Source organism: Brachybacterium hainanense, from assembly GCF_042434575.1.
Lineage (GTDB): Bacteria > Actinomycetota > Actinomycetes > Actinomycetales > Dermabacteraceae > Brachybacterium > Brachybacterium hainanense.
This window is the reverse complement of the sequence record NZ_JBHLSV010000020.1, coordinates 1-53,826: the sequence shown is the minus strand read 5'-3', so window position 1 is coordinate 53,826 and position 53,826 is coordinate 1. Positions and strand designations below refer to the sequence as shown.

The window sequence follows — 53,826 nt, the reverse complement described above, 5'->3', positions numbered from 1 at the left end:
GCCGACGCCCTGCGTGCCGATCTCGAGGCCGCCGCCCGCAGGCACGGCGTGACCCTCGAGCTGAGCACGGGCGGCGCAGCGGATCTCGAGGCGGTGCTGCTGGACGTGATGGACGAGCCCGCCCCGGCGACGAGCCCGAGGGAGGATGTCCGATGAGCACGCTCTCCGCTCGTTCCGCCGACGGGTCCGCACCCGCGCCCCTCTCCCCCGGCCCGGCCCCGCTGCTCGCGCGGGTCGCCCGCCACGCCCTGTTCGAGGCGCGGATCCTGCTCAGCAACGGCGAGCAGCTGATGGTCGCCATCCTGCTCCCCGTCGGGGTGCTCGTCGGCCTGGTCCTGCTGCCGATCGGCCGGATCGACGGGGTGAGCGGCATCGACTCCGCGGTCGCCGCGACCGCCGCGACCGCCCTCGTGTCGACCTGCTTCACCTCCCAGGCGATCCAGACCGGCTTCGACCGGCGGGGAGGCGTGCTGCGGTGGGTCGCGACGACCCCGCTGGGACGCTCGGGCTACCTCGCCGGGAAGATCCTCGCGACCCTGCTGGTGCACCTCGTGCAGGTCCTGGTGATCGGCGGCGTCGCCCTGGCCCTGGGCTGGCGCCCCGAGGTCCTGGGGCTGCTGGCCGCGCTGCCCGTCTGGCTGCTGGGCACGGTCACCTTCGGCGCGCTGGGGCTTCTCCTGGCCGGCACCCTGCGCACCGAGGCGGTGCTCGCGCTGTCCAACATCGTGTTCGTCGTGCTCGTCGCGGCGGGCGGCATCGCCGTGCCCGCGACCTCGTACCCGCCGCTGCTGCGGGCGATCGTGGAGCTGCTGCCCTCGAGCGCCCTCGGCGAGCTGCTGCGCGCGAGCCTCGCCGGCACCCCGCTCGTCCCGAGCGCCCTGGTCGTCCTGCCGATCTGGGCGATCGCCGGGGTCCTGCTGGTCTCCCGGTCCTTCCGCTGGACCTCGAGCTGAGAAGGCCGCTGTGAGACCCGTCGCGCACGCCGCCGTCCCCGCCGCGGCCGCTGCGGATCTCCAGAGAGGCTGAGTACGATCGCAGCCATGACCGCGCCCTCCCCCGCAGACCCTGCCCCGGCATCCGGTTCCGACACCTCGCCGGAGGGAGCCGTCGAGGTCGCCGGCGGCGTGAGCACCCAGGCCGCCTCCGTGCTCACGGGGCTCGGCGCGGCGGCGCGCTCCCGCATCGCGAAGGTGGTGTTCTGGGGAAATCTCCTGTGCCAGATGGGGATCATCGTCACCGGCGGGGTCGTCCGCCTGACGGGCAGCGGCCTGGGGTGCTCGACATGGCCGAACTGCGAGCCGGGCACCTTCACGCCGGAGCTCACCATGGCCGCCGGCATCCATCCGTTCATCGAGTTCGGGAACCGCGCGCTCACCGGGGTCCTGAGCGTCTTCTCCTTCGCGCTGCTGCTGGTCGCGTTCCTGTGGCTGCGGCACAAGGGCAGCGGCTTCCTCGCCCTCGCGGCCGTGCCCCTGATCGGGACGGGTGTGCAGGCCATCGTCGGGGCGGTCGTGGTGTGGATGGACCTGCACCCCGGCATGGTCAGCCCGCACTTCCTCATCTCGCCGATCCTCGTGGCCCTGTCCGCGGTGCTCGTGGTGCGCCTCTACGGCGGCGACGGGGAGCGGCATTCCCTGGTTCCCGCGGCACTGCGCTGGATGGTCGCGGCGATGGCCGCGCTCGGCTTCCTCGTCCTCGTGCTCGGCACCCTCGTGACCGGGTCCGGTCCCCATGCCGGGGACCCGGACTCCCCGCGCCTGCCCCTCGACCCGCGCACCATCTCCTGGCTCCATGCCGATGCGGTCATGCTGTTCTGCGGCCTGCTCGTGGGCCTGCTGATCGCGCTGCATCTCATCCGCACGGCCCGCCCCGCCCGCCACGCGGCCTGGGGGCTCGTGATCGTGACGCTCCTGCAGGCCGGTATCGGCTACCTCCAGTACTTCACCGGACTCCCGGAGATCCTGGTGGGGGCGCACATGCTGGGCGCCGCACTGTTCGCCGCCGCGATCGCCTGGTGCGGCGCGGCCCTGTACAGCTGGCGGCCGGCCGCCCCGGACGAGTCCGCGGTGATCGCCCTGGACGCGGACGGCACCCCGATCACCGCACAGGACGGCCCCCGATGATCTTCTCCCGCCGCCGCCCGCAGCAGACCCGCGAGCTGCCGACCGCCGAGCAGGCCCGGCCGGCCGGCGAGTTCGTCGCCTCCGTGCTCGCCCAGCTGCGCCGCACCGTCTCCGTGGGCGACAACCTCCTCGACATCGATGCGGAGGTGCACCGGCTGATCCGCGAGGCCGGCGCCACCAGCTGCTATCTCGACTACCATCCCCGCTTCGGCAGGGACGCCTTCGGCAAGGTCATCTGCACCTCCGTCAACGAGGCCGTCCTGCACGGCCGGCCCTACGACCGGACGCTCGAGGACGGCGACCTCGTCTCTCTCGACTTCGCGGTCGAGCTCGAGGGCTGGGTCGCGGATTCCTCGGTCTCCGTCATCGTCGGCGCCCCGCGACCCGAGGACCTGCAGCTGATCCGGGACACGGAGGCGGTCATGTGGGCGGGGATCGACCAGGTCCGGGCGGGGGCGCATGTGGGAGACATCGGAGCCGCCGTCGAGCGGGCCGCGCACCAGCGCGGCTACACCATCAACCACACCTACGGCGGGCACGGCGTGGGCCGGACGATGCACGAGCCGCCCTTCGTCCCCAACCACGGCGTGCCCGGCTCCGGGGCGGAGCTGCTGCCCGGCATGCTCCTGACCGTCGAGCCCTTCCTCATGCACACGACCTCGGACATGCTCACCGACGAGCGGGACGGCTGGACGGTCCTGTCCGCGGACGGCTCCCGCGGAGCTCACGCCGAGCACACCCTGCAGGTGACGGACGGCGAACCGCTCGTCCTCACCGCCCGTGCGAGCGATCCCGCGACTCGTTCCTCCCTGGTCTGAGACGGGAGCCCCGGAAGCCGCCCGCATGGGAGGATCGCTCCCATGGCGAGCTTCCCGGTCCCTCCGGCTCCTCCACCCGAGCTGCGGGATTGGCGGCCGATCACGGGTGGCGAATCCGGCGATCTCGTCCTCCGCTCCCCCGACGGCGGGCGCATCGCAAAGGTCGCCTCCCCCGCGCGCGGCGACGAGCTCGCCGGCGAGCGCGATCGCCTCCTCTGGCTGCACGGGACGGCGATCCCGTCCCCCGCCGTGCTCGGCTGGGGCACGGACGTGAACGGGGCGATGCTCCTCATCGAGGCGCTGCCGGGCGTCCCGGCCGATGAGCTCGGTCCCGTCGGCCTCGAACGTGCCTGGCCGTCGGTCCTCGCGCTCGTGCGCTCCCTGCATCGGCTCCCCGCGAGCTCCTGCCCCTTCGTGCACGGCATCGCGGACATGCTTGCCGCCGCCCGGGCCACGGTGGCCGGGGGCCGGGTGCGCACCGAGTTCCTGCCCGAGGAGCTCCAGGACGCACCACCCGTCGAGATCCTCGAGAGCCTCGAGGTGGAGGCGCCGCTGCGCCTGTCCCAGGAGGCTGCGCAGACCGTGGTCTGCCACGGCGACCTGTGCCTGCCGAACATCCTCGTGGACCCGCACACGTGCCAGGTCACCGGGCTCGTCGATGCGGGGCGGCTGGGGCGCGGCGATCCGTATCTCGACCTCGCCCTCCTCCTCGCGACCGCGCGCGAGGTCTGGGCGGACGGCGATGCCGCCGCCCATGCCGAGCGCCTGCTCGAACAGGCTCTCGGCCTCGTCCTCGACCGGCCCCGCCGGGATTTCGTCCTGCGCCTGGATCCCCTGACTTGGTGAGGGGAGCGGGAGCTTGGACACGAGCCGATGCGTGCGCATCGGAGGTGGCTCATCCGAAGGGGCGGATGCCCGTGCTCCCGGTCGCGGTGAAGATGGCCATCGCGCCGATCGCCGTTCCCAGCCCGTCGCTGAGGACCAGGAGCCGGCCGGCGACATGCCGGGTGGTGCCATCGGCGCAGCGGACCGGGAGATCTGCCGCGAGGTCCCTGATCTCAGGATTCGCCATGGCGCGGAAGAAGCCCCTCCAGTGCGCGTCCCGCAGCTCCTCGGGGACGATGAGGTCCAGGCTCTCGCCGAGCGCCCGGGACGCGGGGTACCCGAACAGCGTCTCTGCTGCGCTGTTCCACCGGGTGATGTGCCCGGTCGTGTCCGCGATGATGATGGCGTGGTCGCTCATCGCTGCGATCCTGGCACACGTCCTCGCCCGTGGACAAGCACCGCTGTGCCGCCTCTCTGCGACGCCCGGTCAGCGGGAGGTCGCGCCGGCACCGCCCGGCAGCACCGTGCCGGTGCGCTCGGCGAGGATCGCGCGCAGCTGCTCCTGGAACCGCGCCTGACGAAGAGCTTGCTGTCGGAGTAGGTGGCCGCGGCGCCGCTCCCGTCGATGCGGGAGAGGTCGGCGCGCCCGCCGCGGTGCATGCTGCTGGAGAGGTAGATCAGCCGGGAGGCCGGGACGTGCGCGGTGAGCACATAGGGCGCGAGGACGTTGACCTGGAGCATGTCCGGTCCGTCGATGACCCCGGCGTTGTGGATCACCGCGTCGACGGGGCCGATCCCGTGCGCCTGCTCCGCGATGCCCTCGACCTCCGCGGGATCGGCGAGGTCGCCGACGACGGCCCGTGCGCCGCGGGCGGTGAGGTCCTCGATCGCGGCAAGCCGCTGGAGGCTGCGGGCGTGGACGACGACGTCGTGGTCCTCGTCCAGGAGTGCGGCTGCCGTCGCCCGGCCGACGCCGTCGGTCGAGCCGGTGACCAGGATGCGTGACATACGGTTCCTCTCGTCAGGTCAGAGGTCCAGCCGCAGGACGCGGTCGTCCTCGGGGCCCGGGTCGCCGCGGCCGTCGGTGTTGCCGGTGAGGATGCGCAGCGAGCCGTCAGGGGCGAGGACGACATCGCGCAGCCGGCCGTGCTCCCCCACCAGGTGCTCGGTCGATGAGGACAGGTCCCCCAGCGGGACCTCTCGGAGCCGCTCGCCGCGCAGGTTCGCGATCCAGATCGATCCGCCAGCGACCGCGATACCGCTGGGACTGGCCTTCTGCGGAGCCCACTGCTGCACGGGGTCGACGAAGCGGTCATCACCCGCGATACCCTCGACCTCCGGCCAGCCGTAGTTCCGACCGGGCTCGATGATGTTGAGCTCATCCCAGGTGTCCTGGCCGAACTCGGAGGCATACATCGTCCCGTCCTCGCCCCAGGCCAGACCCTGCGGGTTGCGATGGCCGTAGCTGTAGACCGGCGAGCCATCGAACGGGTTGTCGTCCGGGACGTCCCCGTCCGGGGTCACACGCAGGATCTTGCCCGACAGCGAGCCGGGGTCCTGGGCATCCTGGCCATTCCCGGCGTCGCCGACGGTCACGTACAGCATGCCGTCGGGGCCGACGGCGATCCGGCCGCCGTTGTGGTAGCTCGCGGAGGTGATCCCGTCCAGGATCGTCTCCGGCTCCCCCAGGCCGAGCGCGCCCGGCCCACCGGTCAGCGGGAACCGCTCCACGCGGTTCTCGTCGGAGGCCGTGTAAAAGGCGTAGAGATGGTCCCCGTGGACCGCGATGCCGAGCAGGCCGCCCTCGCCACTCGGCACGACGCCGTCGATGATGCCGACCTCACGGGCGGCGCCGTCGTCGGCGAGCTCGAGGATCCGGCCGGAGTCCCGCTCGCTGAGCACGGCTGTCTGCTCGTGGAAGGCGATCGACCAGGGCACGTCCAGCCCGGACGCGATCGTCCCGACGCCCGTGCTCACCGAGATCCCTCGGGGGTCGCCGGGCCCGGACGGCGAGCTCTCGAGGCCGCTCGTGCAGCCGGTCAGCACCGCCGCGACGAGCAGCGGCGCGAGCAGCACGACCGCCGGCCGGGCCGGGCCGGCGGTGCTCATGAGCTCGCGTCGCCGACGAAGGAGCGGAACGGGCCGCGGCCCCGATGCAGGGAGACGATGCGCTCGGCCAGGGCGTCGGGCTCGTGATCGGGCTCGCCGCCGCCGATGCCGCGGGGGATGATGAGCTGCGCGACATGGATGCCCTCCGGGGCGAGGGCGTCGTGGAGCATCGGCCCGTAGGCGGATTCGCCGGCGAAGGCGATCGAGGTGCCGGCCACGTTCCCGTTCGGGGTCACCGCGCTGCCACCGTTGATGAGCAGGATCGTCCCGCGACCCAGCGCCCGCATGCCGGGCAGGACCTGCTGGACGGCGGCGACCGGTCCGTAGACCGACTGCTCGATGGGGCCGACGAGGTCCTCGGCGGTCGTCTCCAGGACCGGCGTCATGAACTCCTTCGCCGGGACCGGGCTGTACTGCAGCACCTCGATCCGGCCCAGCTCGCGAGCGGCGGCGTCCAGCGCGGCACGCAGCCGCTGCGGGTCCCGGACGTCCGCCGCGTAGCCCCGGGCCGTGATCCCCTCGGCGGCGAGCTCGCCGGCGAGGCGGTCGACGTTCTCCCGAGTGCGGGAGATCAGGGCGACGGAGAAACCCTCCAGGCCGAAGCGGCGAGCTGCCGCCTGCCCCAGCCCGGGACCGGCTCCGATGATCGCGATCGTGGTCATGAGGGATCCTTCCATCGGCGGTTCGAGTCCGTGGACCATCGCCGTCCACGCCTCCACGCTAGGCCGCCGACGACGCCGGTGGGAGGCCCTCGGAGGACACCCCTCAGCCCTCGTACGTCGCCGGGTGCGGCCCGACGCGCCCCTCCGGGCCGCGGTCGAGGGCGTCGATGGCCGCCATCTCGGCCTCGCTCAGCGCGAAGTCGAAGACCGAGATGTTCTCCGCCATCCGCTCGGGCCGCGAGGACTTGGGGATGGAGACGTCGCCGAGCTGCATGTGCCAGCGCAGGATGACCTGCGCCGGGGTCCTCCCGTGCTCGGCCGCGATCCTCGCGATCACCGGGTCGGACAGCGGCTCACGGTTGTGCCCGAGCGGGCTGTGGGTCTGCACCGTGATCCCGAGGCGGGCGCAGGCCTCCCGCGAGGGCGTGTTCCGGAAGTACGGGTGGGACTCGAACTGGTCCACCACGGGCACGATGCCGGTCTCCCCGACGATGCGGTCCAGGTGCTCGGGAAGGAAGTTCGACACACCGGCGCTGCGCAGCCGACCGTCCTCGACCAGAGCGGCGACGGCCTTCCAGGTGGACACGAGATCCCCGCCGTGGAGGGTCGGCAGCGGCCAGTGGATCAGGAACAGGTCCAGGTGATCCAGGCCGAGGTGCGCGAGGGTCTGGTCGAAGGACCGGCGCACGTCGTCCGGGGCGTGGTGGGGGTTCGCGAGCTTGCTGGTCACGTACAGCTCCCCGCGCCGGATCCCCGATTCCGCGATCGCGCGGCCCACTCCGCGCTCGGTGCCGTAGGACTGGGCGGAGTCAAGGTGACGGTATCCGACCGTCAGCGCCTCGCCGACGACGCCTGCGGTGAGCTCCGCGTTGGCGTCGCTGTTCTCGCGGTCGGGCTGGACGGCGAGCGTGCCGTAGCCGATCTGCGGGATCGTGCTCCCGTCGCGGAGGGAGATCATCGGGACGGTCGGGCGGTCGTGGTTCATGGTGCTCGTGCCTCTCTGGGCGTCGGGGGGGGGGAGAGCCCGGGGTCGTTCAATCCACGTGCGGCGCATGGTCGACGCGCACGGTGGCGGCACGAGGCGGTGCCATGGTAGGCGCGCACGTACACGTCGCCGTCGACGACGACCGACCAGATCCGGGGGTGCCGGGCGTGGTGCCGTCACCGCGGTACGGAGAGATGTGGAAGTCGTCAATGGCGCGGATCGCGTCGATCTGCTCAGGGGTCCAGGTGGTCACGTCTGCCTCCTCTGCTGTCCTCATCGGGCGTCGCGGTCTCGGCGAGCCGCGGCCCAGGACCAAGCCTGGTCGGCGATCCGGTCGGGTGCCAGACCCTGCCAGGGACCCCTAGGCGTGGCGCCCTGCGATGAGCGTCGGCCCGTGGATGACCGAGCCGGACCCCGGATACAGCGCCCGGGGCCCGCTCACCGCGGCATTCCGCCCCTCACCGGCCGAACGTCGCGGAAGGAGAGCGTTCGAGTCACTTCCCGCTGAAGACCGGGAAGACGCTGGAGTCGCCGTGGTCCTGGGCCCTGAGGTCCTCCAGTGCGGCCATGTCGTCGTCGGAGATGGCGAAGTCGACCCGAGCGTCGGAGCGCATGTGCTGCGGGTCGGCGGTCTTCGGCAGCGAGACCGTGGCCGGCTGCAGGGTGTAGCGGATGCACAGCTGCGGGACGCTCACGCGCTCTCTCCGTTCCTCGGCAACTGGCCGTACCCCTCCGGTGACCGGCTCGAGCCATTCGTTGCTGACGCCCTCTCCCGGCGTGATGAAGGCGAGGTGGGAGAACCACGAGCCGACCTTCGCGCCGTGCCAGTGCTTCGTTCCGGCGGGGACGCGGACCGCCGTGCCCGGCACCATGCTGATCGGTGGCGGGCCGATTAGTGGGTGACCAGCCGAGTGAACGACATCGACCCGAGGCTCCACGCGTCGTCGCGGCGGACGTAGACCTCGGTGACGGCGAAGGGATTGCTGACCTCCTTGCCGTCGACGACCGAGCCGAGCACCAGGGTGGTCAGGACGATGCCGGTGCCCTCGACGATGCGGACGGAGACGTCCTCGATGTCGACGTCTCGGTAGTGGATGCGGCCGGTCCGGATGACGTCGAGCTCCTCCACCTTGCTGAAGGTCGCTCCCATGTGCACGAAGACAGCCTCGTCGTGGAAGAGCTCATCGAGGTCCTCGACAGCCTTCGCGGACATCCAGTCCCACTTCTGCCGCGAGAGCTCGACCAGCTCCTCCCCGACGCTCACTCCCCCACCTCGGCGAGGACGTTCACGGCGCTCATACCGGCTGGCCACCCGGCGTAGAAGGCCAGGTGCGTGGCGACCTCGGCGAGCTCCTCGCGGCTGACGCCGTTCTGCAGCGCCCGGCCCATGTGGCCCTTCAGCTGCGCGTCGCGACCGAGCGCGATCAGAGCGGCCACGGTGATCAGGCTCCGCTCGCGCGGGGAGAGCTCGCTCCGCTCCCAGACGTCTGCGAAGAGCACGTCGTCGGTGAGGTCGGCGAGCTTGGGCGCGTGCTCCCGGACGAGGTCGGGGGCGACGCGCGGATTGGTGCCGGTCATGGAGGGCTCCTTCGAGTCGTGGCGGCGATGCTGTCTCCTCCAACGCTAGGCCGGTCGGCCCCCGGGAGGGAGGCACTGGCAGTACGCCGTACATCCGCGGCGGGACGCTTAGCCTCGAACGAACCACACAAGAAGGAGATGAAGCATGGAGAAGCGCACGATCGGCAACGGCCTGGAGGCGGCCGCCATCGGATTCGGATGCATGGGGCTCAGCCACGGGTACGGGAAGAGGGTCGAGGACGAGCACGGCATCGAGGTGATCCGCCGGGCGGTCGACCTCGGGGTGACGTTCTTCGACACCGCCCAGGTCTACGGCCCGTTCGTCAACGAGGAACTGGTCGGCAAGGCCCTCGCCCCGGTCCGGGACCAGGTCGCGATCGCCACGAAGTTCGGCTTCGACTTCGAGGGCACCCGCGAGTCGGGCTTGAACAGCACGCCGGAGTACATCCGCCAGACCGTGGACGCCTCCCTGCAGCGGCTCGGCGTGGAGAAGATCGACCTGCTCTACCAGCACCGCGTCGACCCCGACGTGCCGATCGAGGACGTCGCCGGGACCGTGAAGGAGCTGATCGAAGCCGGAAAGGTGGGCCACTTCGGCCTCTCGGAGGCGGGAGTGGCGACCATCAGGCGCGCCCACGCCGTGCAGCCCGTGGCTGCACTGCAGAGCGAGTACTCGCTCTGGTGGCGCGAACCGGAGACGGAGATCCTGCCGACCCTGGAGGAGCTCGGCATCGGACTGGTCCCCTTCAGCCCGCTCGGGAAGGGCCTGCTCACCGGCACCGTCGACGGCTCCACGTCGTTCGCCGAGGGCGACGTCCGCGCCACCCTGCCGCGCTACAGCGAGCAGAGCCGCCAGGCCGGCGCGCAGCTGGTCGACCTCGTCGCCGCCATCGCCGAGCGCAAGGAGGCCACGCCGGCCCAGGTCGCGCTGGCCTGGCTGCTCGCCCAGCAGCCGTGGATCGTTCCCATCCCCGGGACGACGAAGATCCACCGGCTGGAGGAGAACGTCGGCGCGGCCGCAGTGGAGCTGAGCGCAGAGGAGCTGGCCCAGCTGGGCGAGGTGTCGGCACGGATCGACACGACCTGTCCGCGGTACCCGGAGAAGATGCAGAAGTGGATCGACCGCTGATCCGCAGGCCGAGCCGCCCTGCCTGGCACAGGCGGCGGATACGAGGGAGCGCCCCGAGATCATCGCGATCACGGGGCGCTCTTTCGTGCATCAGGCCTCGGGGATGTCGCGGCCGTACGCTTCGAGGGTGATGCTGTCGGGCTCCGGCCCGCTGCGCATGCCGGTGTCCAGGGCGTCGATCGCCGCGAGCTGGTCGTCGGTCAACTCGAAATCGAAGACGTCGAAGTTCTCCGCGATCCGCTCCGGCGTGACCGACTTCGGGATCGCCGAGCGTCCCTCCTGCAGATGCCAGCGCAGCATCACCTGCGCCGGGGACTTGCCGTGCGCCGCAGCGATCTGGCCGATGACCTCGTTGTCCAGCGTGCTCTTCTGCCCGTCGCGGTAGAAGGTGATGCCGCCGATCGGTGACCATGCCTGGGTGAGGATGCCGTGCTCAGCGTGCAGGGCCTGCAGCTCGGGCTGCTGGAAGTACGGGTGCACCTCGATCTGGTTCACCGCCGGGACCACCTCGGTCTTGTCCAGCAGGTCCGTGAGGACGTCGGGCATGAAGTTGGACACACCGATGGCGTGGACCTTCCCGTCGACGTAGAGCTTCTCCAGCGCCCGGTAGGCGTCGAGGGTCAGGTCGAACCGACTCGTGAGCGGCTGGTGCAGCAGGAGAAGATCGATCTTCTCGACCCCGAGCTTGCCTGCCGACTTCTCGAAGCCATGCAGCGCGGTCTCGTAGCCGTAGTCGGAGATCCACAGCTTGGTCTCGACGAAGACTTCGGATCGGTCCAGCGCCGAGTCGCGGAGGGCGTCGCCGACGCCGCGCTCGTTGGCGTACGCGGCGGCGGTGTCGATGTGCCGGTAGCCGACCCGCAGGGCCTCCGCCACTGCAGCCTGGGTCTCCTCGGGCGGGGTCTGGAAGACGCCGAAGCCCAGGGCGGGCATCTCGACGCCGTTGTTCAAGGTGATGGTCATGTGCGCTCCTCATGGTGGATGTTCTGGGGGCTGGCGGCGAGGCTGCCCAGCAGCTTCAGCCGGTCCTCGCTGGGGCTCCCGGGCTCGGCGGTGTAGCCGAACATGAACCACTCGGGCTCGGCCGGGAAGTCCATCGCCTCGTACACCAGCTCGAGGTCGCCGACCTCGGGGTGGTGGATGCGCTTGACGCCGGTGCGGTGGTGACGCACGTCGTGCGCGGCCCAGCGCACCCGGAAGTCGTCGCTGCGGCACACCAGCTCGCCGATCAGGTCGGTCAAGCGCTTGTCTCGCGGGTTCTGCCCGGCGTAGGTGCGCAGCGAGGCCACGATGTTGGCGGCGCTCTCCTCCCAGTCCGGGAAGAAGACACGAGACGCGGGGCTGAAGAACACGAACCGGGCGGTGTTGCCGTGGCTCGCCGGGTCCTCCAGCAGCGGTGCGTACAGGACGCGTCCCATCGGATTGCCGGCGACGAAGTCCATCCGGCAGTCCCGCACCCACACGGGCATCGCGATCGCGTCGATGAACCGCTGCAGGCTCGGCCGGAACGGCTGCTCAGTCTTCTTCTTCCGGCGCGCGGGCTGCGGGCCGGCGGCCTCGGCCAGGGCGTGCAGGTGGTCGGTCTCGGCCTCGTCCAGCCGCAGCGTCCGGGCGAGGCTGTCGAGGACCTCGGACGAGACGCCGCGCAGGTCCCCCCTCTCCATCCGGGCGTAGTACTCGACGCTGACGCCGGCCAGCATCGCGACCTCCTCACGGCGCAGCCCCGGCACCCGGCGTCGTCCGCCGGGGAGGATGCCCGCCTGCTCGGGCGTGATCCGGTTCCGCCTGGTGCGCAGGAAGTCGCCTGTCGTGTCTCGCTGGTTCATGCCCTCCACGCTACGGATCTGGGCCGCGCTCAGGGAGGGACTGGCGGTACACCGAATTGCTGCGGCCTTCATGCGTGGTTCTCGTGACCGCTGCCGCGCGCCCCGGCGACCGTCAGGCGCGCGGAGCGCTCGTCGATCTCGGCGACCTCCTCCGCCGTCAGGACGACGCCCGCGGCGGCGTTGTTCTCCGTCACCCGCTCGGGCCGGCGGCTGCCGGGGATCGGCACGATGCCCGGGCCCTTGGCCAGCAGCCAGGCCAGGGCGATCTGCCCGGGCGTGACCTGTTTCCGTGCGGCGACCTCGACCACCAGGTCGGCCACCGGCTGGTTGGCCGCCAGCGCCTCCGGGGTGAACCGCGGGAACCGCGAGCGGATGTCGTTGGCCGCGAAGGTCTCGCCGCGGCCCACGGTGCCGGTGAGGAATCCCTGTCCCAGCGGCGACCACGGAACCAGCCCGATACCCAGCTCCACGCAGACGGGCAGCACCTCCGCCTCGACGTCGCGGGCCCAGATCGAGTACTCGTTCTGCACCGCGGCCACCGGCAGCACGGCATGCGCCCGGCGGATCGTCGCGGCGCTGGCCTCCGACAGCCCGAAGTGCACGACCTTTCCCTCGGCCACGAGCTCCTGGACGGTCCCGGCGACCTCCTCGATCGGCACCTGCGGATCGACCCGATGCTGGTAGTACAGGTCGATCCGGTCGGTCCGCAGCCGCTGCAGCGACCCTTCGACCGCGCGGCGGATGTTCTCCGGCCGGCTGTCCAGCCCCGTACGGGCGGTGCCGTCGTAGCCGAACCCGAACTTCGTGGCGATCACGACCTGGTCGCGGATCGGCTCCAGCGCCTCGCCGACCAGGGCCTCGTTGGCGAACGGGCCGTAGGCCTCGGCGGTGTCGAAGAACGTCACCCCTTGCTCGTGGGCACCGCGGATCAGGCCGATCCCGTGAGCGGTGTCGACCGGTTCACCATAGTTGGCGCTGAGGCCCATGCAGCCCAGCCCGATCGCGGAGACCTCCAGGGGCCCCAGACGACGCTTCTCCATGCGATGACCATCCTTCTTCTCTCGACTGGCCATCACGTTAGGCGCGAGCACCAGTGGGAGGGAGGGACTGCCAGTGCACCGATAGACAGTCCCCTCCTCGCATCCCTGAGCGATGGTGCTGTGGGAGCGTGATCGAGATCAGCCGAAGGTCCCTCATGGGCGCGACCGGGATCGCCGCCCTCGCGGCCCTGGCCGGCTGCGCGCCCCAGGACCAGCCCGCCAGCAGGTCGAAGCGTGGCTGCACGCGAACGGCCTGATGCAGAGCCTGTCCGCCGGGAAGGTGGAACTGGCAGTACCTTCCTTGACAGCGCCGCGGTGATGCGATGAGAGGACCGGTTCGAACACCATCGAAGGAGACCAGAGCATGAGCAGCGGACAGACCACCGGCCGCGTCGCCGTCGTCACCGGAGCATCCTCCGGGAGACGATGCTCCTCGGCCCCTTCTCCTCCGAGCAGCACGCCGACTACCGGGCCATGATCGAGACGAACCTGCTGGGCGCGATCACCGCGACCGAGGTCTTCCTCGACCAGCTCCGGGTCAAGGGAGCCGGGGATCTGGTCAACATCTCCTCTGTCGCCGGGCGCACCGCTCGAGCGACCAACGGCGTCTACGCCGCCACCACGTGGGGGATGAACGGCTGGTCGGAGTCCCTGCGCCAGGAGCTTCTGCCCAGCGTCCGTGTCTCCCTCATCGAGCCCGGTGTCGTCGACACCGAGCTGCCCACCCACATCACCCAAGAGGCCACACGCGAGGCCGTGCAGAAGGGCTATGACGCCGCCACCGTCAAGCCCGAAGAGGTCGCCGAGGTGATCGCTTTCGTCCTCGCGCGGCCGCGCCACCTGGCCATCAACGAGGTCCTCCTGCGCCCCGCCGATCAGCTCGGCTGACCCCGGGCCTCGCCACCAACCGCACCCCCTCTCCTCCAACCCCGCCTCGGAGCACCCTCGACCGTGACCTCGCGCCTTCTCGTGCCCTCTTCTGCCCTGCTGTGGGGCCTCCATTCCTCTCTGCTGAGCCCGGCGCTGGCGATCATCCTCGCCACGCTCTATGACGCGTCCACCGCTGACATCGGCTGGACCCTCGCCGTCTACAACGCCGGCGGCTTCGTCGCCTCCCTGGCCATCCCTGCCTGGGCCGACAGGCGCCGCTCCTACCTGCAGGTCATGCTCGGCTGCGGCGCGCTGACCATCGCCCTGGCCTGCGTCCTCGCAGCGGTCACCTCGCTGCCGCTGGCGACGACCGCTCTGGTCGTGCTCGGGGGCCCCGCCGGGCTCGGCAGCACCATGCTCTTCGCCCACCTCCGCGACGCCGGCGCGAGCACCTCCAGCATCGTCAACATCCGCGCCATCATCTCCGTCGCATGGATGGGAGGACCGCCGCTTGCGACCGGCATCTCCCACCTCACGCTGGTGGCCGTCGGCGCCATCGCCGGCATCGTCTACTACCTCGGGCTCGCCGCGGTCACCGGGCCCATCCTCCTGCTCGCCCTGCAGCTGCTGAACGCCGTCAGCTTCGCCGCGATCTCCCGCATCGGACTCGCCCTGTTCCAGGACCTCATCCCCGGTGCAGGGCTGTCCACAGGGCTCTACATGAACACCCGGCGCGTCGGCTCCATCGTCTCCGGCCCGATCATCGCCCTCGGCGCGCTCCCCCTCCTCGGACAGCGCGGCATCTTCCTCGCCTGCGCGGTCCTCACCGTCGCCGGGCTCGGGCTCGTCCACGCCGCACGGAAGGCCGCCAGGAACGCTGTTCCCGGACCAGCGACCGCCGAGGACGTGCACGCGGCCTGAAGCCATCGACCACGGGCCGATCCGTCAGGTCCGGTCGGCTGATCTGCCTTCACGGATGATGCTGGTCGACGCCTGGCTCAATCGAGCAGCGGGAACCCTTCGAGGATCTGCTGGAGGCGCATGACCTGCCGCGGGACGAACTCCGCGATGGTGAGGGCGACGACGTCTGCGGTGCGGCTGGCGTCGGTGACCACGCGCCGGGCCTGGGCACTCGTCAGCCCGCCCACATCGGCGCCGAGCCCGAGGCGGACCTCGTCCGCGTCGACGGTGTCGACGTCGAAGTGGATCGCGACCCTGGAGGCCCCGGTCCTGCGCAGCCAGTCCAGCACCGGCGCGCTGTTCTCGCGCAGGGCGTCGGGGCCGAGGACCGTCAGCCCCCATTCCTCGGCGATCGCCGGATACGAGTCGTCCGTCCAGTCGTGCATCCCGACCAGAGCGATCCGCTCCGCCGGCACCGTCGCGGGCAGGAGCTCGAGCACATCAGGGTCACCGCGCCCGGTCAGCGCCGCGACCACCATGGCGTGGTGTCCCGGGTACGAGGACTCCGGGGTGCCCATGTCCGGGTGGGAGTCGATCCACAGGACCGCGAGGTCGCCGCCGTAGGCCTCGGCCAGTGCCGAGAACGGGGCAAGGCTGACCGAGCACTCCCCGCCCAGCGTGGTGATGCGCTCCGGCCGGTGCTCGCGGATGAGGCGAAGGGCCGCTCCGAGCTGCCTCAGCACAGCCGCCTTCGCCTCGACGCCGTCGCGCTCCTCGAGACCGGCGTCGCTCATGTCGACCGGGACGACTGCGGTCGGACCGTCATGCTCAGGCAGCACGGCCTGCAGGACCCTCGACCCGACCGCGTAGCCGCGCCGGGCGACGTCGAAGGGGAGCTCCGGCGCGAGCTCGCGCACACTCGAGGTCCCTGCCCCCTGCCACTGAGGCCACACCAGCCGGAGGTGGCGCTCGCTCCTCTCGTCGCCCATCGTCGACCCTCCTTCATGAGAAGCACACCGGTCTTCCATGCTCTCACCCGTCGCCCTTCAGCGATCCCATGAACGTGCAGCGACCCTTGGGACTGTTCTCCATCTTCGGCCCACGATCTCGTGCCGCACGGCGACGGGTCCGTGACCGACGGCTCCCTCGACCACGGGACCCCGCGTATCGCGGACGAACGGGAGGTCGAGCCCGTGCTCGCCCCGACGCTCGCCTGACGCAGCAGCGGTCCTGGCCGCGGCGAGGACGGTCGCCTCACCCGCGACGGAGGGCCAGCAGGCGAGGATGCTGCCGACATCGCATCGTCGCTGCACCTACGAGAGCAGCTGGGGTCCCGAGGCCGCGCCCGTTCGTGCGCAGACCATGAGGAGCGTCCCGTCCGGGTCCCGGAACTGCACGAACGCGACGCTTCCGATGTCGACGACATCCGAGGCGAGCTCGACGTCCAGTTCTCGAAGATGCGTCACGACCGCGTCGAGGTCGTCGGCCCACCAGAAGAACCGGGGTGGGCCATCGGGCGTGTACGGCGCATTCGCGTCCAGCGCCAGGCGGGGGCCGCTGTCCATGGGGATCTCGACGATGCTGTCCCCGTGCGAGGGTTCAGAGACCTCCGCGTCGAGGAGGCGGCCGTACCAGGCGGCAGCGCGGCGGATGTCGCGAACAGGGATGAAGACCTGGCCGATCTCACGGCGGATGGGAGCAGTCATCGGGCGATCCTACGGCGGGGGCGCTCGTGCACCCGCCTCCCGACCTGCCGAGATCGAGCGGTCCGGCCCGGCCCTGCTCATCTGGATCCGGCCGACCGAGGCGGTCATCGAGGTCCCCGTCGCCTGCATGCGCGGCTCGGATCCCGTCCATGGCCCGATGCCGACGCGCCAGGAGGACGTGAACTCACACCAAGCTTCCGCTGCCCGGGGGTGAACAGCCGGAACAGGACCTGCCGGACCGCGGCCCGGCAGGCACGTCCCCGAATGCGACGTGGGCGTGAGGCTGTGTGTCGTTGGCCGGTGAAACGCCGAACAACCAGCCAGGACGCACGCTCGCCCGAGCACAACCCGGAACCGAGGAGACCAGACATGACCCTGAACCATGTCTTCACCGGCAAGGTCGCTCAGGTCACCGGTGCCGGCGCCGGGATGGGCCTGCCCGCCGCCCAGGCCTTCGCCGCCGCGGGCGCATCGACCCCCTCCTCGACACGAACGCCGACGCAGCACGGGCCGCGGCCGACGAGCTGGTCACAGCCCCTCAACAGCTCCTCCAACGCCGGGCCGGAGCCCGGCCCGACCCGCTCGGCCCACGTCGCGGCCAAGCACGCCGTCACCGCCCTCGCGACGTCCGCGGCGCTCGGTGAGGGCCACCACGGCATCCGGGTCAACGCCGTCTGCCCGAGCATCATCCAGGCCCCGATGGTCGAGCGCATGGTTGCCGCCGGGGAGCTCGACAAGGACGCGATGGCGCAGGGCACGGCGATCGGTCGCATCGGACTCGCCTCCGAGGTCACCGATGCCGTGCTGTGGCTGAGCAGACCCGCCCCCGCCTCCGTCACCGGCGTCGCACTCCCCGTCGACGGCGGGCTCGCCGCCGGCTGACGCGGCCGCGCCGCACGTAGCTCGGGGCAGGGCCCGACGAGCCGTGGTCTGACAGGCCCTGGCTCGTGCCGGGCACAGGACCTAGCGTCGAGGAGAAGGAGCTTCCTGCGAGAGGAAGACCCCCTAGCAGAGCACAGAACACGAGAGATGGAAGACACCCCGATGACGAACTCCCCCGCCTACGACTTCACCGGCAAGGTCGCGCTCGTGACCGGAGCCGCCTCCGGCATGGGCCTGGCGGCTGCCCGCGGCTTCGCGCGGAACGGAGCCGCGGTCGCGCTCCTGGACCGCAGCGCCGACGAGGTCCGCAAGGCCGCGCAGGACCTCGGTGACGCCGGCCACCAGGCGATCGGCATCGCCTGCGACGTCACCGACGAGAACCAGGTCGCCGCGGCCCTCGACCGGGTCGCCTCGACCTTCGGCCGCCTCGACATGGCCTTCAACAACGCCGGCATCCAGGCCCCGCCGTCGGACGCCGCCGAGGAGACCGCGGAGAACTTCGACCACGTCAACGCCGTGAACCTCCGCGGAATCTGGGCCGCGCAGAAGCACGAGCTGCGCCACATGCGCGCCCAGGGCTCCGGCGCGATCGTGAACAACTCCTCGCTCGGCGGCCTCGTCGGCCTCCCCGAACGCGCCGCCTACCACGCCTCCAAGCACGGCGTGATCGGTCTGACCAAGTCCGCCGCCGTCGAGTACGCACCCCGCGGGATCCGCATCAACGCGATCTGCCCCGGCGTGATCGAGACGCCGATGGTCGCGGGGATGCTCGAGGGCCAGGCCGAGGCCATGGCCGCGATCATGCAGGACCAGCCCATCGGCCGCCTCGGCACCGCCGAGGAGATCGCCGCCGCGGTCCTGTGGCTGTGCAGCGACGCGTCGAGCTTCGTCCTCGGCGTGGCCCTGCCGGTCGACGGCGGATTCACCACCCACTGACGCCACCACGGCACCGAAGGAGCCCGGTTCGCATGGACGGTCGGTCACAGATCAGCAGCTTCCTCACCTCCCGGCGGGCCCGGCTCTCCCCGGAGGACGCTGGCGTGCCCCTCCACGGCGGGGCGCGCCGGGTTCCGGGCCTGCGCCGCGAGGAGGTCGCGCACCTCGCCGGCGTCAGCGCCGACTACTACGCCCGCCTCGAACGCGGCAGGATCTCCGGTGCGTCCCGCGAGGTCCTCGAGGCCGTGGCCCGTGCCCTGCAGCTCGACGAGGACGAGCGGCGGCACCTCTTCGACCTGGTGAAGATCACCCAGCGCCGAGCCCCGCGGAGGAAGACCTCGACCCGCAGGACCGTGCGACCCGGGATCCAGCAGGTCCTCGACTCCATCGAGGCCCCTGCCCTGGTGCAGAACGCCCGGCTGGACCGCCTCGCCTTCAACAAGATCGGGCGCGCGCTGCACTCGCTGCCGACCGACGGGTCCGGGGATCAGTACAACTACGCGACCTGGCTGTTTCTCGACCCCGCCGCGATGCGCTTCCACCGCGACGCCGACATCGCCAAGCACGACGTCGTCGCCATGCTCCGCGCCGCATCCGCGCAGGACCCCTATGACCGCGAGCTCATCGAGATCGTCGGCACCCTCACCACGCAGAGCGAGGAGTTCAGCACCCTGTGGAACACCCACGACGTACTCCGGCACCGCTCTGGAGCCAAGCTGCTCACGCATCCCGAAGTCGGTGACCTCGAGTTCGGCTACGAGTCCCTCGAGCTGTCCGCCGAACCGGGTCTCGTCATGCTCGTCTTCACCATCGAGGCAGGCTCCCGCACCGCGGAGGCCATGCGACTGCTCGCCAGCCTGACGGCCCCAGCGCCCCGCGCAGGGAGAACACCATCGGAACAGATCGACGAAGGACGACGACCATGACCATCCTCCACGAGACCTACGCCCTGTCGAACGGCGTCGAGATCCCCAAGCTGGGGCTCGGCACCTGGTTCATCGACGACGACAAAGCCGCCGACGCCGTGCGCGCGGCCGTCGAGATCGGCTACCGCAACATCGACACCGCCCGGGCCTACGGCAACGAGCGCGGCGTCGGCGAAGGCGTGCGCACCGCGGCCGTGCCGCGCGACGAGCTGTTCGTCGCCACCAAGCTCGCCGCCGAGGCCAAGGACTACGACAGCGCCGTCGCCTCGATCGAGCAGTCCCTCGAGGTGATGGGGCTCGACCGCCTCGACCTGATGCTCATCCACGCGCCGCAGCCGTGGGACGACTTCCGCGGCGGCGACTACGCCGACGGTAACCGCGAGGCCTGGCGGGCGCTCGAGGAAGCGCACCGAGCGGGCAAGATCCGCGCCATCGGGGTCTCCAACTTCCTCCAGGCCGACCTGGAGAGCCTGCTGGAGACCGCGGAGATCGTCCCGCACGTGAACCAGCTGCTCGTGCACGCCGGCAACACCCCGTCCGAGCTGCTGGCCTACTGCCAGGACAAGGGCATCCTCGTCGAGGCGTACTCGCCGATCGCCCACGGCGCGATCCTGCACAACTCGGAGGTCCAGGCGATGGCCGAGCGCTACGGAGTATCCGTGCCGCAGCTGTGCATCCGGTACACCCTGCAGCTGAGCACCGTCTCGCTGCCGAAGACCGCGAATCCAGGCCACATGCGCGCCAACGCCGAGGTCGACTTCGAGATCACCGAGGCGGACATGGCCGCGCTGCGGGACCTGCGCGCCCAGGACTACGGCGAACACGCCGTGTTCCCCGTCTTCAGCGGCAAGTGACCGGCCTCTGAAATCCATCGAGAAGCGGCTCGCGAAGGCTCTCGCAATCAGCGATTCCGAGAGCCTTCGCGTTCGAGTGAAAGGACCCACGACATGCCCGCATGGACACCTGAGCAGGTCGAGGCGATCGCCTCCACCGACGACTTCCACATCGCCCCCTACCGCGCCGACGGCGCGACGCCCGGCACCCTCACCTGGATCTGCTCCGTCGTCGTCGACGGCTCCGTCTACGTATGCGCCTACAACGGCGTGAGCGGGCGCTGGTACCGATCCGCCCTCGCACAGCGCGCCGGAAAGATCACCGCCGCAGACGAAGAGCACGAGGTCTCGTTCGCCCCGATCGACGACCAGGAGCTGAACGACCGCATCGACCGGGCCTACGAGGCCAAGTACGCGGGAAGCGCCTACCTGCCTCCCATGGTCGCCGAGCGCACCCGTGCGGCCACCGTGCGCGTTGACCCGAGGTGACCACCGCGATCGCCAGTACCCCTTGCAGAGAGATGGAGAACACGATGACTCAGACGATGAAGGCCCTGATCGGCACGGCCGGCCCGAAGTGGGAACTCGCAGAGGTTCCCCGCCCGGCAGCAGGACCGGGAGAGATCCTGGTCCACGTCCAGGCAGCGGCCACCAACGAGGTCGACCGCCTGCAGCTGCGCGATGACGGCACCGCCGGGCAAGTGGCGGGCTACGAGTTCGTCGGACGCGTCGCCGCCCTCGGCGAAGGCGTCACCGCCTGGCAGACCGAGGACGCGGTAATGGGCACAGCGCCCAGAGCCTTCGCCGAGTACGTCGTCGTCGACGCCGGCCACGTCATCGCCGTCCCCGCCGGCTTGGACCCGGCCATCGCGGCCGCCGTGCCGGTCGGCCTCTCCGCCGAGCTCGGCGCTCTGCGCAAGGCCGGGTTCGCCGCGGGCGACACGGTGCTCATCACGGGCGCGTCCACGGGCATCGGCCTGCTCGGCGCGCAGCTGGCCAAGGCGCTCGGTGCCGCCGCTGTGCTCGGCACGACCCGCTCACCGGGCAAGCGGGACCTCCTCGCCGCGGCCGGCGTCGACACCGTCATCGTCACCGGCCAGGACGATCTCGCCGAGACCGTCCTGGCGGCCACCGGCGGCGAAGGCGTCGACCTGGTCCTCGACCACGTCGCCGGCCAGACGTTCGCTGACTGCCTGCCGCTGACCCGGCGGGACGGACGGGTCGTGAACATCGGACGGCTCGACGGCCCCGCGGCCACGATCGACATCGACGCCCTGTCTTACCGCAACCTCACCGTCTACGGCGTCTCCTTCAGTGCGAGCCGCCCCGACGAGCTCGGGACGATCCTGGCCGCGCTCGAGGAAGAGGCCGTCCCCGCCGTGCTCGACGGCCGAATCCGACCCGTCATCGACCGGACCGCGGACTGGGAAGAGCACGCGGTTGCCGCGGCGCGCCTCGTCAGCTGCGACGCGCGCGGCAAGCTCGTCCTCGCCATTGACGCGTGATCGCCGCAAGCGAGTTCATAGTTGGCGGCCGTGAGCGGAACAAGCTCGCGCAGTGCTCAAGCTCGGTATACGTTGACGTACTGTCTGTCGAGGCAGCGCCACGATCGAGGTCGGCGTGCGAGTGGCGGCTCAGACTAGCGTTTTCGCTGGCAGACCGGGCAGAAGTGGCTCGACCGGTTCATGAACTTCTCCCGCACGATCGGCGTCCCGCAGCGCTTGCAAGGGCGGCCAGCGAGCCCATAGACAGCTCGAAAGAGGCCTGCTGAACCCTGCGTCCCACGATAGATACATTGAAAAACGGTGAGTCCGATAGGGCGGTGTTTCCGCTGGTCAGAGGCCGCTTCGCGGTGAGATGACGTGCGAAGGACGTGCGCTGCCTACGCACCAGAGTCCGACCTCAAGACTTCAACATGCCAACGCCCCGGTCGAAGGGAGAATCGGGCATCCACGACCGTGCGCACAGGACGCCGCCGCCATCGAAGTTGGGCACTACATCGCCTACGACTCAGTCCCGATCTCTCCTTCCCTTCTTCTCCTGGCGTCTTGTTCGAGCAGGTGGTCCGTGAAGACCTTGGCGATGAACGTCGTCTGTTCGCGCGTTAGCGGCGGCGCGGCCGCGCGGATCTTCTGGACGTACTCGGCGTGCGCGGTCAGGCCGAACGCTCGGTCCAGGTCGGAGACCCGGATCAGCGTCTTGATGACCGGGCGTCCGTCGCGTCCGTCCAACTTCTCGGTACGGGCGGAGAGCTTGCCCTGCCAGATGCGCCGCCAGATGCTCTTGATGCTGCAGTCGTGACGCTGTGCCGCGGCTTCGACGTCGAGCCATTCGTCCTCGGCCATCGGGCCTCCTCCGGATCGCTGGGGCGTCCAGGGAAGTACCCTCAAGCTGGGATGTTCCCGAGCGTCCCGACTGGGCGGCTGCTGCGCCGCTGCAGGAGCTGGTCAGAGGAGCGAGTTCGTAGGTAGCCGGCGGATGCCTCGCTATCGTCAGAGCCATCATGATCAGCCCGAGGCCGCGAGGCGCGGGCTGATTTTCGTTCACTCAGCCCAGGGCGGCTCCATCGGCCGTCACGCAGCGCTCCCTCTCCAGCACCTTCTTGTAGGCGAACTCCGTAGATTGATCGCCTCGGTCCGAATCGTGCTGGCTCGGACCGCGGGCCGGTAGGACGATGCTGCATCGCGCACCAAGGCGGGAGCTGAGCTCCCGGGGGTAACGAACCGGCCACGGATCGCGGCGACCGGCGAACCTCGGCTCTTTCGCCGTGTTACCAACAGTCATGACTGCTGCTGTCGCGACGAAGCGGATGACGCTGTACCGGATGCTCGAGGGCACGACTCTCGATACCGCCCTGACCAAGGCCAGACGAGAGCCGAGCGAGCGCTACTCCTCGAGGAGCCTTTCCATCGAAGGGCGTGCTGCCCGTCTGGTGTCAGGTGCTGCCCAGAGCAAGGCCAAGTGGTCATCGGATGTGAAGGCTCTCACCGGCGAGAACGTCGTGCTCCAGAACGAATCGCCCGGGGCTGTTCTTCTGATCCAGGTGACCAACGATGCCGTCTGGGCCCTGACCTGGGGCACCGGGTTCCACTTCCTGGACACCGAGCAGATCGACTTCGGATTCGGAGCGGGGATCGTCGCTCGCTCGGCCCTGCCGGCCGAGGTGAAGTCCCTGACGAAGACCATCCTCGACCACAGGGCCCGCGTGGACCGGAGCTCGATGCCTAACGGCAGCACCATCCGGGACCTGGGCGTTGACGGGTACGGGGAAGTCGTCAGCAGGATTGAGGCCAAGGCCTCAATCCCCGAGCTCGCCGCAGGAGACAGGACCATCCAGCTTCGAGCTGCGGATTCGCTGAACCTGCCGCTCGCGAAGTCACCCGCAGGGCTCGTCGCCGACCTCGAAGCGCTGGACGAGCTGTCTCAGAAGAACGTGCTCCCAGGACTCGAGAGCCTCGAACAGCTCACCGCGCTCAAGCCGCGCGACAGCAGAGTGCCAGCGCTCGAGGCAAAATTAGCCCAGGCGCTGCGCAAGCGGGACACCAGTCGCCTCGGGGTGTCATGGCCCCATGAACGCCTCGACAGCTATGGTCCTTCCAGCAGCGTCAGGATCGTGGGGGTAGGCGATGGCCAACGCCGAGTGCTCGAATACGTCCCGGACATCGACTACTTCGTCGACCTTCTGACCGCCGTGGATCCCGAGCTGATGCTGGACCGCGTGAAGAAGATCAAGATCGAGCTGCACGGCGACGCAGATCCAGATGGCGGCAGCACGCTCGTCGCCGCGCCGGTCGCGCTGCGTCGCTGGCTGGCCTTCGAAGTGGAGGACGGGAGTCAGAGGTACTGCCTGCACGACGGCAACTGGTACCGGATGGACGACCGCTATCTCGCCCGCATCGACGACCGGGTGCGAGAGATCCTCGCCGAACCGGCGTCGATAACGCTCCCGGACTGGGGAGACGAGCCCGAGAAGGACTACAACGAGCACGCTGCGGAGATGCTGTCCGGGTACTGCATGGACAGGAAACTGATCAGGACTCCCCTGCACTCCCGGGGCGGCATCGAGCCCTGCGACGTCTTCGTCCCTCCAGGGACCCTGATCCATGTGAAGCGCGGACGACGATCCTCGGACCTCAGCTACCTGATCGCGCAGGGCCTCGTCTCCGCGGACGCGCTCGCCCGAGACGAGAACGCCCGGACAGCGTGGGGCGACCGCGTGAAGGAGGAGAGCTCCGGCGCGATCGACGACGCAGAGCTGAACGAAGTCATCCTGGCGATCGGGAGCACGAAGCCGATCACCGTCGACACGCTGTTCACGTTCACCAAGGTCAACCTCGTGAAGCAGGTCGACGCTCTCCGCTTCCTGCGCGTGCATGTCGCTGTGGCGACGATCCGATCCCCGGAGTCGGCTCCATGACCCCTTCGAACATCGACGTGATCATCGGCACCGGCAGGGTGCCGATCAGCCACGAGGTCTTCACCGCGTTGCTGGAGAACTCGGTCGTCCATGGACGCGCCCCGTACAGAAAAGCCCTGAAGGCCTCGTCCATCCATTACTCCGAGCTCGTGGCTCTTGCCAGGAAGGCAGAGATCCCGCACCCTCTGTTCTTTGCGCCCCCGGAGCTCGTGCAGGAGCAGATCCGAAAGAAGAACGAGAAGCTGTTGCAGGGCGTCGCGCCTTCGACCTTCACCGTCAGCACCCGGACAGCGGTGGAACTACGCGACGTAGAGCTGATCGTGAAGGACCTCCTCCGGAAGCAGAACCTGGCGAGGAAGCACGCGCCAGGACTCCAGAGGAACAGGATCCTGGGCCTTCTGCGCCAGCCGCGGCGGACCGTGCGAGAGGACGCAGAGGCGCTCCTCGACGCGATCGGCCTCGACCGGCGCGAGATCCGCGAGTCGAAAACGAAGGAAGCGGCACTGGAACTGATCATCAGCCGCCTCGAGGAGAACCAGGTCCTCGTCTCCAGGAGCGTCCGAGGATTCATGCCCCAGCTCATCGAGGTCCGCTTCAGCGGCATGACCGTACGGGATTCGAAGGTGCCGTACATCTTCCTCGCCGGCGGCGACCACCTCGACTTCCAGGAACCGACCGGGCGACAGATCTTCACCCTCGTGCTGATGGCTGTGCTCGTCGGCAGAGGGATCTTCGAACCCGTCAGCTTCGACGCGCAGAGCATCGCCCCCGCACCCGGAAGGGAGTACGACATCGTGGGCGAGGTCCTCATGCCGGAGACGGACCTCCGCGAGATCTCTCTCCGTGACCTCGACGATCTGAAGGCCGTGTCCGACCAGTTCAAGGTCACTCCCAGCGCGATCGCCGTCAGAGCGATGCGCCTCGGACGGCTGAGTCCCGAGGAGACGCGAGGGCACCTCGACGCGCTCGAGACCGAGTTCCGGGCCATCCCCAAGAACGGGCCGCGCCACGGACCGAAACCGGTCAACGCCATCCGCAAGTACAGCGGTCGCTTCCTCGCTTCGAGCATGCTGCGCGCCGTCGACCAGGGGCGGTTGTCGCCAGGGGACTTCTGCCGTGTCGTCTGCCTGAACCGCATCCGACCGCACGACCTCGACGAACTCAGAGCGGCGCTTCGATGAACGACGAGAAGTACCTCCTCGACAACAACACTCTCTCGCACATGACGCGGCAGCAGATCGCCAGCGAGTTCTTCCTCGAACAGTGCCGGATCCCCACCGAAGTGCTCTACGAAGCCAGGCAGCACCCGGAGGCCGCGGCCTTCAATGACATCGAATACCCGACCACCCCGGGTGTCCTCCAGCAGTTGGCACACGTCATGGAGTCCGTGGCGGTCGACGACACCTCCCTCGTCGACCTCTACGCCAACAAGGGAGCAGCGGACCCCCTACTCGTCGCATGTGCGCTCGACGGGACCGTCGACGAAGCGCGCTACCTCTGGGGGACGATCTGGGTAGTCGTGTCCAACGACAAGGCGGTCCGCGCCGCAGCAAGGGCCAATAACCTCGAGTCGTTGACCCGCGAAGAGTTCTTCGCCAAGACCGAGGAGGACTGGATGCGCTGAGTCGCGCAATAGACAGAAGACATTGAGATCCGCGTTACAAAGCACGGGTGCATCAGGGCGGGCGAGCGTGGAAATCCAGATGCGCGCAGCGGGAACCGAACTCGGACGGACGCAGCACCCCCAGTCGGGAGCCGGGGACGCGCCCGGAGAAGACTGTCGCCCCGGGAGTCCGAGCCGAAGAGGCTCGAATGGTCACCGGGGCGCCACGGCTCCGAGACTAGAGGATCCGGGGCCGTGCCCTCAGGCTCGATCCCGACCTCGGACATCTGCGGCACCAGTGCCGCGGTGCTCTCCCACCAGCCGATCGAGCCGTGCCAGACAATTCGTCCGCTCGGCATGCCCAGCACAGTACGTCGTCGGAGACCGCAACCCCTGAGATGTCGGCGCCCATTCCTAATCCTTCAGCACGCGGGCTCAGCTGCCGCCGGACGGCCGTCCTCGAGTCGTCTGACACCAGGAACTCAGAGACGAGGCAGCGACATGACGACGCCAAAGGGCCGCCCAGCCGGGCTGCACCCGGCACTCTCCATACTGCAAGGATCCGCCCTGCTCCAGGAGGCCGAGTCCGTGCGCAACCTGATGCGCGACTCCGTCCGGGCGATCCGGGACATGCGGTTCGTGAGCGCCCACGGCGACGCGGTGTTCACGCTGGGGAGCATCGGCACCGAGAAGGCGATGAAGGTACTGCTCGGGTGCGCGGCCGTCGAGGACGAAGGCAGGTGGCCGACGAAGCAGGAGCTCAAGGACTGGGGCCACGACGTCGAGGAGCTCAGCGCACGCCTGCTTTCCGCGATCGACGCTGGCCTGGGGCGGACAACTGCCAAGGGGTACTCCGCACAGCTCGCGGCGCGCATCCGGCAGAGCACGGTCCTGCCGCTACTCTTCGCGGCGTTCGCCCGGTACGGGCGGTCCGGGCGCTTCCACCACCTCGACATCCTCGCGACGGACGAGCCCGGGAAGCTCGACGAGCCCTCCGACTACTGGGACCGCATCGAGCGGCACATCAGGGAGACCCGGCCTGAGTTCGACGTGGTCCCCTACGGCGACAACGCCGCGTTCGAGGACTACCAGAAGAGAATCCGTGGCTTCATCGCGGACGAGCTGGACGCCTGGTGGTTCTGCGTCCATCGGCTCGGTGCCCAGCGCTGCTTCGGGGAGCTGGGGAGGACGATCAGCGGAGAGATCTGGGAGCAGGGGCGGCCCACACCGAGCGCGGTGAAGGCCTAGCCGATACCCGCAGGCAGCTGGACTTCCCGCTAGGTTCGACCGGGTGCTGCGAGATCGGCCGCACCAACGGCGCCGGCCAGGTTCCCGAGTCGGCCTCTTGTGAGCTGCGGCCGTGATCGCGGCGGCGTGATGGCCTGTCTGGCGTATCGGGTGTGGACGGCGTCGAAGAAGGCCGGGTCCGTGCCAAGCCCGCCGCCGAGGACGACGGTCGAGGGGTCGAGCACCGCGGAGACGACCTCGAGTCCGTCGACGAAGTGAGCGGCGACGGTGTCGAGGAGGTCTCTGGCCACCGGGTCGTCGGCATGGGTCGCGAGGACCCGGTGGGAGGTGTCTTCCCGCCCGAAGCCCCGGTCTCGGGCTGCCCTCCTGAGCGCGGACCCGCTGGAGTAGCGTTCCCAGCAGCCCCGTGATCCGCAGGAGCAGGGCTCGCCTCCGGGGGACAAGAGGGAGGTGGCCGATCTCCGCGCCGGCCCCCGTCGCGCCGACCAGGAGCTTGCCGTCGACGACGATGCCTCCTCCGATGCCGGTGCCGACGGTGATCACGGCGAAGGAGCTGCCGGTCGTGTGTCCGCCGAACCGGTACTCGGCCCAGGCAGCCGCGTTCGCGTCATTCAAGACTTTCAGCGACGCCGCTCCAGGCAGGGCGGGCGCGACAAGGGCACGGAGGTCGACGTGGCTCCATCCGATGTTCGGTTCCGAAACGACGGTGCCCGTGCTCGGTTCGACGCTCCCCGGCACCGCGATCCCGACGCCGTCCAGCTGGTGCTTCGTTGCGGCCTCGTCGGCGAGGGCCCAGATCTGAGCGACGACGGAGGATCCCTGGCCTGCGGTGGGCACGACCTCCTGCTCGATCACGCTCCCGTCGCGGTCGATGACGGCGGCTGCGATCTTCGTCCGGCCAACGTCGAGCCCGAGCCTGGGCCTCACGCGCCGCGTCCTTCCTGGTCCGTCGGAACCAGCCGTCTGCCAGCAACGTCGGTGCACAGGAATCGACGGCGTGGCCAGGGCTGCAGCCTGGAAGCAGGCCCGGGAACAAGGCCTGTCAGCACAATGTTCAGCACGGGCTCTCTCCGTTCCGCTCGATCGCTTCGCGGGCCCGAGCGGCGGTCGATCGCGCGATATCGGCGCTGAGTCCGGAGTACTGCGACGGATCGAGCCAGCGCTCGAGCTCTTCGGGAGTGGCGAGCTCGGCGACGCGCGGGTCGGCGCGCAGGGCGTCGTCGAACGGCCTCCCGTCGTCCTGGCTCCGCTCGGCGATCTCATGGACGAGGTGATGAGCGCGCTGGCGACCGGTCTTCCCCGCGAGTCCGAGCATGAGCGCTTCCGCGACGATGAGCCCGCGGGAGATCTCGAGGTTGCGGGTCATGGCTTCGGTTCGCACCTCCAGCCCCTCGAGCACTTCGGCGACAAGGGTGAGTCCGCGCCCTGTACCCATGATCGCCTGCTCGACGGCTCGCTCGACGATGACAGACCGGGCTCCCTCGACCTCGTGCGAATGCTGCACGCCCTGCAGCGCGAGCGGCACGAGCGCCATGACCTGGGATGCGACGATCGTGATCTCGCCGCACTTTCCGGGATTGCGCTTCTGCGGCATCGTCGAGCTCCCGACCTGGCCGGCGAAGGTCGGTTCGGCGAGCTCGTCGAACTCGTCGGACATCAGCAGCGCAATCTCGTCGCCGATCGCCGTGAGGGAGGCGCAGAGCAGTGCGAGGATGCCGACGTACTCGGCGAATGGATCCTGGAGCGATCGGTTCGGCACCGGCATCGGTCGCAACCCCAGTCGCGCGGCGAACTCGTCCTGCACCGCGGGACCGATCGGGCCCATGCTGGCGAACGTGCCGACGGCTCCTCCGGCCATCGCGGTGAACAGCCGCTTCTCGCACTCGGCCATCCGCTCCTTCGAGCGCAGCAGGGCGTCGATCCAGGCCGAGACCTTGTAGCCGAAGGTGATCGGCAGCGCTTGCCTCCAGTGGGTGCGGCCGGCCATCGTCGTCTCCGCGTGTTCCTCGGCGAGACTAGCGAGCGCTGCGAGCACGCGGCCCAGTCGCGCCAGGAGCTCGACGTGGGCATCGCGGACAGCGAGTACGTGCGCCGTCTGCTCGACGTTCTGCGTCGTGGCACCCCAGTGCACCCACCCGCCGTGCTCATCCCCCACCGCGTCGCTGAGCGCCAGCACGAGGCCCATCATGGTGTGCCCGGTCTCGCTCTGGCGTCTGGTGACCTCGTCGATGTCGACGCTGCCGAGGTTGGCGCACGCCTCGATGCGGTCAGCGGCCTGGGCGGGGATCACGCCATGGGCGGCCTGGGCGCGGCTCAGAGCCGCTTCGACGGCGAGCCACCGCTCCAGGGTGGCCCGCCTCGTGAAAAGTTCAGGCAGGTCGATGTGCGTCGGGGCGGGGGTGGCGCTCATGCGCGGCTCCTCCAAGAGTGGTTCTCGGGCGGGGTCCTGCCCGGGGCGCATTTCGGACGCGCCCCGGGCAGACGGAATGTGCAGCACGACGGCCGTTCAGAGCCAGTCGGTAGATCCCGGGCAGGTCAGGGGGCGATCCAGACCGTGGTCTCTGCCGGGAGCGTCGAATCGATCGGGCCGCTCGCGAGGACGATGCGCTCCTTCGGCAGCGGAACCTCCGCGTTGCCGAAGTTGGTGACGACCTCCCACCCGTTCGGGCGGCGGAAGTGCAGGATGTCGGGGTCGCCCGTTTCGACCCATTCGAGCGTCTCGCCGGCCTGCAGCTCACGGCGCAGCTCGAGGGCCCGCCGGTACATGTTCAGCGTCGAGCCCGGGTCGCGGTCCTCCGCCGCCACCGAATGCTCCGCGTACCAGGAAGGCTGCGGGAGATGTGTCCCGCCAGGACCGAACCCGAGAGAGGGGCCGTCGCTACTCCAGGGCAGCGGCACGCGGCATCCGTCGCGGCCTACCTCGACGCCCTTGTTGCGGAAGAAGGCCGGGTCCTGGCGCGCCTCGTCCGGGATCTCGCCGACCTCGTGCAGCCCGAGCTCCTCGCCCTGGTAGAGGTAGGCCGATCCGGGCAGCCCGAGCTCGAGGAGCGTCGCGGCGCGGGCCCGTCGCAGTCCCCGATCGCGGTCGAGCTCGTCCTCCGGCGCGCCGTGGAGCAGCCAGGCCTTCGCCTTGCCCGGGGTGCTCATGATGGCCGTGCCATCAGCCTTCTCCACGGTGCCGAGGAGGCCGTAGCGGGTCGCGTGGCGGACGACGTCGTGGTTGGAGAACACCCATGTCGTCGAGGAGCCGGACGCAGCGGCGAGGTCCAGGTTGTCGCGGATGATGTCCCTGAACTGCTGGGCGTCGAAGTCCGCCTGGAGCAGGTCGAAGTTGAACGCCTGACCGAGGCCGTCGGCGCTGGCGTAGCGGGGCCGGCGATCTCTGGCGACCCAGGCCTCGGCGACAGCGATGCGGGGCGGCGTGTACTCGTCGAACACGCGACGCCACTCGGAATAGATGTCGTGCACCTCGTCGCGGTCCCAGAGCGGGTGCGCGCCGGGCTCGCCGCTCTTCTGGATCTCGGCCATCTCAGCCTTTGAGGGGAGCACGTCCTCGAGCTTCTTCGCCAGCCCGTGGGCGACGTCGACGCGGAAGCCGTCGACGCCGCGGTCGGACCAGAAGCGAAGGGTCGTCAGGAAGTCCTCGCGCACCTCGGGGTTGTCCCAGTTGAAGTCCGGCTGCTCCGTGGCGAACATGTGGAGGTACCACTGGCCGTCCTCGACCTGCGTCCAAGTGGACCCGCCGAAGATCGAGGTCCAGTCCGACGGCGGAAGCTCGCCGTTCTCGCCCATCCCGTCGCGGAAGATGTAACGGTCGCGGGCTGGGGAGCCCTTCGGCGACCTCAGGGCCTCCTGGAACCAGATGTGACGATCAGAGGAGTGGTTGGGCACGAGGTCGACGATGAGGCGGATGCCGGCGCAGTGCAGCGCTTCGACCATCTCATCGAACTCCTCGAGCGTGCCGATCTTCGGGTCGACGCCCCGGTAGTCGTCGACGTCGTAGCCGCCGTCCGCGAGGGCGGACGGGTAGAAGGGGCTGAGCCAGACGGCGTCGATCCCGAGGTTCTGCAGGTACGGGACGCGGGAGATGATCCCGCGCAGGTCGCCGACTCCGTCGCCGTTCGCGTCGGCGAAGGAGCGGGGGTAGATCTGGTAGACGGCGGCCTGCCGCCACCAGTTCGCGTCGTCGACGAGCAGGGTCTCAGCGGTCTCAGTGAGCGTCATCATTCATTCCTTGTCATACGTTGCTGAGGGGTCTGGAGTTCTGGGGTGTGCTGGAGAGTTCTGGGTGTCGCGCTGTCGGGGCCGCATCGGTGGGCCGGGTCGGCTCAGGCGCTCGGTGCTGCATCCTTTCGTGCGTCGGCCAGATGGTCGGTCCGATGCAGGCCCATGCCAGGCAGCCGTCCGAAGGCGTGCACCGCCACGACGACTCCGAAGATCGGCGCGGACAGGCCGAACGTCATGAGGATCCCCGGCCAGGTCCACCACACCCACGCAGTCGCCAGGAGCAGGGTCGCGATCGCGACCGTGCACACCGGGCGGACCACCACCAGGCGGAGCGAGACGCGGACGATCCAGCCCGCCGTCCCGGCGAGGTGCGCGCGCACGACCCAGGAGACCGCCGCGAACACGCCGTAGGCGACGCCCGCGACCAGGAGGAGGCCGGAGACGGCGATCCCGGTGATGCCTGTGTCGTTCCAGTTGACGACGTAGTACTCCCAGGCCAGGAACAGCCCGACGACCAGCTGCGGCCAGCCGAAGGCGTTCGCCGGTCCCAGATCGTCGCTCCAGGCGCGGTGGAAGACGGTCCAGGTCTGCGCCATGCTCCAGGAGCGATCCTCCGCGAGCACCCAGGTGCGGAAGGTCGAGGTCGTGGCCGCGACCGACGGGAAGAATCCGGCGAGGACCGCGCCCAGGACCATATGGACGAGGAACGCGATCTGGACCACGAAGATCATCAGGACGACGCGGGCGAACCGCTCGTAGCCGAGCGCGATGCCTGTCATGAGCGGGTCAGCCCTTCACCGCGCCGATCATCGCGCCCTTGTTGAAGTAGCGCTGCAGGAGCGGGTAGAGCACGAGCAGCGGGAGGGTCGAGACGATGATGACGCCGAACTTGATCTGGTCCGCGAACTCCTGGGCCGCGCCGGCGGAGACGCCCGCCGACGTGGATCCGCCCTGCTGCGTCTGGTTGGCCAGGAGGATCTGCTGCAGCACATTCTGCAACGGCTGGAGCTCCTGGGATCGAATGTAGATCAGGCCCGTGAAGAAGTTGTTCCAGTGCCCGACGAAGTAGTAGAGACCGATCACCGCGATGATCGCGCCCGACAGCGGCAGAGCGATCTTGAAGAAGTACCCGAAATACGACAGGCCATCGAGCTGAGCGGCCTCGCGAAGCTCCTCCGGGATCGAGTTCTCGAAGAATGTGCGCGCGATGATCATATTGAACACGGAGAACGCGCCGGGGATCAGGAACACCCAGATCGTGTCCAGCATGCCCAGGGACTTGATCAGCAGGAAGCTGGGGATCAGCCCACCGCCGAAGAACATCGTGAACGCGAACAAGAACATGATGATCCGGCGCGGGCGGAACTCCGGCCGAGACATCGCGAACGCCGCAGGCAGCGTCACGGCGAGGTTGATCGCCGTGCCCGCGAACGCGTACAGGAGTGTGTTGCGGTACCCGGTCCAGATCCGCGAGTCGCTGAGGATCAGCCCGTACCCGTCGAAGCTGAAGCCGACAGGGAGGAAGGTGACCTGACCGCCGGCGACGGCTTTCGGATCCGAGACGGAGGAGATGACGATCCACCACAGCGGATAGATCACCGCCGCCAGCACGAGCGCGATCATGATCCCGATCGCGACGTCCACCGCCCAGTCGGCCGGGGTGCGCTTCTGGACCCGTCGACGACGGCTCCTCGGGACGCCGAGCACGGCGACGTCGTCGAGCTTGGGGGCCGGGGACCCCCCGGGGATTCTCGTGTTGCTCATGGTCGGCTGCTCCTAGAAGATGCTGGTGTTGCTGGCCTTCTTGGCGATCTGGTTCGCCAAGATGAGGAAGGCGAAGTTGACCAGCGCGTTGAACAGGCCGATGGCTGTGGCGTAGGAGAAATGGTTCCCCAGGATGCCGATCCGGTAGGTGTAGGTGGAGATCACCTCGGCCGCAGTGATGTTGAGGTTGTTCTGCATCAGGAAGACCTTCTCGAAGCCGACGCCGAGCACACTGCCCATGTTCAGGATGAGCAGGATCCCAGCGGTGGGCAGGAGCGCGGGGATGTCGACGTGGCGGATGAGCTCGAGGCGCCCTGCTCCGTCGATCTTCGCCGCCTCGTAGAGCGAGACATCGATAGCGGACAGCGCGGCGAGGTAGATGATGCAGTTCCACCCGGTGTGCTGCCAGATGTCGGAGATCCAGTAGATGTGGACGAACGCGCCGGGGTCCCCCATCAGGTTGTCCTCCCCGAGCATCCTGCCGAGCGCGCCGCTCCCCGGAGTGAGGAAGATCTGGATGATCGAGACCATCACCACGATCGAGATGAAGTGCGGCATGTAGGTGATGGTCTGCGTGAGGCCCTTCAGCCGAGGGCTTGCGATCTGGTTGATCAGCAGGGCCAGCATGATGGGGGCGATGAATCCCATGACCAGCGTCCAGAAGCTGATCCAGACCGTGTTGGTCATGATCTGACCGAACAGCGGGTTGGCGAAGAACTGCTCGAAGTACTTGAACCCCACCCATTCGCCGCCGGTGAGCCCCTTGGTGGGGTCGAACTCCCGGAAGGCGAGCTGGATCCCATACATCGGGATGTAGGAGAAGACGACGATGCACGCCATCGCCGGGGCCACCATGACCCACAGCTGCCAGTAGCGGCCGACGTGCCGCGCAAGCCGCCGCGCAGGGCCCGGGCCGCGCGGATCGTGGTCGCGGGCGACCGCGGAGACCACGACGGCCTCCTGCTCGACCTGGCTCATCGAGGTCCCGGATGCGAACGTGTCCGACATGATTCTGCTTTCCTGAGAGCGTGCGTTCGACCCGTGGCGGGACGAACGAGGACGCCGAGGCACAGGCGTCGCCGGAGGCATCCTTCAGCGCCCGGCAACGCCCGCAACCCGACTACTGGGCGAGCGTGGCGGTGCCGTCCGTGTTCTCCGCCCACTGATGCTTCGTGGTGTCGAACTCGGCGTTCAGGTCGACACCGTTGTCGGACAGCACCTGGGTGAACCGGTCGTTGGCCGCCTGGAGGAGCTCGACCTGCTGGCCGAGGTTGTTCCGCTCGAGGTCGGCGACGTAGGCGTCCCACTCGTCCTCGATCCCGCCCTTGGTGACCCACTGCGCGAACTTGCTCATCACGGTCTGCCCGATACCGGTGCTGTTCAGGCTGTACTGGGTCGCCTCGTCCGTCGTGAGCGCGGCTGTCCCGAAGACGAGGTCGCGGTTGAGGTCCATGTTGGCGTAGTTCTCGTCGTAGACGGCGTCGACGTCCCTGACCTCCACCAGCTGTCCGGGCAGTGTGAGCGTCACGCCAGGCTGGGCGACCCAGCCCGGTGCGGCGTCGGCCAGGGAGTTCATGAACTGCCAATCAGCGGAGTTCTTGGACGCGTCGGAGGGCTCGAGGACGGTGTAGTCGTTCTCGCCGTTCTTCTTCACGGCCAGATCGAAGGAGCCATAGCGCATCTGGACGCTCATGTCCGGGGTGTAGATCGCGTCGACGAGCTTGAGGGCGGCGTCCTTGTTCTTCGCGTTGGCGGCGATCGAGATGCGGTTCGCGCCGTAGTCGAGGTTCAGACCGTTGAAGGACCAGACCGGGCTCGCCCCCTGGTCGTCGTCGGGCCGCAGCTGCGGGATCGTGACGTACTGGTCCGCCAGCTCGGTGCCGAAGATGTCCGAGGGAGTCCACATCCACGTCATGCCGGCGGAAGCGGTCGCGCCCTCTCCCTTGGTGCTGGCCGTGTACTGCGACCAGTCCTGGGTGAAGGCCTCCTTGGAGATCAGGCCGTCGGCGTAGAGCCCGTGCAGGTACTCGACCAGCTTCTTGTACGCGGGATCGGTGACATAGCTCTTCACGACACCGTCCCTGGCGTACATCCCGAGCACGCCGTCCGAGACCGAGATGCCGCTCCCTCCCAGGAGCACGTTCGCCTGGAACGATCCCCAGCCGCCGGTGCCGGGCTGAGCGAAGGTCAACGGGATCTCGTCGGCCTCGCCGTTCCCGTTCGGGTCCTTGGTCTTGAACGCCTCGAACGCGGCCCGCAGCTCGCTCCAGGTCGTCGGTACGGGCAGCCCCACCTTGTCCAGCCACGTCTTGTTGATGAACATGTGCGTGCTGGCTCGCGCCATGAGGCCAGCCGCCACGGTGGGCCCGCCGTAGATCTTGTCCTGCCAGGTGGACACGACCCGCGACAGCGGGGCCTCCTTGAAGGTCCGGGACAGGTTCGGCATCTTCTCCAGCTCCGGGGCGAGGTCGAGGAAGAGGCTGCCGTAGCTCCCCCAGTCGCCTGCCCCGTATCCGCCGATGGTCACGTCCGCGACGTCGCCCGCCGCGAGCGATGCCTGCTTCTGGTTGCCCCAGGAATCGTTCGGGGTCTCGATCCATGTGATCGAGCAGCCGGACGCCTCTTCCAGAGCCTTCGTCCACGGCATCTCCTTCATCGGAAGCGCCCGCGCATCCTTGACCACCTGCACGGTGACGATCGGCCGGCCGGAGGCATCGGTCTCCCCCTCACCTCCGCTGCTCGAGCACGCGGGAAGCGCGAGCATCCCGGCCATGCCCGCTGCAGTGCCGCCCACTACCTGCCGACGAGAAAACTTCCTGGTCATCACGACTTCCTCTCACCCTTGAGTTCCGCCGACCCGACGCGGATGACGGCCCGGCTCGCGAGCGCGCCACGCGGACGATGGCCGATCGCGGCTCCGGAGACCTGGCACAGCGCCTTTATCCAGAGTCTTAATCTAGAGTCTTGATTTAGACTCTGGAGGGACAGTACGGCACACTTGTGGGCATGTCAACGGACCAGCCCTCGACCCCCGTCGCGCACATCCGCGGCGTCACGTCCCCGCAGCAGATGCGCACCCGGAACCTGCGCCTGCTGCTCGACGTGTTCTGGTCCCGCCCGACCGAAGTGCTCACCTCCGCGGACCTCATGGGACCCACAGGCCTGACGCGGACCACCGTCCTGGAGATCTGCCGGGATCTGGAGCGGCGGCGATGGATCATGCCGGCACAGCCCGCGCGCGCCACCCTCGGCAGACAGGCGCTCGGCTTCGCGTTCAACCACGCGAGGAAGCACGTCGTGGGCGCTGACGTCGGGCACCGCTCGGTTCGCGCGGTCGTCGCCGACCTCTCGGGCACGATCGTCGGCCGCGCCCAGCGAAGCTACGCGAACGAGGACTGGGACAGCCCTCGTGGCGCAGATCTCGGAGAGACGATCAACCAGGCCCTGGAGGCAGCGGGCGTGCCAGCGGAAGGAGTCGCGGCCGCCTGCGTCGGAGTGGCGGCACCGGTCGACGCCGACGGACGCCCGCCCGAGAGCAACCGGCTCTGGGACTCCGTCCGCGTCACCGCCGACGACTTCCTCACCGACCAGCGGAGCTGGCGAGTCCGGATCGAGAACGATGCGAACCTCGCCGCTCTCGCCGAGCGGGACAGCGGCGATCTGCCGCCGGGAGAAACCTTCATCACTCTGCTCTCCGGCGAACGGCTCGGCTCCGGCATCATCATCGGCGGGCAGCTCCATCGCGGAGATCACGGCACGGCCGGCGAGGTCGACTACCTCCGACGGGTCACCGGCGTCAACGACCTCACCGGCATCGGCCGGCGAGCCGGCACCATCGCCGCCTCCGGGCTGCGCGAGGGACGCTCCTCGACCCTCACCTCCGCGTGGGATGGGAAAGGTGATGTCGTCCCGGCGGAGCTCGTGTTCCAGGCGGCGCAGGCCGGCGATGAGTTCGCGGGCGAGGTCGTCGACGAGCTCGGGGAATCCTTCGCGATCGCGATATCCACGATGAGCAGCTTCGTCGATCCGAGCGCCGTCGTCCTCGCCGGCGGCATCACGCCCTCCAGCCAACCTGTCGTCGACTCCATCAACGCCCATATCCAGGCGATTCTCCCGACCCCGCCCGCAGTGGTCGCTTCCACGCTGGGTAGAGACGGCGTGCTCATCGGCGCCGTCCATGAAGCGATCGACGCGGTGCGTGCCCAGGCGTTGGAGGACTGACGAGGTCCTGCCGACTCGGCAGAGGTATCGGGAACACTCGGACCTGCTCCGCGACGGGGAAGAGTTCTGGTCACATGGGAACAGCGCTGTGTCGAACAGAATCGATCGCCGCGCCAGGACAGCATCAGCGCAGCGGAGCACAGGGCCGCCATCTTCTGCACCATCGCGGCGGCCGGTCCCGAGCTCCGCTGCAGCGGCGTGGGTGACGAAACCGATCGCCGCCCCGTAAAGTGCTCCGCGAGCGCACCCACGCGCCGCCGGAGCCCAGGAGCTGATCGACCACATGCGCCGCGCCGCCACGAGGGATGTCACGAGAGGAAGACATGACCGCTGATACTCCGAAGAGCAGGATCGTCGGCACCGTGGTGTGCCTGCCGGTCCGGGACCTGGACGCCTCGCTGAGCTTCTATCGGAGCGTGTTCGACCTGCCCGAGCTCGGGGCCGACGAGGGCATCATCGTCGTGGAGCTCCCCGGACTCTCGCTGTTCCTGATTGAGGAGCATGCCTTCGGGACCTACACCGGAAAGGTGGGCCGGGGCGTCGCCTATCCGGGATCGGGCAGTGCCGTGATCCTGAGCTGCGCCACCTCGTCACGTCGGACGCTCGACGAGATGCTCCGCAGCGCGGCATCCTCGGGAGGGACGATCGCGAGGCGAGCCGGGGAGGACGAGGACCTCGGGCTCTACCTGGGCTACTTCTTCGATCCCGACGGACACCAGTGGGAGCTCGCCCACGCGGGCAGCGGAGCGTGAGGCATCACCCTCGAGCTCGCCGCCGCCGGTCACGATGCGCCCACGGGCCCCGGGCACCGCTCGGCATCGCTCTCAGCACCGTGCGGAACACGGACACCGGCGCGCCCCGCCAGGCCGAGGCCTGACGGGGCGCACAGGCCGGCCGCTGACACCGGGTCAGCGGCCGGCCTCTCTCGTGCTCGGACCGGGCCGATCAGGCGGCCACGAGGGAGCGCAGCACGTACTGCAGGATGCCGCCGTTGCGGAAGTAGTCCGCCTCGCCGGGGGTGTCGATGCGCACGACCGCGTCGAACTCGACCACGGAGCTGTCGGCCTTGGTCGCGGTGACCTTGACCGTCTTCGGGGTGGGGCCGTCGTTGATCGCCGTGACGCCGGTGATGTCGAAGGTCTCCTCGCCGGTCAGCCCCAGGGATTCCGCGTTCTGGCCCGCCGGGTACTGCAGCGGGAGCACGCCCATCCCGATGAGGTTGGAGCGATGGATGCGCTCGTAGCTCTCGGCGATGACGACCTCGACGCCCAGCAGCTTGGTGCCCTTGGCGGCCCAGTCGCGGGAGGAGCCGGTGCCGTACTCCTTGCCGGCCAGGACGACCAGGGGGATGCCGGCCTCCGCGTAGGCCTGCGCGGCGTCGTAGATGAACTCCTGCTCGCCGGTCAGGAAGTTCTTGGTGTACCCGCCCTCGACGCCGTCCAGCAGCTGGTTCTTGATGCGGATGTTCGCGAAGGTGCCGCGGATCATGACCTCGTGGTTCCCGCGGCGCGAGCCGTAGGAGTTGAAGTCCTTGCGCTCGACGCCGTGCTCGCGCAGGTACTGTCCCGCCGGGGAGTCCGCCTTGATCGAGCCGGCCGGGGAGATGTGGTCGGTCGTCGTGGAGTCGCCGAGCTTGGCGAGCACGCGGGCGCCGGTGACATCGGCCACGGGTTCCGGCGTCGCGCCCATGCCCTCGAAGTACGGGGGCTTGCGGACGTACGTGGACTCGTCGTCCCAGGCGAAGGTCGCACCCTCCGGGGTGTCCAGGGAGCGCCAGCGCTCGTCGCCGGTGAAGACGTCGGCGTAATCGCTCGAGAACATCTCCTGGGTGATGTTCTCTCCGATGACCTGCTCGACCTCGGTCGGGTTCGGCCAGATGTCGCGCAGGAACACGTCGTTGCCGTCCGCATCCTGGCCCAGGGCGTCGTTCTCGAAGTCGAAGTCCATGGTCCCCGCGAGCGCGTAGGCGATGACCAGCGGCGGGGAGGCCAGGTAGTTCATCTTGACGTCGGGGTTGATGCGTCCCTCGAAGTTGCGGTTTCCGGAGAGCACGGCGGTGACGGCGAGGTCGTTCTTCGCGATGGCCTCGGAGATCTCCGCATCGAGCGGGCCCGAGTTGCCGATGCAGGTGGTGCAGCCGTAGCCGACGAGGTGGAAGCCGAGGGCCTCCAGGTCGGGCCAGAGCCCGGCCTTCTGGTAGTAGTTCGTGACGACCTGCGAACCGGGGGCCATGGAGGTCTTGACCCAGGGCTTGGCCTGCAGACCCTTGGCGACGGCGTTGCGGGCCAGCAGGCCGGCGGCCATCATCACCGACGGGTTGGAGGTGTTGGTGCACGAGGTGATCGAGGCGATCGAGACGATGCCGTGGTCGATCGTGAAGTCACGACCTGCGACCTCGGTCGGCGCGGAGGCGCGGCCGTTGCGGGGGGCGTGCACGGGCGCGGAGCCGCCGCTGTCGTTGTCGCTGTCCTGCGCGGCGGGATCGGAGGCCGGGAAGGTGCCGGTGGTGTCGCCGTCCTCGGGCGCCGTCTCGGTCTGCGCCGCGTAGGCCGGGAGCACCTCGCGGAAGGACTCCTTCGCCTCGGTGAGGACGATGCGGTCCTGCGGGCGCTTCGGGCCGGCGATCGAGGGCACGACCGTCGAGAGGTCCAGCTCGAGGTACTCGGAGTACTGCGCCTCCTTCGAGGGGTCGTGCCACAGACCCTGGCGCTTGGCGTAGGCCTCGACCAGCGCCAGCTGCTCCTCGGAGCGGCCGGTCAGGCGCAGGTAGTCGACGGTGACCTCGTCGATCGGGAAGATCGCGCAGGTCGAGCCGAACTCGGGGCTCATGTTGCCGATGGTGGCGCGGTTGGCGAGCGGGACCTGGCCCACGCCCTCGCCGTAGAACTCGACGAACTTGCCGACCGCGCCGTGCTGGCGCAGCATCTCGGTGATCGTGAGGACGACGTCGGTCGCGGTGGCGGCCGGCGGGATCTGGCCGGTCAGCTTGAAGCCCACGACGCGCGGGATGAGCATCGACACGGGCTGGCCGAGCATGGCGGCCTCCGCCTCGATGCCGCCGACGCCCCAGCCCAGCACGCCCAGGCCGTTGACCATGGTCGTGTGCGAGTCGGTGCCGACGCACGAATCGGGGTAGGCGCGGCGCACCCCGTCCACCTCGCGGGTCATGACGGTGCGTGCCAGGTACTCGATGTTGACCTGGTGGACGATGCCGGTGCCCGGGGGGACGACCTTGAAGTCGTCGAAGGCGGTCTGGCCCCAGCGCAGGAACTGGTAGCGCTCCTTGTTGCGGCCGTACTCGAGCTCCATGTTCTTCTCGAGGGCGTCCAGGCGGCCGGCGACGTCGATCATGACGGAGTGGTCGATGACCATCTCCGCGGGGGCGAGGGGGTTGATGCGCTCCGGATCGCCGCCGAGCTCCTGCACGGCCTCGCGCATGGTGGCGAGGTCGACGACGCAGGGCACGCCGGTGAAGTCCTGCATGATCACGCGGGCGGGCGTGAACTGGATCTCGGTGTCGGGCTCCGCGGTGGGATCCCAGGTGCCGAGGGCGCGGACATGGTCCGCGGTGATGTTCGCACCGTCCTCGGTGCGCAGCAGGTTCTCGAGCAGGATCTTGAGGCTGTACGGGAGCTTCTCGTGCCCCTCGACCTTGTCGAGGGCATAGATCTCGTAGTCTTCGCCGTCGACGCTGAGCGTCTCCTGGGCGTCGAACGAGTTGACGGTGCTCATCCGGGACTCCTTAGTCGTTCGTGGGGCGTGGTCCCATCGTAGGCGCGCAGGGCGCTGCGCACCGGCGATGGACGCGACGGGGCAGGTCGCATTTCTCTTGAAGTCAAGATAAATCTAGCACGCGCCGCACCGCCCCTCGGGCGAGGCGCGCCGCCGTGTGGCCAGCGCCTCAGGCGCGCTCGAGGACCACCACGGTCTCGAGATGATGCGTGTGCGGGTAGAGGTCGAACGCCCTCAGGTCCTCGATCCGCCATCCCCGCTGCTCCGCGATCGCGAGGTCGCGGGCGAGCGTCGAGGGCTCGCAGGACACGTAGACGATGCGCTCGCGCACCCGCTCGGCGAGCAGCTCCATCAGCTCGCCGCCGGCGCCCGCGCGCGGCGGATCCAGGACGACGCGGTCCACGCCGCGCTTCTGCTGACGCACCCAGTCCGCAGCATCGGAGGTGCGGGCGGAGGCTCCCGGGATGCCGGCGAGGTTCTGCGCGGCCAGATGCCCCGCCCGCCGGTTGCCCTCGACGCTGACCACCTCGCCGTCGGCGCCGGCCGCCGGGCCGATCCGCGCCGCGAACAGCCCCACTCCGCCGAAGAGGTCCCAGACGCTGTCGCCCGCGCGCACCGCGAGATCCTGCGCGACGACGTCGCCGAGGAGGGTCGCGGCCGAGCGGTGGACCTGCCAGAACCCGGTCGCGCCGACCACCAGCTCCAGGTCGCCGACCTTCTCCCGCACGGTCTCGGCGCCGCGCACGACATGCAGGCCGCGCGCGTTCTGGACGAGCACGTGCGCCTCGCCCCAGGACCCGGGGATCCGCACGGCCCCGGGGTCGAGGTCGCGGCCGATGAGCACGACTGCGGGGGCATCGGCCGAGGGCGCGACCGCATCGATGGCCTCGGTGCCCTCGGGAGGAGTCCACGACGGCAGGTCCAGCTCCCGGATCGCGGGGGCCGCCAGCGGGTTCTCCCCCACCGGGAAGACCTCATGGCTGCGCCAGCCCCGCATGCCCACGAGCCCGTCGGCATCGACGGCGAAGCGCACGCGGGTGCGCCAGCCCAGGCCGTCCTCGTCATGGGGGGCGGGCTCGACCTGCACGTCCTCGAGGGGGAAGCTCGTGACCTTGGCGCGCTGGAGCAGCTCGGCCAGCACATCGGTGGCGATCCGTCGCTGCGCAGGCAGGGCGATGTGCGCCCAGTCCGCTCCGCCGACCCCGTCGGTCCCGGCCTCCGGCCAGATCGAGGGGACGCGGTCGACGCTGGGCTCGAGCACATCGATCGTCTCGGCCCGCCAGAAGCGGGCGCTCTCGAGCGTGGCCGGGTCGTCGATCACCCGGGCGGTGACCGTCTCGTGCGGGGCAGAGCCGCGCACGAACACGACCCGTCCCTCATGACGGGCCACGAAGGTGCCGCCCGTGGCCGGCACCGTCGTGGTCACGGTGATCACGGGACCGCCGGTGCGCGATGCGCGCGAGCGGGGATCATCTGCTGCCATGCGAGCTTCCACCTTCCCTGTGCCCGGGCAGGATCGCCACGGGCTCGCTTCGGCCTCGCTCCGGCTCGGAGGCGCCCAGCTGCCAGGGGACCGTGGACACGATCACCCGGGGCATATGGGCCAGACGTGCGCCGAGGCGCCGGAACGAATGGTTGTGCAGGAACGACTCCCACCAGTGTCGCACCAGGAATTCGGGGATGTAGACCACCACGACATCGCGCGGGTTCCGCGCCAGCAGCGCCTTGACATGCGCGAGGACCGGTCGCACCGGATCGCGGTAGGGCGAGTACACCACCCGCAGCGGCACCTGGAGGTCCATCTCGTGCCAGCGCCGCGCGATCGTCGCGGCATCGGTGTCCTCGTCGTGGACGGTGAGGGCCTCGACGCTCGAATGCCGCGCCGACATCGCCACGCCGAGCGCCCGCAGGGTCGGCTTGTCCAGGGTGCCCACGAGCACGATCGCATGGGACCGCGAGGGGGCGGCGGTGTGGGCGATCTCCTCGGCCGCCGGGGCGAGCTCCGCGCGCACCCGCGAGTAGTGGCGGTGCACCGCCGTCATCGCCAGCCACAGCACGGCCATGATCGCGACCGCCGCCCAGGCGCCGTGCAGCAGCTTCGTGATCAGCACGACCAGGAGCACGAGGGTGACCGCGAGGAAGCCGAGGACGTTGACGGCCCGCCGACGCCGCAGCTGTCCGCGCAGGTCGGCGCGGATCGTGACCCGCAGGCGACGCGTGTAGTGGCGGACCATGCCCAGCTGCCCCAGGGAGAAGGACACGAACACGCCCACGATGTACATCTGGATCAGGACGGTCACCTGCGCCCCCGTCGCCCAGACGAGGGCGCTCGCCGCCAGGGCGAGGGCGAGGATGCCGTTGGAGTACGCCAGCCGGTCCCCGCGCAGGCGGAGCTGCCGGGGCAGGTACTCGTCGCGGGCGAGCACGCTCGCAAGGTTCGGGAAGCCGTGGAAGGCCGTGTTCGCCGCGAGGAACAGCACGGCGCCGGTGACGACGAGGACCACGTAGAACAGCACGGATCCCGGCGAGAACACGGTCTGGGCGAGCTGCGCCATGACCGGGAGCTGCTGGTAGTCGCCGATGCCCTGGCCGTCCGCGCGCAGCTGCTCCGCCGGGTCCGCGACGTAGACGACGCCGGTGGCATCGGCGAGCCACACCACGCCCAGCATCATGACCGAGGAGATCCCGCCCAGCATGAGCAGGGTGCGCGAGGCGTTGCGCCGCTTGGGCGGGCGGAAGGACGGCACGCTGTTGCCGATCGCCTCGACGCCGGTGAGGGCCGCGCAGCCGCTCGAGAAGGCGCGCAGCACCAGGAACACGCCGCCGAGGGCGGTCAGGGCGCCGTCGAGCCCGTCCTGGGCGACGATCTCGAGCCCTGCGCTGGGGGCCCGGGAGAGATCGCCGAGCAGCCCCTGGACGGTGCCGACCAGCAGCATCGCCCCGACCGCGGCCATATACAGGTACACCGGGACGGCGAGCAGCGTGCCGCTCTCCTTGGCGCCGCGCAGGTTCATGCCCGCGACCGCGAGGATGAGCGCGATCGCGACCCACATCTCCGAGCCGTGCAGGACCGGGAAGATGCCGGAGGTGTAGCTGGCGGCCTGCGAGATCGACACCGCGACGGTGAGCACGTAGTCGACCATCAGCGCAGAGCCCACGACGCGCCCGGCCGTGCCGCCCAGGTTCGTGGCGACCACCTCGTAGTCGCCGCCGCCGTGCGGATACTCCTCGACGATGTTGCGGCTCGCGACCACGACGATCCCCAGCAGCACCACGACGGCCAGCGCGACCCACGGGCTGATGGCGACCGCGGAGACCCCCGCCACGGCCAGGGTGAGGAGGATCTCGTCCGGGGCGTAGGCGACCGAGCTCAGCGCGTCCGCCGCGAAGGTCGGCAGGGCGAGCCGCTTCGGCAGGCGTTCGCGGGACAGGCGCTCGGTCGCGAACGCCCGTCCGAACAGGACGCGCTTGAGCGCGCTGGAGGGACCGGACACGGCGACAACTGTATGCCCCCACCGGCGCTATCGTGGTGCCCCGGACGCGCCCTCGCGCGTCCCGGCACGGCCCGTGCCCCCGGCGCTGCGGCAGCGGGAGCCGGCCGATCGAGGAGGAACCGGTGCATTTCGTGATCATGGGCTGCGGCCGCGTCGGGGCGATGCTCGCGCATCGGACCATCGCCGACGGGCACACCGCCGCCGTCATCGACCAGGACCCCCGGTCCTTCCAGCGGCTGGACGAGGACCTCCCGGCGGCGCGGATCACGGGCCCGGGCTTCGACCGCGCCGTCCTCGAGCAGGCCGGGATCCGCGAGGCGGCCGGCTTCGCGGCCGTCTCCAGCGGCGACAACTCCAACATCATCGCCGCGCGCGTGGTCCGCGAGGAGTACGGGCTGCGGCGGGTCGTCGCCCGCATCTACGATCCTCGGCGCGCCGAGGTGTACGAGCGGCTCGGCATCGCGACGGTCGCGACCGTGCGCTGGACCGCCGCGCAGGTCCTGCACCGGCTGGTCCCCTCCTCCCCGAGCCACGAGTACCAGGACGTCTCGGGGATGCTGACGATGCTGTCGGTCGCCCCGCACCCGAGCTGGATGGGCCAGGCGCTCCAGGCCGTGGAGCGGCGCACGGGCTCGCGGGCGGTGTATGTGACGCGTCTGGGCGAGGGTCTCCTGCCGCGCGAGGACCTGCGCCTGCAGGACGGGGACCGGCTGCATCTGATGGCGCCGACGGCGCAGCTCGCCGATGTCGAGTCGCTGCTCGCGCATCCGCTGGTCGAGGAGGAGCAGATATGAGGATCGCGATCATCGGCGCCGGCGGCGTGGGGCGCTCGATCGCCTCCGAGCTGCTGGACAAGGGGCATTCGATCGTCCTGATCGACCGGATCGTCACTCCCGAGCGGCGCTCGGCGATCCCGGAGGCCCTCTGGGTCCAGGGGGACGCGGCCGAGCTCGGGATCCTCACCCGGGCCGAGGTCGGAAAGGCCGAGGTGCTCGTCGCCGCGACCGGCGACGACAAGGTGAACCTCGTCGCGTCCCTGCTGGCGAAGACGGAGTTCGGGGTCCCGCGCACGGTCGCGCGCGTCTCGCATCCCAGCAACGAGTGGATGTTCGGGCCGATGTGGGGCGTGGACGTCGCCGTGTCGACCCCGCGGATGATGACCGCGCTCGTCGAGGAGGCGGTGAGCGTGGGCCGGGTCGTGAAGATCTTCAGCTTCGCCGGCTCCCGCACGACCATGGTCGAGGTGACGCTGCCGCGGCGCAGCCCCGTGCTGGGGCGGACCGTCGGCTCGATGCGCTGGCCGGGAGGGTGCGCGCTGGTGGGGATCATCCGCGACGGTCGCCCCATCGCTCCGACCCCGCACGACGCCTTCGACGCGCTCGACGAGCTCCTGTTCATCGCCGAGGACTCGGAGCTGACGGCCCTGCAGTCGCTGCTGGCCCCGCGCGGGACCGCGGGCGAGCAGGAGCAGGACTCCGAGCTCCCGCAGCTGCCGGAGGGAACGGCGACGGGGGCGCTGCGCCTGCGCGAGCGGGACGCGGACCGTCCGCCCCCGGCCGAGCCCGAGGACCCCTTCTCCGACTGAGCGGATGGGCGCCCCGGAGATCAGGGCTGAGGCGGTCCGGCCCGGTGCTGGGCTCGCGCCGCGCGCCGCGCGAGCAGGGCGCGATGCATCATCCACACGATCCAGGCCGCGAGAGCGAACAGAGGAAGCCCCATGACGAGCTTCGCCGCCCCGAGCGCCGCGACCTGGTCGGTGAGGAACAGCGGGAGCTGGACCAGCAGCTTGGCGGCGTACAGGCCGGCGAACACCCAGGTCGCCCGGGTGTAGACGCGGCGAGCGTCGGGGTCCGCGGTCCAATCCGCGACGCGGGAGTCGAGGGCCGCCACGAGCAGCCCGACGAGGGGGCGGCGGGCCAGGATCGAGATCAGCAGCAGCGCGAGGGTGACGGCGTTGATGACGAGCCCCGGGGCGAACAGGTCCGAGCCCTGCCCGGAGCGGATCGCCCAGATCGCCCCGACGACGACGCCGATCAGCCCGCCGAGCGCCCCGGAGACGCTCTGCCGCGCCACGAGGCGGGCCACGAGCGCGATCGCGACCACGGCCACGGCCGCGATCGCGGAGAGCTTCACGTCGCGGGTGGCGATGAACAGCACGACGAACAGGAGCGTCGGCGCGGCGGACTCGATGATCCCCCGGGGACCGCCCACGGCGTCCCGGACGGAGAACTCCTCCTGGTCCAGCACCCCGGCCAGGCCCGAGCGCCGCGCGGCGGGCGGCGGGCTCTGCTCCTGCGGATCCGCCCCGGGCTCGTGCTCGGGACCGGTGTCCTGGCTGCTCATGCGTCCTCCTGATGCCGGTCCTGGACGGACTCGGGCTCCTCCTCGGCCTGGGCGAGGATCTCGTAGCGGGGGTTGTACATCACCCGATGATGGCCGCGGTTGGCCGCGAACCCGGTGACGATCAGCTTCGTGCCCGGTCCGATCCCGGAGATCCGGTCCCGTCCCAGCCAGATCAGGGTGATCGTCCCGGTGCCGTCGAACAGGTCGACCTCGACCGCCGGCGCCGCCGAGCCCGGCTGGATCACCTGCGAGCTGATGTAGCCGATCAGCTGCACCTTGCGCCGGTCCCCGACCTCGGCGACCGAGTCGAACCCGGCGCGCAGGGCCTCGCGGCGGGCGGCCTCGGCGTCGATGACCTCGCTGTCGGCGAAGCGGTGCCGCAGCCGCGCCAGCAGCCCCGCCCGCGGGCCGCGCGGCGCACGGGCGGGATCGGCCGATGCGGGGCTCATCCGATCTCGGTGATCTCGGGGCCGCGCGCGAGCGGGTCGAGCGGGTCCTCGGCCGGGGCGAGGACCCCGGCGCGCTGGCCGGGCAGGCTCAGGGGGATCAGCTCCTGGGGCGCCATGGCGTCCCTGCCGCGGACCACGACGATCCGCGACAGCAGCGTCTCGAAGCGCGCGCTCTGCTCGCGGTCCGAGAGAGCGGCGCCGGAGAGGATGGCGCGGACGAACCAGCGCGGGCCGTCGACCCCGATGAAGCGGGCAGGACGGTAGCCGGTGCGTCCATCGGCCCGTTTGAGCGGGAGGCGGGCGATGAGCTCGGTCCCGAACGGACCGGTGCGGGTCTCCGCGGTGCCGCCCTGGGCGGTGATCGACTCGCGCAGCGAGCCGCGGACCTCGTCCCACAGCCCGCGCGTCTTGGGCGCCGCGAAGGCCTGCAGCTGGAGGGAGGAGCCGTCCAGCACCAGATTCGCGCCGGTCACGGCGCGGGAGCGCTGATCCATCTCCATGCGCAGCTCGAGCCCCTTGACCAGCGGGATGAGCAGCCCGCCCAGGTCGATGCGCTCCTCCTCGGGGGCATCCGCCGCATCGTAGGGCCCGGGCTCGAGGTGCTCGGGCCGGGCTCCGCCCGCGTCCTCCTTCTCCGTCTCCTCCGGCTCCGGCGTCCGCGCGGCGTCGTCCTGCTCCTCGGCGATGCGGTCCGCGGCCTGCGCCGCGTCCTCCGTCTGCTTCCTGCGGCGGGAGAACAGTCCCATGCCTCACTCCTTCCCCGCGGTCACGGCGGCGCCGAAGCCGCCGCTGGACCCGAATCCGCCGGCCGAGCGGTCGGTGTCGTCGAGCGATTCCACCACGTCCAGCTGGGGAGCGGCATAGGGCAGCACGACCAGCTGCGCGATCCGGTCCCCCGGGGCGATGTCGAAGCCGTGCTCCGGATCGGTGTTGTGCAGCGCCACCTTGATCTCTCCGCGATAGCCGGCGTCGACGATCCCGGGACCGTTGAGCACCGTGATCCCGTGCCGGGCCGCGAGCCCCGAGCGGGGGCACACGAGCCCGACCGTCCCGGGCGGCAGCGCGAGGGACACGCCGGTCCCCACGAGGGCGCGTCCGCCCGCGGGGACGGTGACGGCCTCGCGGGCGACCAGGTCGAGGCCGGCATCGGCCTCGTGCGCGCGGCCGGGCAGGACGGCTCCGTCGTCGAGACGGACGGGCATGCGGGGGGTTCGCTCCATGGGCACACAGCCTAGCCACCGCCGCCGGGGCGGGCGTCCCCGCGCGGAGGGTGGCGCCGGACACCGTCCTGGGAGCCTCGTCCGGTGCCGCCGTGAGACGATGGGGATCATGACCGAAGCCGCCTCGCGCCCCGCCGATCCCGCCGCCGTCCTGTTCCGGGAGCGCCTGTCCCCCTCGGTCGGGACGTGGATCGTGCTGGTGGCCTTCGGCTCGATCCTCGGCGTGATCCTGGTGCCGCTGTCGACGACTCTCGCCGCGGTCGTCGCGGGCCTCGGCATCGCGGCCATGATCGTCTTCGGCGTGGCCTGGAGCCCCGTGCTGGAGGTCACCCGCGAGCATCTCACCGCGGGCCGGGCGCAGGTCCCCGTCGCACTGCTCGAGGAGCCCGTCGCCGTCGAGGGCGAGCAGTGGCAGGAGCTCATGGGCGTCGGCTTCGAGCCGCTCGCCTTCCACTGCACGCGCGGCTGGATCCGCACCGGGGTGCGGGTGCCCCTGGATGACGACGACGACCCGACCCCCGCATGGGTGATGTCGAGCCGTCGTCCCCAGGATCTCGTCCTGGCGCTGCAGGTCGCGCGCTCGGAGCGCTGACCCGGCGTCGAGGACGCCGGGCCGCGGCGCTCACGCCGCCGCGCACTCCTTGCAGATGATGAGGTTGCCCTCGACGTGGTCGATCTGGCTGCGATGCTTCACGAGGAAGCAGCTCGCGCAGGTGAACTCATCGGCCTGTCGCGGGAGCACCCGCACGGAGAGCTCCTCGTTGGACAGGTCCGCCCCCGGCAGCTCGTAGCCGTCGGCCGCCTCGGCCTCGTCCTCGTCGACAGCTGCGGTGGACGCCTCGTTGCGGCGTCCCTTCAGCTCCTCGATCGAATCCTCGCTGGAGTCTTCCTCCTGCTTGCGGGGTGCGTCGTAGTCAGTCGCCATGTGCGGTCCGTTCGTCGTATCTCGTGCAGCGGTCCTGTGACCTGTGGCCAGCGCGCCCGAACCTGATCCTGCGATGTTCACGCACGGATCGACGCGCTCGGGCGGCGAGAGTATCGCAGACTCCTCCACGGAACTCAAACAGGATCCTCCGGGGCGCCGCGACCGCGCTCCGGGCGGCGCCAACTATGATCGACGGACGGTCCGACCATTCCCGACGGAGAGGACGACGATGCGAGAGCTCGAGCTCGACGGTATCCACGACGACGACGAGCACGTCATCCTGACCGATTCCGACGGCACCCGCTACACCCTTCGGATCGACGAGGCGCTGCGCGCGGCCGTGCGCCGCGATCGTCCCGCCCTGGGGGCCATCCGGGCGACGGAGGCGACGCCGCTGCGCCCGCGCGACATCCAGACGATGCTGCGGCAGGGCCGCTCGGCCGAGGAGATCGCCGAGATCGCGAAGGTCTCCCTCGATCACGTGCGCCGCTATGAGGGCCCGGTCCTCGCCGAGCGGGAGTACACCGCTCAGCGCTGCCGGCGCTTCCCGGCGGGCCGCGGCGACGGCCCCACCCTGGAGGAGCTGGTCTCCGAGCGTCTCGCAGCGCGTCGGGCCGGAGACGACGTCCGCTGGGACGCGTGGCGCCGGACGGACGGCACCTGGGCCCTCGAGCTCGCCTTCTCCGCGGGCGGCCGCGAGCGCTCCGCCCACTGGGTCGCGGACCTCGAGCGGCGCTCGGTCACCCCGGAGGACGACGAGGCCCGATGGCTCCTGGACGAGGACGCGGAGCCCTCGGGGCCGATGGCGGGCCGCGCCCGGCTCACCGCGATCAAGCGGTCCGTCTACGACATCGAGGCGGACGGCGAGTTCGACGAGCGCGCCCCGCGCAGCCGTCCTCGCCCCCTGAGCTGGCATCCGCGCGAGGGCGCCCCCTCGGGGTCGGATCCGCGCAGTGCGCACCCGGCCGGGATCGGGGCTGACGAGCTCGACGCGCTCAACGCGCGTCGCGGGCTGCGCTCGGTGCCCTCCCCCTCGCTCCCGTCGCCGGCGGCGGAGGAGCCCGTCTGGGAGAGCCTGGACGAGCCGGCTCCGCACGGTGCCGATGCCGAGGCATCCCGCGAGCACGCCGAGCAGCGGCAGGAGGACGCGCTCCTCCCGGCGGACGACGCCTCCGCCGAGGACCTCCCGCGCGAGGCCGGGACCCCGGATCGCGACGGGGCGCAGCCCGATGCCCCGTCCCCCGAGGATGCCGGAGACGAGCCGGACCAGCCGGACGGGGATGCGCACGGCGCCTCCCCTGCGGATCCGGCCCGGCACGACCCCGCCCAGAACGACACGGTGGAGCTCTCCCCGCTCCCCGGCCTGGGCGAGCCCTCGACCCCGCGGCGCACGGCCCCGAAGAAGAAGTCCGGATCGAAGCGCTCGAGCATCCCCAGCTGGGACGAGATCGTCTTCGGCTCCAAGCACGAGTAGGGCAGGCCCCTCCCGGCGCTGAAGATCCCGCCGGCTCGATCAGACCTCGAGGCTGAGCAGGGGAACGCGGGCCTCCCGCGGCGTCAGGGACCCGTGCACGCCCACCTCCGGATGCCGCGGCGTCGGAAGCGTCGGGTCGATCAGGGTGGTCCGGCCACGGGCCAGGAGCAGGACATCGCCCATCCGCGCCCGGACATGCGCCGCGGGCTGCTCCCCCGCAGGGCCCAGGACGCCCTCGGCGATCACCTCCTCGCGGGACAGGACGAGCACGGCGTCCCCGAGCCCCTCGCGGAGCAGGGCGTGCAGCTCGGCGGCATCGTCCGCCCCTCCGCGGCAGCGGATCCATCGGGCGCGGGACTCCCCCGCCATGAGATCGATGCGCTCCCGCACGCCCGGGACGCGGGTCGGGTCGAGCCTCGCGGAGGGCTCGACGTCGACCATGCCGTGGTCGGCCGTGAGATGCAGGCGCGTGCCCCGCGGCAGCCGTCGCAGCAGCGCCGCCAGGAGGGCGTCCAGATCCTCGAGCGCCTCCCGCCAGGGCGCGGACCTCGTCCCGTGACGGTGCCCGGCATGGTCGACATCGTCCGCATGCAGCAGGACCAGGCCGTCCCGCCCCGCCCGGTGCAGGGCCGTGCGGACGGCCTCGACCCGATCGCCCCCGCGTCGGTGCCCGAGGAAGTCCCAGCCGCGGTACGCCATCCGCGTGAGGTGGCTGCCGGCGTGGACGGCCGGGCCGACCTGCACGGCCTTCCTCTCGCTGCGCTCGCCGAGGGTGGGCAGCGGCATCCAGGCGGTCGGATCGACCCGCGGGCCGTCACCGGTGAGCTGGTTGAGCGCCGTCCCGTGCTCGGGGTCGATCACCGTGTACCCGAGCACGCCGTGGCGCACCGGCGGTGCGCCCGTGAGCAGGCTGGTCATCGCCGTGGCGGTGGTCGCGGGCGCGACCGTGCGGATGGTGCGCGTGGCCTCCGCGGCCCGGCGCAGCGTCGGGGCGAGCGCATGATGATCGCGCAGGAGCTCGGAGCCCAGTCCATCCGCGAGGACCACCACGTCGCGTCCGGACAGGCTCCGTCCCGGCTCCGGCAAGAGATCCGCGAGGACATCCAGCATGGCCGGCTGCGCCGTCCCCGCGAAGGGCGCGGAGAGCAGGCCGGGCGCCAGAGGCTCAGGCGCAGGCATCGTCGACGGCGTCCATGAGCTGCTCGTGGAAGGCGATCGCGGAGGCCACCGCCCCGGGGCCGTCGGCGAGGGCGCTGATGCGCAGGGCGAGGTCGGAGGGCGCCGAGGTGCCGGTGTACCCGTGGTCGGCCTGGCATTCGGGGTCCTCGCACCAGGCCCGCTCGAGGTCGAGGCGACGGCTGCCGCCCCACGAGATACCCAGCGTGACCTCGGACTCCTGCCCGTGGAGGCTCGTGCCCTCCGTGGTGAAGACCTGGGACAGGCCCATCGAGCCCACGCGGTCCAGCCGCACCCGCTCCGTGGTCGCGACGACCTGGGAGGGGTTCAGCTCATCGGCCGGCTCGTCGTCCAGATGCGTGACCACCAGATGCCGGGCCGTGAGCACGAGGACGGTGAGGTGACGGCGCACCTCGTTCCCGTCGAAGGTGGTCTCCGGGCGCACCAGATGCGCCTGCACCGGGGCGCTGCGCAGGCCGCGCGCGAGGCAGGCCGCGGCCGCCTGGGGGAAATAGCCGGAGGCCTCGAGCTCGGAGACGAGGGCCGAGGGGAGCGCTGTGGTCATCGCTCCAGTGTCCCACGGGGCGCCGCGCTCGCGGGACCGCTGAGGGTGCGGCGGATCCCGTCGGTCCGGTTCGGGGCATGAGCGAGCTCCGCGCTCGCCCCCACGACCGTCACCCCGTCCACGCCCACGATCACCGGGTACAGCTCCAGGCGCCGCAGCTCCGGGAGATCCTCCGCGATCAGGCCGATCCGGGCGAGCAGGTCGGCGAGCGCGGCACGATCCACATGCGGCATGCCCGCGCCGCCGCGGAGCTTGACGGCGGAGGCCGGTCGCGACAGCAGACGCTCGACGACCTCGGGGCCCAGCGGCGGGATCGCGTAGGCGATGTCCCCGAGCAGATCGGTAGCGTCCCCGGCCACGGAGAACGAGACGACCGGGCCCAGCGACGGGTCCTCCGTGGAGCGGATGACGACGGGGACGCCGGGAGGAGCCATCCGCTGGAGCTCGAGCGGGGCGTCGGAGTAGGCGAGCTCGGCGCGCATGCGCGTGAAGGCGTGCGCGAGCTGGGCCGGGTCGGCGAGGTCGAGCCGCACTCCGCCGAGGTCCGCACGATGTCGCAGCACCGGGTCGGTGCTCTTGAGGACGAGCGGGTAGCCGATGCGTCCGGCGGCCTGCAGGGCGTCGTCGACGTCGTCGACCTGGGCCGCGGGCAGGGCGGAGATCCCGTAGGCCGACAGCAGGGTCCGCAGGGCGGAGGCGCGCAGCAGGCGCGGCGCTCCCCCGCCCGCGGCGAGCTCCTCCTTCACGAGGGCGCGCGCCGCCTCGACGTCGACATCCGCAGGGCGCCGCGGCGGCTCGGCCTCGACGCCGCCGCGACGGG

The 53,826-nt window shown here is 70.3% G+C and carries 59 protein-coding genes and 1 pseudogene (1 of these 60 only partly in view); 25 read left to right on the top strand and 35 right to left on the bottom strand.

Translation table 11 applies throughout. From position 1 onward, the window contains the following. The 5 genes from ACFFF6_RS14735 to ACFFF6_RS14715 form a co-directional block, all read left to right on the top strand. Window positions 1–156, top strand: the 3' portion of a protein-coding gene (locus ACFFF6_RS14735; protein ID WP_376982045.1) for an ABC transporter ATP-binding protein. The gene continues 732 nt to the left of window position 1, outside the view; 156 of the gene's 888 nt are visible here — the last part of the coding sequence; its start codon lies off the left edge, out of view; its stop codon occupies window positions 154–156. Further along, the gene (locus tag ACFFF6_RS14730) at window positions 153–953 is read left to right on the top strand and encodes an ABC transporter permease (protein WP_376982043.1); all 801 of its coding nucleotides are present in this window, start codon (window positions 153–155) and stop codon (window positions 951–953) included. The genes ACFFF6_RS14735 and ACFFF6_RS14730 overlap by 4 nt, the downstream gene beginning before the upstream one ends. A gap of 87 nt (window positions 954–1,040) precedes the next feature. Continuing rightward, window positions 1,041–2,123: a COX15/CtaA family protein gene (locus ACFFF6_RS14725; protein ID WP_376982041.1), complete on the top strand. Its 1,083-nt coding sequence runs from the start codon at window positions 1,041–1,043 to the stop codon at window positions 2,121–2,123. After that, window positions 2,120–2,941, top strand: a complete 822-nt coding sequence (map, locus tag ACFFF6_RS14720) for a type I methionyl aminopeptidase (RefSeq protein WP_376982039.1) — start codon at window positions 2,120–2,122, stop codon at window positions 2,939–2,941. Before ACFFF6_RS14725 ends, map begins: the two co-directional genes overlap by 4 nt. A 42-nt stretch (window positions 2,942–2,983) precedes the next feature. Beyond that, complete coding sequence (locus ACFFF6_RS14715; RefSeq protein ID WP_376982037.1) at window positions 2,984–3,787, top strand: phosphotransferase; 804 nt, start codon at window positions 2,984–2,986, stop codon at window positions 3,785–3,787. Between the two features lie 49 nt (window positions 3,788–3,836). Here the strand turns inward: ACFFF6_RS14715 and ACFFF6_RS14710 are convergent, their stop codons facing one another. The 9 genes from ACFFF6_RS14710 to ACFFF6_RS14670 form a co-directional block, all read right to left on the bottom strand. Beyond that, window positions 3,837–4,184 carry a PAS domain S-box protein gene (locus ACFFF6_RS14710; protein WP_376982035.1) on the bottom strand — a complete coding sequence of 116 codons (348 nt, stop codon included), beginning with the start codon at window positions 4,182–4,184 and terminating at the stop codon, window positions 3,837–3,839. Further along, window positions 4,181–4,774, bottom strand: a complete 594-nt coding sequence (locus ACFFF6_RS14705) for an SDR family NAD(P)-dependent oxidoreductase (protein WP_376982033.1) — start codon at window positions 4,772–4,774, stop codon at window positions 4,181–4,183. Before ACFFF6_RS14705 ends, ACFFF6_RS14710 begins: the two co-directional genes overlap by 4 nt. A gap of 18 nt (window positions 4,775–4,792) precedes the next feature. Beyond that, window positions 4,793–5,875: a PQQ-dependent sugar dehydrogenase gene (locus ACFFF6_RS14700; RefSeq protein ID WP_376982032.1), complete on the bottom strand. Its 1,083-nt coding sequence runs from the start codon at window positions 5,873–5,875 to the stop codon at window positions 4,793–4,795. Beyond that, entirely contained in the window at window positions 5,872–6,537 is a 666-nt protein-coding gene (locus ACFFF6_RS14695; RefSeq protein WP_376982030.1) for an SDR family NAD(P)-dependent oxidoreductase, read from the bottom strand. Before ACFFF6_RS14695 ends, ACFFF6_RS14700 begins: the two co-directional genes overlap by 4 nt. Before the next feature lie 103 nt (window positions 6,538–6,640). Further along, window positions 6,641–7,522, bottom strand: a complete 882-nt coding sequence (locus ACFFF6_RS14690) for an aldo/keto reductase (protein ID WP_376982028.1) — start codon at window positions 7,520–7,522, stop codon at window positions 6,641–6,643. Between the two features lie 49 nt (window positions 7,523–7,571). Then, a complete protein-coding gene (locus ACFFF6_RS14685) occupies window positions 7,572–7,775 on the bottom strand; it encodes a hypothetical protein (RefSeq protein WP_376982026.1) in 204 nt (67 codons plus the stop codon). A gap of 241 nt (window positions 7,776–8,016) precedes the next feature. Continuing rightward, window positions 8,017–8,394, bottom strand: coding sequence for a cupin domain-containing protein (locus ACFFF6_RS14680; protein ID WP_376982024.1), 378 nt, complete (start codon window positions 8,392–8,394; stop codon window positions 8,017–8,019). A gap of 20 nt (window positions 8,395–8,414) precedes the next feature. Next, complete coding sequence (locus tag ACFFF6_RS14675) at window positions 8,415–8,786, bottom strand: nuclear transport factor 2 family protein (RefSeq protein WP_376982022.1); 372 nt, start codon at window positions 8,784–8,786, stop codon at window positions 8,415–8,417. Further along, window positions 8,783–9,100 carry a carboxymuconolactone decarboxylase family protein gene (locus tag ACFFF6_RS14670; RefSeq protein WP_376982020.1) on the bottom strand — a complete coding sequence of 106 codons (318 nt, stop codon included), beginning with the start codon at window positions 9,098–9,100 and terminating at the stop codon, window positions 8,783–8,785. Before ACFFF6_RS14670 ends, ACFFF6_RS14675 begins: the two co-directional genes overlap by 4 nt. A 145-nt stretch (window positions 9,101–9,245) precedes the next feature. On the opposite strand from ACFFF6_RS14670, the gene ACFFF6_RS14665 reads away from it, so the two are divergent. Continuing rightward, the gene (locus tag ACFFF6_RS14665) at window positions 9,246–10,229 is read left to right on the top strand and encodes an aldo/keto reductase (RefSeq protein ID WP_376982018.1); all 984 of its coding nucleotides are present in this window, start codon (window positions 9,246–9,248) and stop codon (window positions 10,227–10,229) included. A 90-nt stretch (window positions 10,230–10,319) separates the two neighbouring features. Here ACFFF6_RS14665 and ACFFF6_RS14660 read toward each other — a convergent pair whose 3' ends face one another. The 3 genes from ACFFF6_RS14660 to ACFFF6_RS14650 all read right to left on the bottom strand — a co-directional run bounded on the left by ACFFF6_RS14660 (window position 10,320) and on the right by ACFFF6_RS14650 (window position 13,095). Further along, window positions 10,320–11,192: an aldo/keto reductase gene (locus tag ACFFF6_RS14660; RefSeq protein WP_376982016.1), complete on the bottom strand. Its 873-nt coding sequence runs from the start codon at window positions 11,190–11,192 to the stop codon at window positions 10,320–10,322. After that, the gene (locus ACFFF6_RS14655; RefSeq protein WP_376982014.1) at window positions 11,189–12,055 is read right to left on the bottom strand and encodes a helix-turn-helix transcriptional regulator; all 867 of its coding nucleotides are present in this window, start codon (window positions 12,053–12,055) and stop codon (window positions 11,189–11,191) included. Before ACFFF6_RS14655 ends, ACFFF6_RS14660 begins: the two co-directional genes overlap by 4 nt. A 68-nt stretch (window positions 12,056–12,123) precedes the next feature. Continuing rightward, on the bottom strand, window positions 12,124–13,095 hold the full coding sequence (locus ACFFF6_RS14650) for an aldo/keto reductase (protein ID WP_376982012.1): 972 nt from the start codon (window positions 13,093–13,095) through the stop codon (window positions 12,124–12,126). A gap of 53 nt (window positions 13,096–13,148) precedes the next feature. On the opposite strand from ACFFF6_RS14650, the gene ACFFF6_RS14645 reads away from it, so the two are divergent. The 3 genes from ACFFF6_RS14645 (at window position 13,149) to ACFFF6_RS14635 (ending at window position 14,886) form a co-directional block, all read left to right on the top strand. Continuing rightward, window positions 13,149–13,352, top strand: a complete 204-nt coding sequence (locus ACFFF6_RS14645) for a twin-arginine translocation signal domain-containing protein (RefSeq protein ID WP_376982010.1) — start codon at window positions 13,149–13,151, stop codon at window positions 13,350–13,352. A 169-nt stretch (window positions 13,353–13,521) separates the two neighbouring features. Continuing rightward, entirely contained in the window at window positions 13,522–13,983 is a 462-nt protein-coding gene (locus ACFFF6_RS14640) for an SDR family oxidoreductase (protein WP_376982008.1), read from the top strand. A gap of 81 nt (window positions 13,984–14,064) precedes the next feature. Then, the gene (locus ACFFF6_RS14635; protein WP_376982006.1) at window positions 14,065–14,886 is read left to right on the top strand and encodes an MFS transporter; all 822 of its coding nucleotides are present in this window, start codon (window positions 14,065–14,067) and stop codon (window positions 14,884–14,886) included. A 77-nt stretch (window positions 14,887–14,963) separates the two neighbouring features. On the opposite strand, the gene ACFFF6_RS14630 is transcribed toward ACFFF6_RS14635, so the two are convergent. After that, window positions 14,964–15,854, bottom strand: coding sequence for an arginase family protein (locus tag ACFFF6_RS14630; protein WP_376982004.1), 891 nt, complete (start codon window positions 15,852–15,854; stop codon window positions 14,964–14,966). A 324-nt stretch (window positions 15,855–16,178) separates the two neighbouring features. Then, on the bottom strand, window positions 16,179–16,571 hold the full coding sequence (locus tag ACFFF6_RS14625) for a VOC family protein (protein WP_376982002.1): 393 nt from the start codon (window positions 16,569–16,571) through the stop codon (window positions 16,179–16,181). A gap of 369 nt (window positions 16,572–16,940) precedes the next feature. Between ACFFF6_RS14625 and ACFFF6_RS14620 the strand changes: the two genes are divergently transcribed. From ACFFF6_RS14620 to ACFFF6_RS14595, 6 genes are all read left to right on the top strand, one after another. Beyond that, entirely contained in the window at window positions 16,941–17,453 is a 513-nt protein-coding gene (locus ACFFF6_RS14620; RefSeq protein ID WP_376982000.1) for an SDR family NAD(P)-dependent oxidoreductase, read from the top strand. A gap of 162 nt (window positions 17,454–17,615) precedes the next feature. Then, entirely contained in the window at window positions 17,616–18,389 is a 774-nt protein-coding gene (locus tag ACFFF6_RS14615) for an SDR family NAD(P)-dependent oxidoreductase (protein WP_376981998.1), read from the top strand. A 32-nt stretch (window positions 18,390–18,421) separates the two neighbouring features. Beyond that, window positions 18,422–19,315, top strand: a complete 894-nt coding sequence (locus ACFFF6_RS14610; RefSeq protein ID WP_376981996.1) for a helix-turn-helix transcriptional regulator — start codon at window positions 18,422–18,424, stop codon at window positions 19,313–19,315. Then, entirely contained in the window at window positions 19,312–20,169 is an 858-nt protein-coding gene (locus ACFFF6_RS14605) for an aldo/keto reductase (protein WP_376981994.1), read from the top strand. Before ACFFF6_RS14610 ends, ACFFF6_RS14605 begins: the two co-directional genes overlap by 4 nt. A gap of 93 nt (window positions 20,170–20,262) precedes the next feature. Further along, entirely contained in the window at window positions 20,263–20,637 is a 375-nt protein-coding gene (locus ACFFF6_RS14600; RefSeq protein WP_376981992.1) for a DUF2255 family protein, read from the top strand. Beyond that, a complete protein-coding gene (locus tag ACFFF6_RS14595) occupies window positions 20,634–21,653 on the top strand; it encodes a quinone oxidoreductase family protein (RefSeq protein ID WP_376981991.1) in 1,020 nt (339 codons plus the stop codon). Before ACFFF6_RS14600 ends, ACFFF6_RS14595 begins: the two co-directional genes overlap by 4 nt. Window positions 21,654–21,787: 134 nt before the next feature. On the opposite strand, the gene ACFFF6_RS14590 is transcribed toward ACFFF6_RS14595, so the two are convergent. Continuing rightward, window positions 21,788–21,940, bottom strand: coding sequence for a zinc finger domain-containing protein (locus ACFFF6_RS14590; protein ID WP_376982085.1), 153 nt, complete (start codon window positions 21,938–21,940; stop codon window positions 21,788–21,790). 211 nt (window positions 21,941–22,151) lie between these two features. Beyond that, entirely contained in the window at window positions 22,152–22,493 is a 342-nt protein-coding gene (locus ACFFF6_RS14585) for a hypothetical protein (RefSeq protein ID WP_376981989.1), read from the bottom strand. A 437-nt stretch (window positions 22,494–22,930) separates the two neighbouring features. Here ACFFF6_RS14585 and ACFFF6_RS14580 point away from each other — a divergent pair, with 437 nt between their 5' ends. The 4 genes from ACFFF6_RS14580 to ACFFF6_RS14565 all read left to right on the top strand — a co-directional run bounded on the left by ACFFF6_RS14580 (window position 22,931) and on the right by ACFFF6_RS14565 (window position 27,416). Then, window positions 22,931–24,565: a DUF6119 family protein gene (locus ACFFF6_RS14580; protein ID WP_376981987.1), complete on the top strand. Its 1,635-nt coding sequence runs from the start codon at window positions 22,931–22,933 to the stop codon at window positions 24,563–24,565. Further along, the gene (locus ACFFF6_RS14575) at window positions 24,562–25,746 is read left to right on the top strand and encodes a hypothetical protein (protein WP_376981985.1); all 1,185 of its coding nucleotides are present in this window, start codon (window positions 24,562–24,564) and stop codon (window positions 25,744–25,746) included. The genes ACFFF6_RS14580 and ACFFF6_RS14575 overlap by 4 nt, the downstream gene beginning before the upstream one ends. After that, complete coding sequence (locus tag ACFFF6_RS14570) at window positions 25,743–26,189, top strand: hypothetical protein (RefSeq protein ID WP_376981983.1); 447 nt, start codon at window positions 25,743–25,745, stop codon at window positions 26,187–26,189. The genes ACFFF6_RS14575 and ACFFF6_RS14570 overlap by 4 nt, the downstream gene beginning before the upstream one ends. Before the next feature lie 567 nt (window positions 26,190–26,756). After that, a complete protein-coding gene (locus ACFFF6_RS14565) occupies window positions 26,757–27,416 on the top strand; it encodes a hypothetical protein (protein ID WP_376981981.1) in 660 nt (219 codons plus the stop codon). A gap of 29 nt (window positions 27,417–27,445) precedes the next feature. Here the strand turns inward: ACFFF6_RS14565 and ACFFF6_RS14560 are convergent, their stop codons facing one another. The 8 genes and pseudogenes from ACFFF6_RS14560 to ACFFF6_RS14525 form a co-directional block, all read right to left on the bottom strand. Then, window positions 27,446–27,859, bottom strand: a complete 414-nt coding sequence (locus tag ACFFF6_RS14560; protein WP_376981979.1) for an ROK family protein — start codon at window positions 27,857–27,859, stop codon at window positions 27,446–27,448. A 13-nt stretch (window positions 27,860–27,872) separates the two neighbouring features. Continuing rightward, window positions 27,873–28,343: pseudogene (locus tag ACFFF6_RS14555) on the bottom strand (ROK family protein); the annotation flags it as partial. A 127-nt stretch (window positions 28,344–28,470) separates the two neighbouring features. Next, window positions 28,471–29,913, bottom strand: coding sequence for a class-II fumarase/aspartase family protein (locus ACFFF6_RS14550; protein ID WP_376981977.1), 1,443 nt, complete (start codon window positions 29,911–29,913; stop codon window positions 28,471–28,473). Window positions 29,914–29,951: 38 nt separating this feature from the next. After that, window positions 29,952–31,640 (bottom strand): glycoside hydrolase family 13 protein, encoded by a 1,689-nt coding sequence (locus ACFFF6_RS14545; RefSeq protein ID WP_376981975.1) that lies wholly within the window; start codon window positions 31,638–31,640, stop codon window positions 29,952–29,954. Between the two features lie 104 nt (window positions 31,641–31,744). After that, window positions 31,745–32,422 (bottom strand): YesL family protein, encoded by a 678-nt coding sequence (locus tag ACFFF6_RS14540; protein WP_376981973.1) that lies wholly within the window; start codon window positions 32,420–32,422, stop codon window positions 31,745–31,747. Window positions 32,423–32,429: 7 nt separating this feature from the next. Beyond that, window positions 32,430–33,407 (bottom strand): carbohydrate ABC transporter permease, encoded by a 978-nt coding sequence (locus ACFFF6_RS14535; protein WP_376981971.1) that lies wholly within the window; start codon window positions 33,405–33,407, stop codon window positions 32,430–32,432. A gap of 12 nt (window positions 33,408–33,419) precedes the next feature. Further along, the gene (locus ACFFF6_RS14530) at window positions 33,420–34,415 is read right to left on the bottom strand and encodes an ABC transporter permease (protein ID WP_376981969.1); all 996 of its coding nucleotides are present in this window, start codon (window positions 34,413–34,415) and stop codon (window positions 33,420–33,422) included. A gap of 112 nt (window positions 34,416–34,527) precedes the next feature. Beyond that, complete coding sequence (locus tag ACFFF6_RS14525; protein WP_376981967.1) at window positions 34,528–36,231, bottom strand: type 2 periplasmic-binding domain-containing protein; 1,704 nt, start codon at window positions 36,229–36,231, stop codon at window positions 34,528–34,530. A 182-nt stretch (window positions 36,232–36,413) separates the two neighbouring features. On the opposite strand from ACFFF6_RS14525, the gene ACFFF6_RS14520 reads away from it, so the two are divergent. Both ACFFF6_RS14520 and ACFFF6_RS14515 read left to right on the top strand, forming a co-directional pair. Then, the gene (locus tag ACFFF6_RS14520; protein WP_376981965.1) at window positions 36,414–37,628 is read left to right on the top strand and encodes an ROK family protein; all 1,215 of its coding nucleotides are present in this window, start codon (window positions 36,414–36,416) and stop codon (window positions 37,626–37,628) included. Between the two features lie 323 nt (window positions 37,629–37,951). Next, window positions 37,952–38,380: a VOC family protein gene (locus ACFFF6_RS14515; RefSeq protein WP_376981963.1), complete on the top strand. Its 429-nt coding sequence runs from the start codon at window positions 37,952–37,954 to the stop codon at window positions 38,378–38,380. Between the two features lie 193 nt (window positions 38,381–38,573). Here ACFFF6_RS14515 and acnA read toward each other — a convergent pair whose 3' ends face one another. From acnA to ACFFF6_RS14500, 3 genes are all read right to left on the bottom strand, one after another. After that, window positions 38,574–41,360 (bottom strand): aconitate hydratase AcnA, encoded by a 2,787-nt coding sequence (gene acnA, locus ACFFF6_RS14510; protein WP_376981961.1) that lies wholly within the window; start codon window positions 41,358–41,360, stop codon window positions 38,574–38,576. 169 nt (window positions 41,361–41,529) lie between these two features. Next, window positions 41,530–42,843: a class I SAM-dependent RNA methyltransferase gene (locus ACFFF6_RS14505; RefSeq protein WP_376981959.1), complete on the bottom strand. Its 1,314-nt coding sequence runs from the start codon at window positions 42,841–42,843 to the stop codon at window positions 41,530–41,532. Beyond that, window positions 42,830–44,854, bottom strand: coding sequence for an APC family permease (locus tag ACFFF6_RS14500; protein WP_376981957.1), 2,025 nt, complete (start codon window positions 44,852–44,854; stop codon window positions 42,830–42,832). Before ACFFF6_RS14500 ends, ACFFF6_RS14505 begins: the two co-directional genes overlap by 14 nt. A gap of 122 nt (window positions 44,855–44,976) precedes the next feature. On the opposite strand from ACFFF6_RS14500, the gene ACFFF6_RS14495 reads away from it, so the two are divergent. Both ACFFF6_RS14495 and ACFFF6_RS14490 read left to right on the top strand, forming a co-directional pair. Further along, window positions 44,977–45,648 (top strand): potassium channel family protein, encoded by a 672-nt coding sequence (locus ACFFF6_RS14495; protein ID WP_376981955.1) that lies wholly within the window; start codon window positions 44,977–44,979, stop codon window positions 45,646–45,648. Beyond that, window positions 45,645–46,439, top strand: coding sequence for a potassium channel family protein (locus ACFFF6_RS14490; RefSeq protein WP_376981953.1), 795 nt, complete (start codon window positions 45,645–45,647; stop codon window positions 46,437–46,439). The genes ACFFF6_RS14495 and ACFFF6_RS14490 overlap by 4 nt, the downstream gene beginning before the upstream one ends. A 20-nt stretch (window positions 46,440–46,459) precedes the next feature. Here the strand turns inward: ACFFF6_RS14490 and ACFFF6_RS14485 are convergent, their stop codons facing one another. The 4 genes from ACFFF6_RS14485 to dut are packed head-to-tail and all read right to left on the bottom strand — an operon-like array spanning window position 46,460 to window position 48,866. Further along, complete coding sequence (locus tag ACFFF6_RS14485) at window positions 46,460–47,197, bottom strand: DUF3159 domain-containing protein (protein WP_376981951.1); 738 nt, start codon at window positions 47,195–47,197, stop codon at window positions 46,460–46,462. After that, window positions 47,194–47,646 (bottom strand): OB-fold nucleic acid binding domain-containing protein, encoded by a 453-nt coding sequence (locus ACFFF6_RS14480; protein WP_376981948.1) that lies wholly within the window; start codon window positions 47,644–47,646, stop codon window positions 47,194–47,196. The genes ACFFF6_RS14485 and ACFFF6_RS14480 overlap by 4 nt, the downstream gene beginning before the upstream one ends. After that, on the bottom strand, window positions 47,643–48,392 hold the full coding sequence (locus tag ACFFF6_RS14475; RefSeq protein WP_376981946.1) for a DUF3710 domain-containing protein: 750 nt from the start codon (window positions 48,390–48,392) through the stop codon (window positions 47,643–47,645). Before ACFFF6_RS14475 ends, ACFFF6_RS14480 begins: the two co-directional genes overlap by 4 nt. A gap of 3 nt (window positions 48,393–48,395) precedes the next feature. After that, window positions 48,396–48,866, bottom strand: a complete 471-nt coding sequence (gene dut, locus ACFFF6_RS14470; protein WP_376981944.1) for a dUTP diphosphatase — start codon at window positions 48,864–48,866, stop codon at window positions 48,396–48,398. Between the two features lie 109 nt (window positions 48,867–48,975). Here dut and ACFFF6_RS14465 point away from each other — a divergent pair, with 109 nt between their 5' ends. Then, the gene (locus ACFFF6_RS14465) at window positions 48,976–49,458 is read left to right on the top strand and encodes a DUF3093 domain-containing protein (RefSeq protein WP_376981942.1); all 483 of its coding nucleotides are present in this window, start codon (window positions 48,976–48,978) and stop codon (window positions 49,456–49,458) included. A 30-nt stretch (window positions 49,459–49,488) separates the two neighbouring features. Here the strand turns inward: ACFFF6_RS14465 and ACFFF6_RS14460 are convergent, their stop codons facing one another. Beyond that, on the bottom strand, window positions 49,489–49,791 hold the full coding sequence (locus ACFFF6_RS14460) for a DUF4193 domain-containing protein (RefSeq protein WP_376981940.1): 303 nt from the start codon (window positions 49,789–49,791) through the stop codon (window positions 49,489–49,491). A 229-nt stretch (window positions 49,792–50,020) separates the two neighbouring features. On the opposite strand from ACFFF6_RS14460, the gene sepH reads away from it, so the two are divergent. Continuing rightward, window positions 50,021–51,265 carry a septation protein SepH gene (sepH, locus tag ACFFF6_RS14455; RefSeq protein WP_376981938.1) on the top strand — a complete coding sequence of 415 codons (1,245 nt, stop codon included), beginning with the start codon at window positions 50,021–50,023 and terminating at the stop codon, window positions 51,263–51,265. Between the two features lie 39 nt (window positions 51,266–51,304). Here sepH and ACFFF6_RS14450 read toward each other — a convergent pair whose 3' ends face one another. The 3 genes from ACFFF6_RS14450 to ACFFF6_RS14440 form a co-directional block, all read right to left on the bottom strand. Further along, window positions 51,305–52,444, bottom strand: coding sequence for an alkaline phosphatase family protein (locus ACFFF6_RS14450; RefSeq protein ID WP_376981936.1), 1,140 nt, complete (start codon window positions 52,442–52,444; stop codon window positions 51,305–51,307). Beyond that, window positions 52,431–53,006, bottom strand: a complete 576-nt coding sequence (locus ACFFF6_RS14445) for a DUF5998 family protein (RefSeq protein WP_376981934.1) — start codon at window positions 53,004–53,006, stop codon at window positions 52,431–52,433. Before ACFFF6_RS14445 ends, ACFFF6_RS14450 begins: the two co-directional genes overlap by 14 nt. Beyond that, the coding region (locus tag ACFFF6_RS14440; protein ID WP_376981932.1) for an acetate--CoA ligase family protein at window positions 53,003–53,826 on the bottom strand (824 nt) is incomplete at its 5' end. The genes ACFFF6_RS14440 and ACFFF6_RS14445, both read right to left, overlap by 4 nt.

What these genes read in the sequence shown, in the direction of transcription:
- ACFFF6_RS14730 (WP_376982043.1), top strand. Translation starts at nt 153, where the DNA reads ATGAGCACGCTCTCCGCTCGTTCCGCCGACGGGTCCGCACCCGCGCCC.
- ACFFF6_RS14725 (WP_376982041.1), top strand. Translation starts at nt 1,041, where the DNA reads ATGACCGCGCCCTCCCCCGCAGACCCTGCCCCGGCATCCGGTTCCGAC.
- map (WP_376982039.1), top strand. Translation starts at nt 2,120, where the DNA reads ATGATCTTCTCCCGCCGCCGCCCGCAGCAGACCCGCGAGCTGCCGACC.
- ACFFF6_RS14715 (WP_376982037.1), top strand. Translation starts at nt 2,984, where the DNA reads ATGGCGAGCTTCCCGGTCCCTCCGGCTCCTCCACCCGAGCTGCGGGAT.
- ACFFF6_RS14710 (WP_376982035.1), bottom strand. Translation starts at nt 4,184, where the DNA reads ATGAGCGACCACGCCATCATCATCGCGGACACGACCGGGCACATCACC.
- ACFFF6_RS14705 (WP_376982033.1), bottom strand. Translation starts at nt 4,774, where the DNA reads ATGTCACGCATCCTGGTCACCGGCTCGACCGACGGCGTCGGCCGGGCG.
- ACFFF6_RS14700 (WP_376982032.1), bottom strand. Translation starts at nt 5,875, where the DNA reads ATGAGCACCGCCGGCCCGGCCCGGCCGGCGGTCGTGCTGCTCGCGCCG.
- ACFFF6_RS14695 (WP_376982030.1), bottom strand. Translation starts at nt 6,537, where the DNA reads ATGACCACGATCGCGATCATCGGAGCCGGTCCCGGGCTGGGGCAGGCG.
- ACFFF6_RS14690 (WP_376982028.1), bottom strand. Translation starts at nt 7,522, where the DNA reads ATGAACCACGACCGCCCGACCGTCCCGATGATCTCCCTCCGCGACGGG.
- ACFFF6_RS14680 (WP_376982024.1), bottom strand. Translation starts at nt 8,394, where the DNA reads ATGGTGCCGGGCACGGCGGTCCGCGTCCCCGCCGGAACGAAGCACTGG.
- ACFFF6_RS14670 (WP_376982020.1), bottom strand. Translation starts at nt 9,100, where the DNA reads ATGACCGGCACCAATCCGCGCGTCGCCCCCGACCTCGTCCGGGAGCAC.
- ACFFF6_RS14665 (WP_376982018.1), top strand. Translation starts at nt 9,246, where the DNA reads ATGGAGAAGCGCACGATCGGCAACGGCCTGGAGGCGGCCGCCATCGGA.
- ACFFF6_RS14660 (WP_376982016.1), bottom strand. Translation starts at nt 11,192, where the DNA reads ATGACCATCACCTTGAACAACGGCGTCGAGATGCCCGCCCTGGGCTTC.
- ACFFF6_RS14655 (WP_376982014.1), bottom strand. Translation starts at nt 12,055, where the DNA reads ATGAACCAGCGAGACACGACAGGCGACTTCCTGCGCACCAGGCGGAAC.
- ACFFF6_RS14650 (WP_376982012.1), bottom strand. Translation starts at nt 13,095, where the DNA reads ATGGAGAAGCGTCGTCTGGGGCCCCTGGAGGTCTCCGCGATCGGGCTG.
- ACFFF6_RS14640 (WP_376982008.1), top strand. Translation starts at nt 13,522, where the DNA reads ATGCTCCTCGGCCCCTTCTCCTCCGAGCAGCACGCCGACTACCGGGCC.
- ACFFF6_RS14630 (WP_376982004.1), bottom strand. Translation starts at nt 15,854, where the DNA reads ATGGGCGACGAGAGGAGCGAGCGCCACCTCCGGCTGGTGTGGCCTCAG.
- ACFFF6_RS14625 (WP_376982002.1), bottom strand. Translation starts at nt 16,571, where the DNA reads ATGACTGCTCCCATCCGCCGTGAGATCGGCCAGGTCTTCATCCCTGTT.
- ACFFF6_RS14620 (WP_376982000.1), top strand. Translation starts at nt 16,941, where the DNA reads ATGACCCTGAACCATGTCTTCACCGGCAAGGTCGCTCAGGTCACCGGT.
- ACFFF6_RS14615 (WP_376981998.1), top strand. Translation starts at nt 17,616, where the DNA reads ATGACGAACTCCCCCGCCTACGACTTCACCGGCAAGGTCGCGCTCGTG.
- ACFFF6_RS14610 (WP_376981996.1), top strand. Translation starts at nt 18,422, where the DNA reads ATGGACGGTCGGTCACAGATCAGCAGCTTCCTCACCTCCCGGCGGGCC.
- ACFFF6_RS14605 (WP_376981994.1), top strand. Translation starts at nt 19,312, where the DNA reads ATGACCATCCTCCACGAGACCTACGCCCTGTCGAACGGCGTCGAGATC.
- ACFFF6_RS14600 (WP_376981992.1), top strand. Translation starts at nt 20,263, where the DNA reads ATGCCCGCATGGACACCTGAGCAGGTCGAGGCGATCGCCTCCACCGAC.
- ACFFF6_RS14585 (WP_376981989.1), bottom strand. Translation starts at nt 22,493, where the DNA reads ATGGCCGAGGACGAATGGCTCGACGTCGAAGCCGCGGCACAGCGTCAC.
- ACFFF6_RS14580 (WP_376981987.1), top strand. Translation starts at nt 22,931, where the DNA reads ATGACTGCTGCTGTCGCGACGAAGCGGATGACGCTGTACCGGATGCTC.
- ACFFF6_RS14575 (WP_376981985.1), top strand. Translation starts at nt 24,562, where the DNA reads ATGACCCCTTCGAACATCGACGTGATCATCGGCACCGGCAGGGTGCCG.
- ACFFF6_RS14570 (WP_376981983.1), top strand. Translation starts at nt 25,743, where the DNA reads ATGAACGACGAGAAGTACCTCCTCGACAACAACACTCTCTCGCACATG.
- ACFFF6_RS14545 (WP_376981975.1), bottom strand. Translation starts at nt 31,640, where the DNA reads ATGACGCTCACTGAGACCGCTGAGACCCTGCTCGTCGACGACGCGAAC.
- ACFFF6_RS14540 (WP_376981973.1), bottom strand. Translation starts at nt 32,422, where the DNA reads ATGACAGGCATCGCGCTCGGCTACGAGCGGTTCGCCCGCGTCGTCCTG.
- ACFFF6_RS14535 (WP_376981971.1), bottom strand. Translation starts at nt 33,407, where the DNA reads ATGAGCAACACGAGAATCCCCGGGGGGTCCCCGGCCCCCAAGCTCGAC.
- ACFFF6_RS14530 (WP_376981969.1), bottom strand. Translation starts at nt 34,415, where the DNA reads ATGTCGGACACGTTCGCATCCGGGACCTCGATGAGCCAGGTCGAGCAG.
- ACFFF6_RS14525 (WP_376981967.1), bottom strand. Translation starts at nt 36,231, where the DNA reads ATGACCAGGAAGTTTTCTCGTCGGCAGGTAGTGGGCGGCACTGCAGCG.
- ACFFF6_RS14520 (WP_376981965.1), top strand. Translation starts at nt 36,414, where the DNA reads ATGTCAACGGACCAGCCCTCGACCCCCGTCGCGCACATCCGCGGCGTC.
- ACFFF6_RS14515 (WP_376981963.1), top strand. Translation starts at nt 37,952, where the DNA reads ATGACCGCTGATACTCCGAAGAGCAGGATCGTCGGCACCGTGGTGTGC.
- acnA (WP_376981961.1), bottom strand. Translation starts at nt 41,360, where the DNA reads ATGAGCACCGTCAACTCGTTCGACGCCCAGGAGACGCTCAGCGTCGAC.
- ACFFF6_RS14505 (WP_376981959.1), bottom strand. Translation starts at nt 42,843, where the DNA reads ATGGCAGCAGATGATCCCCGCTCGCGCGCATCGCGCACCGGCGGTCCC.
- ACFFF6_RS14490 (WP_376981953.1), top strand. Translation starts at nt 45,645, where the DNA reads ATGAGGATCGCGATCATCGGCGCCGGCGGCGTGGGGCGCTCGATCGCC.
- ACFFF6_RS14485 (WP_376981951.1), bottom strand. Translation starts at nt 47,197, where the DNA reads ATGAGCAGCCAGGACACCGGTCCCGAGCACGAGCCCGGGGCGGATCCG.
- ACFFF6_RS14480 (WP_376981948.1), bottom strand. Translation starts at nt 47,646, where the DNA reads ATGAGCCCCGCATCGGCCGATCCCGCCCGTGCGCCGCGCGGCCCGCGG.
- ACFFF6_RS14475 (WP_376981946.1), bottom strand. Translation starts at nt 48,392, where the DNA reads ATGGGACTGTTCTCCCGCCGCAGGAAGCAGACGGAGGACGCGGCGCAG.
- dut (WP_376981944.1), bottom strand. Translation starts at nt 48,866, where the DNA reads ATGGAGCGAACCCCCCGCATGCCCGTCCGTCTCGACGACGGAGCCGTC.
- ACFFF6_RS14465 (WP_376981942.1), top strand. Translation starts at nt 48,976, where the DNA reads ATGACCGAAGCCGCCTCGCGCCCCGCCGATCCCGCCGCCGTCCTGTTC.
- ACFFF6_RS14460 (WP_376981940.1), bottom strand. Translation starts at nt 49,791, where the DNA reads ATGGCGACTGACTACGACGCACCCCGCAAGCAGGAGGAAGACTCCAGC.
- sepH (WP_376981938.1), top strand. Translation starts at nt 50,021, where the DNA reads ATGCGAGAGCTCGAGCTCGACGGTATCCACGACGACGACGAGCACGTC.
- ACFFF6_RS14450 (WP_376981936.1), bottom strand. Translation starts at nt 52,444, where the DNA reads ATGCCTGCGCCTGAGCCTCTGGCGCCCGGCCTGCTCTCCGCGCCCTTC.
- ACFFF6_RS14445 (WP_376981934.1), bottom strand. Translation starts at nt 53,006, where the DNA reads ATGACCACAGCGCTCCCCTCGGCCCTCGTCTCCGAGCTCGAGGCCTCC.